We start from the raw sequence: 57,671 nt of genomic DNA on the forward strand, positions 1-57,671 counted from the left end.
GTCCTCTTCTGATATTGATTTTTTAATATTACTTTTTACGCTGTTTCTTTATAGATTTTACAAAAACTTTCATCATCATAGAGGCAATAAAACTGACGATGGCGCCTAAAGTAGCCAATACAATAGTGGTGATAATGTCTTCTGAACCAATATGAGTAATGGTAGTTAAAAAAGTGCCGCCTAAAACACCAGCACTCAAATTTTGATGAGGTATTTGAAAATTCATTTAATTACTTTTTTGAGCTTTTTCTAACCCTATTTTTCTTTCTCATCAGAAACAACCGCTTGACTAATAGCAGTGGCAACAGTTCCTGCAACAGTCATATAGGTGGCAATAGTTACAATAGTTGCAGGTATTGCAATAGGAGCTGCAATAATTGCACCTCCTGCAGTAGCCAATGCAATACCGATATTTCTTAAGATTCTAAAAAACTTAGGAGTTGGTTTTTGGTAACGTTCTATAATTTTCATAATTCTGTGATTTAATGGTTAATGTTATTTTTTCTTTTCGGTCTTGAGCTTGATACACTAATGACAGTAATTTTTGCATCGCATCCTTTGAGTAAATCCCTTTACCAATGCCACTCAAGTAAGTTACAGGAGCAATACAGCCGGCTAAATCCCTAATAGCATCATTGGCAGGATGAAATAAAATAAAGCTTCTACCTTCTACATTTTTCAATATCAAATGATGTTGAAATCGTTTTGAAAATCGTGGTACAATTTCATAGGAACCCTCTGGGATGCAGGAAACAATTCGTTTATTATTGATCCAGGGCAATTCAATCGTATGACAAAGAAACCTGTCTTGAGCAATGTCGAAAGGAGTATCAGAAGAAAACAGAGTACCATTGGTACCCTGTTTAAAATAAGCTCTTTGCAGCACTAATTCCATAATTATGGAGTATCAATAGTCGCCACAGATAATGCGTTATAAGCACCGTTTTTAAGTGCATACATTTCGCCATTTACTTCTTGATAAAACTCAACGCCAATAACTTGCACCACTTGTAAGGTTGAATTTGCAGTAATCGTTGCAGACAATGCAATCGCAGCTGTATCAGCAGCAGTGTAGGGTAAAATTGCTGTAGCATCACTTTCAAAAGTGGAAGTTTCATTTTCAAAATCTAGTTCTGCAGCACCCATCACAATTTTAAAATGTGTGGTTCCTGCTGGAGCACTAATTCTAACTACTGGAGAAAAAGCAACCAAATCTAAAGTAGCTTCACCAGTAACTCTGTCAAAAGCTTTCGTAAACGGAGCGAATAAAGTTGCTCCCAACTTTCCATTCAAATTGAATTCAAAACCTTCTAAAAGTCCTAAATCTCCATCTTGCAAAGTTCTTAAACCTCTTTCGTTAACAACATCTGTTTTGGTAACAGCGACCAAAGTTTTGGTTAGCCTAGAAACGACTCTTTTATCCTTTGCATTTTGTAAAAGCAAACGAATTGCATTTCGTAATACTTTGCCACCTTTACCAGCTCTTCCAAATTCAGAACCATTTTCACGCGTTCTTTGAAATGCAGGATCATTCTGGATTCTGTTTTTGTCAACACCTCCTTTTTCACGAGCAAGATGTCCGTCAGTCGTTTTGTAAAAAGAAATACCTCCGATAGTTCCTTTTAGTTTAATAATACCTGTTTGTTTTGCCATAATTTTTACTTTTTTTATGATTAATATTTCAAATCACGTAACTTTATAAGCAATAAAGAAAAAGCGAATACCACATATTACCATTCCTTCCGATTACGCCAAAAACAGCAAATAAATGAAGTTTAGTATTAGTATGGTTAAAGCATAGATAAAGTATTATGAATACAAAAAGAGCTTGTATATATCCAAAAGACATTCAGCGCATCACAGGGCGTAGTGAGAGGTATGGGCGTAAGCTATTGAATGATATCAAAGAATACTTAGACAAAAAACCTCATCAATTTGTTACTATTCATGAATTTTCAGAGTATTCTGGAATAGAAATTGACATCATTAATCTGTATATTAATTAGTTATAAAATCACTTTTATAAATCATAAAATTTGCGTAAATTTATGTTGCTTTGTATGTAGAAGGTTTTTATATTTGCACCACTTTTGTACAAAGCAATTTAAAACGAAAGTTCTTATCATAAAAGTTACCTATTCGGTTACCTCAAAAAGGAAACAACTTGTAACTAATTGATAATTAAAGATATTAGCGTGGTAGTTATAATCCTGCCACCCCGACTAAAACCAGTAATTGTCTTACTGGTTTTTTTGTGCATAATGGTTTTTTCATTTTCTTCTAGACTACGAATTCATAAATTATTCCAATCTAAATCTTAGAGTTTTTATTTGAGTACTTAAAATACTCTTTGGTAAAATAAAATTCAATTAATATAAATAATTTTTATGTATTTCATAATAAATATAAATAAAAATATATAAACCAAATAATACACCTTTGCCTCATCAAAAATCAAAAAATATACTTAAATCAAACTTGAATTTATCTATGGAATCAATCAATAAAAGAAAAGTATACATAACGCTCTTAAATCTTTAATAATGAATCTTGAAAAAAATATAAATCCGATTCAAAAGAACCAAAATGAAAATAATAAATCTGTTATTTCTGTTCTTGTAAATTGTTTTTTATGGTTGCTATTTATTGGAAACATATCCTATTTGGTTCTTAATTTCTTTAGTATACCTGAATGGATGCTTGGAAATATCTTAAAAATTAATGGTTTTACCATTTTAATCTGGACAACAGTTACTTTTTTTAGTGCCATTGTAAGTAGTTATGCCAAAAGTTATTTAACAGGTTTTAAATATCAATCTAAATTTATGATATTATGTTTAAGTTTTACATTGTCGGTAATGCTTTTAGTAATGTCTAACAACATATTTTTGTTACTTTTTAGTTGGTTAATTATGGGTGTTTTTATGGCTCATTTGATTGGTATTGATGCAACTTGGGGAGAAGCAAGAGAAGCAAAAAAGTTTACTCAAAAATACTTTTTAATAGGTACATTCTTTTTAGCTATTGGTTTACTATTACTGGCTTTTTCTAGTGATAAATTCACAGTATCTGGATTATCTGCAGCTGTGAGCACTTTACCAAATCAGATCACTTTAATCGCTGCATTTTGTATTATTGCTGCTGCAATTGTACAATCTGCCATTTATCCTTTTCATCGTTGGTTATTATCAGCAATGACCTCTCCTACTCCAGCATCTGCGCTTATGCATGCAGGTTTTGTAAACGGAGCTGGAATTCTGTTAGCTCTATTTTCTACGCTATTATTCGCGTCAAATACCTTAACTATTTTATTCGCTATTGGAGGTTTTACTGCAATAATTGCACAGTTTACAAAATTATTACAAGTTAATGTGAAACAAAAACTTGCCTGTTCTACAATTGCGCAAATGGGTTTTATGATAATGCAATGTGGTTTAGGCTTTTTTAATGCAGCTGTTGCGCATTTAATTTTACACGGATTCTACAAAGCGTATTTATTTTTATCATCTGGAGAAGAAATTTTACAAACAAAACCTGAAAAAGATAAGCCTATAAAAATTAAACCATTTCAAGCCTTAGTGGTTTTAGCTTTTGGAGGTTTAGGTGCTTACCTATTTGCAATCTGGACAGGAAAAGGAACTCAATTAGACAGTAGTATTTTTCTAACGCTTGTGGTTGCGATTACTGTAGGGCAAGCAACCTATAACATTGTAAAAGAGAAAAGTTTATCTGTAGTTCAAAAAATTGTAGTTCCAGCAGTAATTTTTGTGGCAGGAATAGGGGTTTATGCATTGATGTATAATGGAGTGACAATTTTAATGTTAGATATGCCAATGATAGATCAACCAATGCCATTATCTTGGGTTCAAATTATCTTCGGATTCACTTTCCTTATTGGATTTTTCATCATGAAATTAAGAGTTTACAAAAAAATTCCTTGGCTTTATGTAAAACTATTAAACATTTCACAACCTAACAAAAAATCAGTATTAATGTATAAAACAAAATCGATATGAATCAACAAATTATAAACAGTGTTAATGAGGCCTCTAAAGTAATAGGTAAAACATGGCCTTTATACACTTTTGTAGCTTCAAATCCATTATCTGGTTATGAAAAATCTTCTTTTAAAGACGCTATCAAAACTGCTAAAAATAATTTTGGTGCAAATGCATTTCCTTCAACTAATTTATATTTGCAAGCTTGGGAGAAAGGAGACATTAATAAAAATATACTAGTTGCTCTTTTAAAAGAAAACGGATTAACAGAACCTCCAAAATTTTATTTAGACTTTTTAGCTTCAAAAAAGGAAACTGTTGAGATAAATAAAAATCATGCTGTTGATGTTATTATGGCTAAATGGCTATCTTCTTTTATGGATGAAGGTTTGGCTGAATGGGAAATGCCTTATAAAACCGAAGGTTTTTTTGGAGCTTGGAGACTTTTAGTTGTTTATGATTCTGAAACTGGTAAAACTGCCTTAAAAGACATTCCTAAAACGAGTTTAGAAACTTTAGAACTGCTTCTAAAAAATGTAAAAGAAAGTGAATACTTAAAACTTTTTACACAACATCTAGCAGCACTTCCTGGTTGGACAGGTTATATTAACCATAGAACTCAATCTAACACAGATTGGCATCAAGAATACCCAATTGATGCAATCGATTATTTGGCTGCACGACTTTGGACAGCTAAGAAATTAAATTTATCTTTTTTTTCAGAAGAGGGTACAACTTTTGAAAACGAATCGATTAGTAAAGTTCAATACATTTTATTAAAAGCTTGGGAACAAACTTGGCAAAATCAATTGATAAAAACGCTGGAAAACGAATCGATTTCGCAAGTGAAAGAAGATAAAACTCCAGATGCTCAAATGGTTTTTTGTATCGATACTCGTTCTGAATTAATTAGAAGACACATCGAATCTAAAGGAAATTATGAAACTTTTGGTTATGCTGGTTTTTTTGGAATAACTATGGATTACCAAAGTTTAGAAGATGGAATTACTCGTAAATCTTGCCCTCCAATTGTAAACTCTGCTTATCAAGTTTCGGAAATTGCCCAAAATAATTGCGAAGAAAAACTTACGCAATATGAGCAAAAAAATACAATCAATAGTTTTAAACTATATTTTTTAACTCGAATAAAAAATATGATTCCTTCTGCTTTTGGGTTTGTAGAAGGTGCTGGTTTTTTCTATGGATTATCATTAATAGGCAGAACAATAATGCCAAGAAAAATGTATCAACTAAATGATAAAAAGGCATCAAAACTTGAAACTATTTGTCAACCAGACATCAATAGATATGATAATAATGTAGATTCTTTTGGAATTCCTTTAGCAGAAAAAGTAGGCATTGTAAAATCTGCTTTCGATTTAATGGGTTGGAAAGAGTTTGCGCCTTTGGTTATTTTTGCAGGTCATGGAAGCCATTCTGCAAACAACCCTTTTGGTTCTAGCTTAGATTGTGGTGCTTGTGCTGCAAGCCCTGGAAGACACAATGCAAGGATGCTAGCAAAATTGGCAAATTTGCCAGAAGTCCGAAAAGTTTTGGCAGAAAACCACAATATAATCATTCCTAAAAACACAATTTTTATTGGTGCAGAACACAATACAACTACAGATGATATTGTATTGTTCGATTCAGAAATTCCAGATTTTCATAAGGAATTGGTGAAAAATTTAAAAACAAATTTATTAAAAGCGCAAAAAACTGCGACAGAAGATAGGTTGGGTTCTAAAGGAAATAGTGTTTCATCTGCAGAGCAAAAAGCAAATAACTGGGGAGAAACAAGACCTGAATGGGGTTTAGCCAAAAATGCTGGTTTTATTGTTGGTCCAAGGAATTTAACAAAAAACACTAATTTAGATAGCCGTTGTTTTTTACATTCTTATGATTGGGAATTAGACACAGAAGGCAAAGCTTTAGAAGGCATTATACAAGGCCCAATGACAGTTACTCAGTGGATAAATAATCACTATTACTTTTCTACAGTTGATAATAATATTTATGGAGGTGGTTCTAAAATTACACATAATATTACTGGTAAATTTGGAGTGGTTCAAGGAAATGGAGGCGATTTAAAAATGGGATTACCTTTACAGTCTTTATATGGTTCAGATGAAGAAATGTATCATCAACCCTTAAGATTGTCTGTAATAATTCAGGCTCCAATAAGCAGAGTATCAGAAATTATTGCTAGAAATGCAGGTACAAAAACACTTTTAGACAACGAATGGATTTACTTAATGGTTATGGATCCAACTAGTAATAACGAGATTTTTAAATATAAGAAATCAATTCAATGGCAAGCTGCATCAGAAAAAAAACAGCATCAAAAAATACTTGAAACATTCGAAATATAAGGAAATATAGGTTAATTGCTTCATAACTTATTATTAAAAAGAATTAGAAAGGCTATCATTTTATTTGATGGTCTTTCTTAATTTAAAACTGAAAGTTTCATTTAAAATAGAGCTTAAACCTTTAACAAAATTTTTGTTTAACAATAAATTAAATAAGTTTAACAATTTGTATCTTTGTGATAAACTCAAGATATCAAAAAAATGAAATATTTTAATCATAAAGACATCAATAGTTTAGATAAAATTTATAGAATTAATTTAATAAACAGCTGTTCAGGATTTAAATCTGCTAATTTATTAGGCACTATTTCTACGAAAGACATTACAAACGTTGCTGTGTTTAGCTCAGTAACACATTTAGGTTCTAACCCACCCACTTTAGGTTTTATTCTTAGACCCACAACCGTTCCAAGAAATACCTACCAAAACATTAAAGATCTTGGTTATTTTACAATTAATCATATTTGGGAAGATATTATAGAAGATGCACATCATACATCAGCAAAATATCCTGATGATATTTCTGAATTTGACATGACCAATTTAGAACCAGAATTTAAGGGTGAATATAAGGCCCCTTTTGTGAAAAATGCTCCAGTTCAAATGAGCATGAAGTTTATTGAAGAAATTTATGTTCCTTCCAACGATGTGATGCTGGTAGTTGCCCAAATTCAAGAATTATATGTAGAAAATGAATTGTTACAAAATGATGGTTTAATAAATTTATCGAAAGGAAATATTGCGACCATAAATGGTTTAGATACCTATGCCATTCCTAAATTTAAAAAACAACTTTCTTATGAAAGACCAAAAAATATAAAAAACTAACTATGAAAATTCTTGTAACAGGTGCAACTGGTTATATTGGTAAACGTTTAATTCCTTTATTATTAAACGATGGCCATAAAATCGTGTGTCCTGTTAGAGATAAAAAAAGGGCACAAAATTATTACAAAGAACAAAAAAATATTGAGTTAGTTGAAGCCGATTTTCTAAATGCAGGCACTCTTGCAGCAATTCCAAAAGATATTGATATTGCTTATTATTTAATTCATTCCATGTCTAATTCTGCTAAAGAATTTCATGTGCTGGAAGAAAAATGTGCGTTTAATTTTAAACGCTTTGCAGAATCTACCTCTATAAAACAGGTTATATATTTAAGCGGAATTACCAATGACACAAAGCTTTCTAAACATCTGTTATCAAGAAAAAATGTAGAAAATACATTGTCATCAGATAAGTATGCATTAATAACTTTTAAGGCTGGCATTATTGTAGGCTCAGGGAGTTCTTCTTTTGAAATTATTAGAGATATTGTAGAAAAACTTCCAGCAATGATTGCTCCAAAATGGTTAAACACAAAAACACAACCTTTGGGTATTAGAGACGTTTTATCATTTTTACACAAGTCTTTAGGCAAAGAGGAATTATATAATACTTCTTACGACATTTTTGGCCCAGAAATAATGACCTATAAAGAAATGCTATTGCAGTTTGCAGAGGTAAGAAAATTGAAAAGGTGGATTTTAACAGTGCCAGTTATGACCCCTAAATTATCTTCTTATTGGCTGTATTTTGTAACCTCCACATCCTACAAACTAGCAAGTTCACTCGTAAATTCGATGGGTGTAGAAGTAATTGGAAACAAAAGCAACATCAACCAAATTTTAGACATCAAGCCAATGTCTTACAAAGAGGCTGTAGAGTTGGCTTTTAAAAAAATAGAACAAAATAGTATTATTTCTAGTTGGAAAGATTCTTACATCAGTAGTGGAAAATTGAAGAATTATGTTCACGAATTTATCAACGTTCCAGAATATGGTTGTTTTAAAGATTACAAAAAAAGAAAAGTATCTAATAGCGAAAAAGTTTTGGACAGAATTTGGGCAATTGGGGGCGAAACTGGCTGGTATTATGGCACTTTTTTATGGAAAATTCGTGGTTTTTTAGACCAATTTTTTGGTGGTGCAGGTTTACGAAGAGGAAGAAGACATCCCACAGAACTAAATGCAGGTGATGCTTTAGATTTTTGGAGAGTAATTTATGCTGATAAAGAAAAAGGAAAACTACTGCTTTATGCAGAAATGATTATGCCTGGAGAAGCTTGGCTAGAATTTAAAATTGAAGATGGAATTCTATACCAAACAGCCACTTTTAGACCACATGGTGTAGCAGGCAGAATGTATTGGTATGCTGTTATGCCTTTTCATTGGTTTGTTTTTAATGGTATGATTAACAACATTAACAAATAATTTTGAAGAAAGAACATCTACCAACAAAAGAATGCCCCGTTTGTAAATTGCCTTTTACTTGGCGTAAAAAATGGGAAAAAAATTGGGAAAACGTCAAATATTGTAGCGAAAAATGCAGGAGAAACAAAACACAACTGGCTTAATTTGGTTTCGTAATAATTTACGAATTCAAGATAATATTTTATTAAAGAAAGCAATTGATAATAATATCAAAGTAATTGCTGTTTATTTTTTTGATCCAAAATACTTTAGTGAAGATAGCTTCGGATTTAAAAAAACAGAAAAATATAGAGCTAAATTTTTAATCGAAACAGTTACAGATTTAAAGCAAAATTTAGCAGATTTAAATATTACACTATTAACCTATTTTGAATCTCCAGAAAATAAAATTTCTAGCCTAGTGGATGATTTTTCTATTGATGCAATTTATACCCAAAAAGAATGGACAAAAGAGGAAGTTGATAGCAATATTTTAATTAAAAAAAGCATTTCTTCAAAAGTGAAATTTGTGGAAGATTATGATCAGTTTTTATATCATCCAGAAACCGTTTCTAAAAACTTTCAGAACATTCCTGATGTTTTTACTGCCTTTAGAAAAAAGTTAGAAAAGTATGTTGCTATCAAAGAAGAAGTTACAATAGTTAAATTATCAGAATCAAATAAAATAGAAAATAACACCAAAGTTCCAACATTAGAAGAACTCGGTTTTGCAAATTTTACCACAAATTCTAAAACTGCATTTCCTTTTAAAGGAGGAGAAACTGAAGCTTTAAAAAGAATAGAACATTATTTTTTTGAGAGTAAAAAAGTAGGTTTTTATAAACAAACGAGAAATGGTTTGGTTGGTAAAGATTACTCCACAAAATTTTCTCCTTGGTTGGCAAATGGAAGTATTTCTGCAAAAACCATTTATCATCAAGTTAAAAAATACGAGGCCCAATTTGGCGCAAATCAATCTACATATTGGGTAATTTTTGAATTGATTTGGAGAGATTATTTTAAATATATTTCATTAAAATATGATTCCAAAATCTTTAAAATTGGAGGAATTTTAGATCGCGATTATCATTGGAACTCAAATAAAGAAATTATTCAACAATGGATAAATGGAGAAACCAAAGACGATTTTGTAAACGCAAATATGCTAGAACTAAAAGAAACTGGTTGGATGAGTAATAGAGGAAGGCAAAATGTAGCCTCCTATTTTGCCAAAGAATTGTTACAAGATTGGAGAATTGGAGCTGCATATTTTGAGTCGCTTTTACTCGATTATGATGTGCATAGCAATTATGGAAATTGGATGTATGTTGCTGGAGTTGGTAATGACCCAAGAGATCGTAAATTCAATACGCAATTGCAGGCGCAAAATTACGATTCGGATTATAAGTTTAGAAAATTGTGGCTAGAAAAAACCTTATTTTAAGATGAAAAAACTACGCTTAATTTTAGGAGATCAATTAAACAGTGAACATTCTTGGTGTAAAAATCAGGATAAAAATGTTATTTACTGTTTATTTGAAATGCGCCAAGAAACGGATTATGTAACACATCATATTCAAAAAATAATTGGCTTTTTTGCAGCGATGAGAAATTTTGCTGATGAATTAAAATCACAAAATCATAAGGTTATTTATTATCAACTTAATGATGAAGAAAATACCCAAAGTTTAGTTTCTAATTTATCAAAAATTATCAGAGAAAATGATATTGAAAAGTTTGAATATCAATCTCCTGATGAATATAGATTAGACAAGCAATTATCTGATTTTTGCAAAAAAATCAACATAGAATCCGAAGTTTTTTCAACTGAACATTTTTACACAGAAAGAGAAGATTTAAAGACTTTTTTTAAGGGTAAAAAACAATTTTTGATGGAGAGTTTTTATCGGGAAATGCGAAAAAAACATCAAATTTTAATGGTAGACCAACAACCTGAAGGAGGTAAATGGAATTTTGATGCCAGTAACCGTAAAAAATGGAAAGGAGATGTTTTAATCCCGTCAGCAAAAAATTTTGATAATGATGTTTCAGAAATTGTAAAAGACATTGAAGAAGCTGGAGTAAAATCCATAGGAAAAATAAATGAAAAATATTTCGAATATCCTATTTCTAGAGAGCAAAGTATAGAGCAATTAGAATATTTCTGCGAACATTTACTAGTTCATTTTGGCGATTATCAAGATGCAATGCACACAGATCAAATATTTCTGTTTCATTCAAAAATATCATTTGCAATGAATACAAAAATGATTTCTCCAAAAGAAATCATCACTAAAACTTTAGCTACTTACAGAGAACGAAAAGACGAAATTGATATTTCGCAAGTAGAAGGTTTTATAAGACAAATTATTGGTTGGCGAGAATATATGAGAGGCATGTATTGGATGTTAATGCCCGACTATAAAAAAGAGAATTTTTTAGAAAATAAAAATAAACTCCCTGACTTTTTCTGGACAGGAAAAACGAAAATGAATTGCCTAAAAAATGCCATCAATAATTCTTTGGATAATGGCTATGCACATCACATTCAAAGACTAATGATTACTGGTAATTTTGCCTTATTAACTCAAATTCATCCAGATGAAATTGACGCTTGGTATTTGGGTATTTATTTAGATGCAATTGAATGGGTTCAATTGCCCAATACAAGAGGAATGAGTCAGTTTGCAGATGGTGGAAAAATAGCGACAAAACCTTATGTTTCTAGTGGAAGCTACATTCATAAAATGAGTAATTATTGTGAGAGCTGCAAATACAATAAAAATACAAAATTTGATGATGATTCTTGCCCATTTAATAGTTTGTATTGGAATTTTTTAGACGAAAAACAAGAACAATTATCGACCAATTTCAGGATGAAAATGATGTACAGTTTGCTAAATAAAATGTCATCCGAAGAAAGAAGTAATATCAAAGAAAAAGCAAATCATATTATTCAAAATATAAATGAATACTAACAGAGAAGAAATAAATATAGTTTGGCTAAAACGTGATTTACGTTTGCAAGATAATGAGGCAATTTGCAACGCTTTAAAATCTAAAAAACGTATTTTATTTCTGTATGTTTTCGAGCATTCTTTAATGGATGATGCTCATTATTCTGAACGTCATTGGAATTTTATCAAACAATCTTTAGTTGATATGAATGATGATTTAAAAGCCCTTGGCACAAAAATACTTTGTGTAAATTCAGAAGTCGTTACTGTTTTTAATCAGCTCTTGGATTATTACAAAATTGATACCGTTTTTTCACATCAAGAAACAGGTTTGTTAATTACGTACAATAGAGATAAAGATTTTGCGAGGTACTGCAGAAACAACTCCATAAATTGGATTGAAAACAATAATAATGGCGTTTTAAGAGGATTATTAAACAGAGATGATTGGTTTGAAAAGTGGGACAATTATATGGATGCTCCACAAATAACCTATAAAATAAAAGCAGATAAATTCCTTAAAATTGATAAAATAAAGAATATCGAAAGAAGCTTTTTTGTTTCTGATTTAACTACAAAAGAAGATTCAGTTTTCCAAAAAGGTGGTACAAAAATGGCCTGGAGATATGCCAATGGTTTTTTTGAAACTCGTCATAAAAACTACATGTATCACATTTCTAAACCAACTTTATCTAGAGAAAGTTCTAGTAGATTATCTCCTTATATTGCTTGGGGTAATGTTTCTATTCGTCAAATTTATCAAAAGGCATTAACGCACAAAACAGAAGAAAACAAAAAACATTTAGGCGCTTTTATTTCGAGGTTAAGATGGCAAGCACATTTTATTCAAAAATTTGAAATGGAGCATACCATGGAAGAAGCCAGCATTAACAAAGGCTACCACAAATTAAAGAAAAGTGTGTCTGAAGTTTATCAGGAAGCTTGGAGAAAGGGACAAACTGGTTTTCCTTTAGTAGATGCTAGCATGCGTTGTTTAAACGAAACTGGCTATTTAAATTTTAGAATGCGTTCTTTATTGGTTTCTTTTTTCACACATATTTTATGGCAACCTTGGCAAGATGCAACCCATCATTTATCACAACAATTTTTAGACTTTGAGCCAGGTATACACTTTCCGCAATTACAAATGCAAGCTGCAGAAACTGGTATTAATAATATTAGAATTTACAACCCAATAAAAAATAGTTTAGACCATGATGAAGAAGCTGTTTTCATTAAAAAATGGGTGCCAGAATTGGCAAAATTAACTGTAGCTTTTATTCATGAGCCCTATTTAATGACCACTTTAGATGAGCATTTTAATGATTTTAAATTGGGAGAAAACTATCCAAATCCTATTGTAGATGGCAAAATTGCTAGAAAAAAAGCGAGTGATATTCTTTTTAATATGAGAAAAAATCCAGACGTAATTTCTGAAAGTTACAGAATACTAAGCAAGCATACCCTTTCTGATAGAAAGAAAATGTTGCATACCAACTAAATTTTCTGAACTATAATTTTTTGTTAATTTTTGTTTAACTATTATTTAATTAAGTTAAACATTTATATCTTTACAGAAGATTATGGTATTCAACACAACACATCAAAATAAAGAGGTTCAGAAATCAATTAAAAATTTAATTGGTGATTCTTACAATTTTATAGAATCTATAAAAATGAAAGGAGTTGGATCTAAAAGAATGATAATTGAAGAAGTGAGTCCTAACTTTAAAAACATGATTAATCTAGTGAGTGATATTAACTATGGAAATATCGAACTCAGAAAAAACGGAATTTTAGTGTATGTGAATAAAGGTTTACAAAATTTTAGTTGGGCCATACCATTTTACCAATTGTACATGTACAAAACAGATGGTTTTAGCATTCATGCACAAGGAAATTTTGTTCGATTTAAAAACAACAAGTTATTAAAAGAGAATAAGAAATTCTTGGACAAACTGATTGATTTAAAAATTGAAAACGACAAAAATTACGAATTTCAAGATGCCTTTAATTAAATAAAATTGAATGGAATTAGATACTGTAGCAGTTGACAGAATTATAGAAATGGCTTGGGAAGACAGAACTACTTTCGAAGCGATTCAATTTCAATTCGGCTTAAAAGAACAGGAAGTAATTGATTTAATGCGAAAGGAAATGAAGCCTAAAAGCTTTAAAATGTGGAGAGAAAGAGTACAAGGAAGAAAAACAAAACATGAAAAACTAAGAACATTCGAAAAAGGAAGATTTAAGTGTTCTAGACAAAAATCGATATCAAATAACTCTATAGCAAAAAGATAAGCAACGTGCTTTGCTTTTAAGATTGGAGTACTTAAAGACAGCACATTAAAAAGAATAATTATGATTACAGAAGTAATATTAAAAGAAAAAGAAGTATCAGAAAAGTTAAACGGATTTTCATTCGAAGAAGTTGGAGACGATCATTTATACACGGGTTTACAAACTCCGATGAAAAAAGATGCTTTTAAACTTTCTGATGAAGAAAAGAAAGAAAAAATCGCAAGCTTATTCACCCAAATTATGGATGTAATGGGTTTAGATTTAACCGACGATTCTTTGCAAGGAACTCCAAAAAGAGTTGCTAAAATGTATATTGATGAAATTTTCTCTGGTTTAAACCCAGCTAACAAACCAAAAGTTGCTTTATTCGATAATAAGTATCAATACAACCAAATGTTAGTTGAAAAGAATATTACTTTTTATTCTAATTGCGAGCATCATTTTGTGCCAATTATTGGGAAAGCGCATGTTGCATATATTTCATCAGGTAAAGTTATTGGCTTATCAAAATTAAATAGAATTGTGCAGTATTTTGCAAAAAGACCACAAGTTCAAGAACGCTTAACCAACCAAATTGCAGAAGAATTAAAAGCAATATTAAATACAGAGGATGTAGCTGTTATAATAGATGCAAAACATTTATGTGTTTCCTCTAGAGGTATTAAAGATGAAACCTCATCTACAGTTACTTCTTTTTTTGGAGGTAAATTTAATATTTCAGAAAAAATAGCAGAATTACAAAACACATTAAATTATTAAATTATGGAACTAGTAAACAAGGCATTAGAGTTCGAAAACAGAAAAATGAGGTTCCCAACAACAAGCGATCGAATCTTGGCAGCAAGAGAAGCTAAAGATTTAATTTTGAGTTTAAATGAGATTTATAAAAAAGAGAAAGACGAGAAAATTATGGATATGATGAAACGTTTAACCTCAATTAAACAAAGAATTGAAAGACGTTTAAAAGGGAAACCATTAACTGCCTCGTAAAAACTAAGAAATTAATTTGCTTTTCTAACAATTATAATTATATTCGAATTTTACAAAAATACGGAAGAAATTATAATGAATTTATTAGAAAAAGCAAGCGAATTTGAGAATAGAAAGTTCTCTTTTAAAACTACAAGTGACAGAATTTTAGCATCTAGAGAGGTAAAAGCCTTAATATTAGAACTAAATGAACTGTATAAAGAAAAAAGTGATCCTGAAATAATGGAACAAATGAAGCGCTTAACTGCTGTTAAACAAAAAATAGAAAAGCGCTTGAAAGGAAGACCTTAAAGCATTATGAAAAAAATATTGGTAATTGGCGGAAGCAAAGGAATTGGCAACGCTATTGTAGAAAGTTTAGTAACAAACAACAAAGTTATAAACATCAGTAGAACAAATCCTTTGCAGTCAAATGCCAATATTACGCATTATAACTGTGATATTCTTACTGATGAACTCCCAGATATTGAAGCTTTAGATACACTTATCTACTGTCCTGGAAGCATCAATTTAAAACCAATTTCCAGACTTAAGTTAGAAGATTTTCGAGATGATTTCGAAATAAACGTGATTGGTGCTGTAAAAGCAATCCAAAAATATCTTCCTTTAATTAAAAACGGAAATAACCCAAGCATCTTATTATTTAGTACTGTAGCATCGAAATTAGGCATGCCTTTTCACGCGAGTGTAGCTGCTGCAAAATCTGCTGTAGAAGGTTTAACAAAATCTTTAGGAGCAGAATTGGCACCAACAATTAGAGTAAATGCAATAGCACCTACAGTTACAGATACAGAATTAGCATCGAAATTATTAAGAAATGACAGAATGATAGAAAACATCACAGAACGTCATCCTCTTAAAAAATACTTACAACCCAATGAAGTGGCAGATTTAGCTACTTTTTTAATCTCAGATAAAGCTTTATCAATTTCTGGTCAAATTTTCGAATTAGACTGTGGTATTGTAAGTTTTAAAATCTAATAAAAATGACATCTATTTACGATATTAAGATTGATAGTTTACAAGGTAAACCTATCAAACTAAACAGCTTTAAAAACAAACATATCTTATTTGTAAATGTAGCTTCTAAATGTGGCTTTACTCCACAATACAAAGATTTAGAAGAATTGCATCAAAAATATAAAAACGAATTAGTGGTAATTGGTGTTCCTTGCAATCAATTTGGAGCACAAGAACCTGGTGATTCTTATGAAATTCAAGAGTTTTGTGAAGTTAATTACGGAGTTTCTTTTTTAATCACAGAGAAAATAGATGTTAAAGGCAACAACCAACATCCATTGTATACTTGGCTCACTTCTAAAGATTTGAATGGAAAGAAAAGCTCTTCTGTAAAATGGAACTTTCAAAAATATTTGGTAGATAAAGATGGTAAATTAATTGATTATTACTTTTCGATTACGAAACCTTTAAGTTCAAAAATTACAAAACATTTAAAATAAAAATTATGTTTGGCTTATTTAAAAAGAAATCTGAAGTAGAAAAATTGCAAGAAAAATATAAGAAATTAATGGAAGAAGGGTTCAAACTACAATCTATTAATAGAAGTGATAGTGATCAAAAATATTTAGAAGCAGACGCTGTTTTAAAAGAAATTGAAAAGCTAGATACAAAGTAAACCATGAAGCAATTAAAATTAATCATCCTTTTTTTAGTAATTAATTTTGGTGGTTTGGCTATTGGGAGTTGGTTAATGAATAATGGACCAATGACAGATTGGTATACAAATTTAAATCAAGCTCCTTGGACACCTCCAGGTTGGGTTTTTGGTGTTGCTTGGACGTTAATAATGATTTGCTTTTCTATCTATTTAGGGAAACTTTTTCTAATTGATAACTCCAAAAAAAATAAGATTATTTTTCTAATTCAATTTATTTTAAACGTAAGTTGGAACTTTATTTTTTTTAATCAGCACTTAGTTTTAATTGGGCTGATAAACATAACTTTATTAACTTCTATCCTATTTATTTACTTTTTTAAATTAAGTAATAAAGTAAATAATTACAAATATTTATTATTGCCATATATGATTTGGTTGTGCATAGCAACTTCTTTAAATATGTATATTCTAATTCAGAATTAAGATGAAAATCTATACTTATCATAAAAAACAAGCCATACCAATTTCTGTGGATGAGGCTTGGGAGTTCTTATCCAATCCCAAAAATTTAAAAATAATTACTCCAGATTATATGAGTTTTGATATTATTTCTGGTGCAGATAAACCAATGTTTGCTGGTCAGATTATTCAGTATTTGGTAACTCCAATTTTAGGCATTAAAACAAAGTGGGTTTCAGAAATTACACAATATGTAGAAAAAAAATATTTCATTGATATTCAACTATATGGACCTTATGCATTGTGGCACCACAAACATTTTGTAAATGAAATAGAAGGTGGAGTAGAACTAGAAGATATTATTGACTATAAAGTGCCTTTAGGATTTTTAGGACAATTGGTGCATCCATTTTTAGTGAAACCAAAATTAGAAGAAATTTTTTCTTACAGACAAAAAAAACTTATTGAATTATTTGGAGAAATAAAATAAGATGGAGCAAAAAATTAACTTATTTTGGTTTCGTAGAGACTTGAGATTGGATGATAACGTAGGCTTTTACAATGCATTAAAATCTGAAAACAAAGTGTTGCCTATTTTTATTTTTGATACAGAAATTCTAAATAAATTACCTAAAAATGATGCGAGAGTTACTTTCATTTTCGAAACATTGCAAGAAATGCGAAATGAATTGCAAAAAAAACACAAAAGTAGCCTTGCAATTTATAATGGAAAACCCTTATCAATTTTTAAAGAATTAGTAGAACAATACACAATTGAAACCGTTTTTACAAATCATGATTATGAGCCTTATGCTAGTGAAAGAGATGAAGAAATAGCAACATTATTGTCCGAAAAAAATATCAATTTTAAAACCTACAAAGACCATGTAATTTTTGAAAAGGCTGAAATCGTAAAAAGTGATGGAGAACCATATAAAGTTTACACACCTTATATGAAATTATGGAAAGAAGCGTTTAAAAAAATAGAATTCAAAATTTATAATACCAATGATTTTTTAGATAATCTAATAGAAAATTCAAAATTACCAAACCTAACTCTTTCAGATATTGGTTTTGAAAAATCAACACAAAAAATTGCGAAATACATAGTAACGTCAACATTAGTTCAAGAATATGAAGAAACACGTAACTTTCCTGCAAAAGATTCCACATCACGTTTGGGACCTCATTTGCGTTTTGGAACTGTAAGTATTCGTAAAATGATACAAAAAGCGGTTGCTGAAAAAAATGAAATTTTCTGGCAAGAACTAATTTGGCGCGAATTTTTTATACAAATTTTATGGCATTTCCCTCATACTAAAAACAAAGCATTTAAAAGCAAATACGACAGAATTGATTGGAGAAATAACGAAAAAGAATTTAAAGCTTGGTGCAAAGGAGAAACTGGTTATCCTCTAGTAGATGCTGGAATGCGTCAATTAAATGAAACTGGTTTTATGCATAATAGAGTTAGAATGTTGGTTGGTAGTTTTTTATGCAAACATCTATTAATAGATTGGAAATGGGGTGAAGCTTATTTCGCAGAAAAATTACACGATTATGAAATGGCAAGCAATGTTGGTAACTGGCAATGGGTTGCAGGCTCTGGTGTAGATGCATCTCCATATTTCAGAATTTTTAACCCAACAACTCAAATTAAAAAATTTGATAAAGATTTAAAATACATTAAAAAATGGGTGCCAAATTTTCAAGAATTAACATATGCAAAAGAAATTGTAAATCATAAAGAAGCCAGAGAACGCTGTTTAACAGTTTATAAAGAAGCTGTAAGCTAATCTGAATAAAAAAAATAACTAATTTTTTAATCTTTAAAAAAAATTAAATTTTTATTGTCCACAAACTAATTTTACTTTTAATTTGCGTTTCTAAATTTTAGAAAAAGCCGATGTAGCTCAGCTGGCTAGAGCAGCTGATTTGTAATCAGCAGGTCGTGGGTTCGAGTCCCTCTATCGGCTCAATAAAAGTCTCAAAAAGAGTTTTTGAGACTTTTCTTTTTTAAATTTATTTTCGGGATGTAGCGCAGTCTGGTAGCGTACACGGCTGGGGGTCGTGTGGTCGCAGGTTCAAATCCTGTCATCCCGACTTTTTTTAGTAAATTCTCTTTTTATTGCATTATAAAATTCAACGAATTTTATTTATCTTGCAGAGTTGTGAAATTTTAGTTAGAATTTTTAATACATCACAATTGAATCCAATCCAAAATTAAATATAGTTATTAAGTTTATGGCAAAATCGGCAATTAAGGATCTTTTACAAGATGCATTAGACAATTCAATACAACAAGTTTCAGGTTCTGATGCAACTTTTTTATATGCAGAATCTCCAACAAGTCCTATGCATATTGCTACACTTATTATAGTAGATGGTTCTATCTTATTCGAAGATTTCAAAGCAATTGTAGCTTCTAAATTACACTTAATCCCAAAATTTAGAAAGCGTCTTTTAAATGTTCCTATGAATTTAGACTATCCTTATTGGGTAGATGATCCAAATTTTGATATCGATTTACATATCAATAGATTAAAATTACCAGATCCTTCTAATTGGAAAACCTTAAGAGAAATGACCTCCTCTATTTTTAGTAGTCCTTTAGATTTAAGAAGACCTCTCTGGTCTATAGATTTTATAGAAGGTTTGGATGAAGTTTCGCAAGTACCAAAAGGATCTATAGCCATTGTTTCTAAAGTACATCATGTAATGATTGATGGCAGTTCTGGAGTAGGAATAATGAGTATTTTATTTGATAAAAATTTAGAAGATAAGGACAAACCCATACCAAAACCTAGACCTTTTGAACCAGATGAATTGCCTGATGAATTGAGTTTACTATTAAAAAGCTCTTATGGCTTTTTTAAAAATCCTTTTAAATTTCCGAAGTTAGTTGGCGAAACTGCTTTTTCTTTTATCAAAGCAAATATCAATACTCAAATCAGTGTAAAAAAACCTATGAAAAAAGGTTTTTCTACTCCCAATACAATTTTTAATAAATCAGTATCCCCAAGAAGAACTTGGGGAACTGCAATTTTATCTTTCGAAAGAATTAATACATTGCGTAAAATAATGGACGTTAGTATTAATGATTTAATTTTGGCTATTTGTGCAGGAGGAATAAGGAGATACTTGCAAGAAAGAGAAAAACTACCTACACAACCTTTGGTTGCGAACGTACCCATTTCCATTCGCGTTAAAGGCGAAAAACAAGAGATGAATAACCAAATTTCTAATATGTTAATTAGAATTGCTACTCATATAAAAAATCCTATTGAACGTTTAGAATACATTCAAGAACAGACAAATTTAGGCAAAACCAGACACAAAGCTGTAGGCGCAAAAGCCCTATCAAAAATGGCAGATGCAGTGCCTTTTGGCTTGGCAAACTTGGCTGCTGGTTTGTATAGTAAATACAATATTAAAGAATTTCACAGACCTCCATTTAACGTTACAATTACAAATGTACCTGGACCAAAAGAACCTTTATATTTAAGAGGTCATAAAATTTTATCTATATTTGGTTTAACGCCTGTTTTAGATGGCTTTGGACTAATCATTGCTGCTTTTAGCTACAATGGTTTGGTTTCTATAACTACAACTTCTGATGCCAAAACAATGCCAGATGCCGATAAATTTTCTAGATATATTAGAGAGTCTGCCAACGAATTAGAAGAAATTATTCTATCAAAAGGAAAACAAAAGGAAGCTTCTAAAGTTTTAAAAATTAAGAGTATTTCTTTCTTCACAGAGGTAAAAAGAGTTTTAAATGCAAATGAAAAAATGAGAAAAGAAAATATTGGTTTGTATGATTTTTGCATCAATTTAGGAGCAGAAAAAGTAAATTATCAACTAAATATTTTAGAAAATACCACTAGTGTTAAAAAGAAGAAAACATCAAAACCTTTAGTGAAAATAGAAATAGATGATGAAAATTTAATCAACTTACACAGAAAAAAATTATTGTTAGACGAAGTTATAATTCAAGACAGAATTAAATTAACGGCTACAAAAAAGAATTCTGATAAATTCTTAAAATTATTATCCAAATTACTAGAAGATAATTAATGTCGGTTATTACAAATACATATAAATCTTTTGATGAAGAAACCATTTTTTATTACCAATGGAAAGTAAAGCAAAACGTTTCTTTAAAAGGCATTGTTCAAATTTCTCATGGAGTTGGTGAGCATGCAGGAAGATATAAATCGATTGCAAAAAAGCTAAAAAAACAGGGTTATGAAGTCTATGCGAATGATCATAGAGTTCATGGGAAATCTGCCAAAAGTGTAGATTTTTTGGGCTATTATGATGGTGAAGATTATTTTTCTGATGCTATTAATGATATGCGAAAACTAACTGAAATCATCAAAAAAGAACATCCAAACAGAAAAATAATTCTTTTGGGGCATAGTATGGGTTCTTTATTAAGCAGAGAATACGTTACCAAATATGGAGACGATTTAGAGGCATTTATATTATCTGGAACTGCTGCTTTTATGAAAGGTTTAGGCTCTTTTGGTTTAATTAGCACTGCTTTTTTCAGCAAATTAAATGGCAAACATAGAAGCAATGAAATACTTAAAAATCTATTTTTTAATCAGTTTAACAAAAAATTTAAACCAAACAGAACAAAGGTAGATTGGATTAGTAGTGATGAAAAACAAGTAGACAAGTTTGAAGCAGACCCATTAAGGATTGAAGATTTTTCTTTGAGTGTTTTTAGAGATATTTTAAAAGGAAGTAAAAAAATTAACCAGCCACCTACTTTTGAAAATACCCCAAAAGACCTGCCTATTTTTATATTTTCTGGAGATAAAGATCCAATTGGTGAAATGGGAAAAGGTGTGAAAAAAGTAGCAAATAGCTACAAAAAAGCTGGCATTCAAGATGTGACCGTTAAATTATATAAGGGTGGTAGACACGAAATGTTGAATGAGGTAAACAAAGCTGAAGTAGAACAAGATTTATTAAACTGGCTAGATGAAAGAATTGAAGCCAAGAACTAATTTATGGAAAGTAACAAAATAGTATATACATCATTTACAAAGTTTGCAGTTGCTATTGCAGTTTCTCAAGGAGCTACTCTTGTGCAAGCTAAAAAAATAATTACAAAAAGTTTCGAAAGGCATCCTTTTTACAAACAGGTCTCTAAAATTATTAAACAAGTTAAACTCGAAAAAGAAAACTTAAATATTTTAAGCAATCAATGTATATCTATTTGCGAAGATTTCGGACCAGATAGAGACTATGTGACTTTGGTTTTATTGTTAGAAAATATTTATAAAAATGAAGAGTTTCAAGATATTGAAAAAGACACAGTTTCTAACATTATCAATAAATTTAAGGAAGAGATTAATAGAATAAATACAAACATCCCTCCTCCTCCATTATACAATGTGCTACTAGAAACAAGAGCTGTTGCAGAATGGGTATCTATGTTTGGAATTTATCATTTTATACCTAAACATAAAAGCGAAAAGGAAAAACCTGTTCTGTTAATGCCTCCATATTTAGGTAATGACAATTCAACCACTTTTGTAAGAAAATATTTAAAATCTTTGGGTTATAAAACCTATAAATGGGATTTAGGTGTTAATATGATTAACTCAAAATCTCTTCCAAAATTGATTGAAAAACTTGATGAAATTTACGAAAAGCATCAAGAAAAAGTAAGTCTTGTTGGCTGGAGTGGAGGTGGAATTTTTGCCAAAATAATAGCCAATAGATATCCAGAAAAAGTAGAGCAATTAATTACAATTGGTTCTCCTGTTTGGGGCGTAAAAAACATGAAAACTCCGGTTATAAAAAGTTTAGAGTTTTTAAGAGGCACCAAACTAAGAGAGAGAAATCTAAAATTTATAAAAGAATTAGAGCAAATCCCAAAAGTGCCAATCACGTGTATTTATACAAAAACGGATGGTTTAATACCTTGGAAAAACTGCATGGAAGCAGAAACATTTAGGGATGACATTAAGAATGTAGAAGTTTTTGGCAGTCATTGTGGTATGGGTGCAAACGCAACTGTTTTTATAACTGTGGCGAATTCATTAAGCATGAACTTAGAAAAAGTGGAAAAAAAATCTATCATCGAAAAAGTTGAGACATTATTTTTTCCAAAATTTTGGCAAGAAAAAGGAATATCTAAATTCACAAATCTTTTTTTTAATTGATTATGGAACACAATTTACAGAACATTATAAATCATCCCAATTTTCAAGAAAAACTCGCGTCTATTGCTCATGAGCAAAAAACAGATCTTTCTGAGGTTCAAAAAAAAGGAGTAGAATGTATTAATGAGCTATATTCTAAACAGCACCCTATTGCGAACTTATTATCTGTAAAAGGTTTCCAATTTATGATGTCTAAGGCTTATAATAACAAAATAGACATTGACCCTCAGGAAATTAAAAAATTAATGAAGTTAATGCGTCAAAACTCTGTCGCATTTATCTTAACCCATAAAACCTATTTAGATTCCGTAGTTTTAGTAACCACTTTAGCACAATATGGAATGCCAATTCCTTATACTTTTGGCGGCATCAATTTAGCTTTTCCTGGTTTTAAACAATTGGGTAAAAACTCCGGCTTAATTTTTATCAGAAGAAGTTTTAAAGACGATCAAATTTATAAAGCTGCGTTAAGACATTACATTTCTTGTATGATAGAAAATGGCGATCATTTAACTTGGAATATAGAAGGAACTCGCTCTAGAACAGGGAAAATTGTCTATCCACAAATGGGGATTTTAAAATACATCATGGAAGGTGAAAAAGAAAGCACCAAAAACATAAAATATGTTCCAGTTTCTATTGTTTATGATTTAATTCCGGATGTAAAACAGATGACAGAAGAAGGCAAAGGAAGAGAAAAAAAATCTGAAGATGTAAAAGCCTTTGCAAAATACTTTAAAAAATTAGGCAACGAATATGGAAAAGCAGCCATTAGATTTGGTGAACCAGTAGACGCAAGTGCACATCAAAATGCCATAATTCCAGATATTGAAGAAGATAGTTATTCAGATAAAAATACCTTACCACGTTTTGCTTTTGAATTGATTCACAAAGCAAACATGATTACACCAGTAACCACAGTTTCTTTGGTTTGTAATGTATTATTAAACAACTTTGCTTTAACAAAAAATGAAATAGAATTCAGCGTTATTAAAATGATGAATTATATTGAACAACGCAAAAAAGATGTACTTATAGAGCGTGGAACCAGCATTGGTGCAGCAGTTCAAAAAGCACTAAATTTATTAAAAAGTTCAGGTATTGTTCAGAAGAATAATGCAGGTTATAAAATTAAATACACCTTATCTCCAACAGAGTTTTTACCAGCCACATATTATGCAAACATGGCATCTGCCCATTTGTATCACAGAGCATTTATAGAAATGGCTTTGGTAAAAATAAAAGATGAAAAAGAGAACCGTATTTTATCGTTTTGGGAAGAAATAATGCGACTTCGAAACTTATTTAAGTTCGAATTTTTCTATACCAATAAACCTCAATTCAGTTCAGAAATTGAAGCAGAATTAAATTTATTTGATAAAAACTGGAGAGATATTATTAGAAATCCAGAAGGCGATATTAAAAACTTACTTTCTAAACAACAATTATTTGTTTCTAAAGGTCTCTTATTAATTTATTTAGAAGCAAATAAAGTAGTTTGTAAAACCTTACAATCTTGGGATTTAGAAGATGATTTTAATGAAGAGCAATTCATAGAACTTTGCCTATTTAAAGGCAAAGAATTGCATTGGAAAAACAGAGTAAGCAGATTAGATAGCGTTTCTAAACCTTTCTTAATAAGTGCCTTAAGATTGGCAAAAAACAGTAAATTAATTCCTGATGATAAAAGTATCGATTTTAAACAATTAGAAATTTGGATGGATTTGCTCGATAATCTCACAAATCGTTTACATTTTTTACAAGAATTAGAGTTGATAAATATCAAAAAATCTAAAAATAAAAACGAAAATGATGTTGATGAAAAAGTTCCTGGAGCAGAATTAGAAGGCATTACAAACGATGTTTTAGAAGAGGAAGAAGGTCCTCATATTGCAGCATTTTTTGATTTAGACCGAACTTTAATCAACGATTTTTCTGCAAAACAATTTGTAAAATCTAGATTTTTAAGCGGAAAATCTACTCCAAAAGAATTGCTCTCTCAATTTGTAACTTTAATCGCTTATGCTATAGGCAATAGAGATTTCGAAATACTTACAAAAATATCGGCTACAGGTATAAAAGGGATTTCAGAAAAAGAGTTTATGAAATTAGGCGAAGAGATTTATCAAGATCATTTAGCATCCACTATTTACCCAGAGTCAAGAACTTTAATTGCATCACATTTGGCAAAAGGTCATCAAGTAGTTATTATTTCTGCTGCAACTCGTTATCAAGTTGCACCCATTGCAAATGCGCTGGGTATTAAAGATGTTTTTTGCACAGAGATGGAAGTGAAAAAAGGTAAATTTACAGGCGTAATTTCAGAAATGTGTTGGGCAGAAGGAAAAGCAAGAGCTGGACGAAAATTTGCAAAAAGTAATAAAATAGATTTATCTAAAAGTTTCTTTTATACAGATAGTATAGACGATTTTCCTTTATTAGAAATTGTTGGAAAACCAATTGCTACAAATCCAGATAACAAACTCTCGCAACTAGCTTTCGAAAACGATTGGAAAATTCTTCGTTTTAAAGAAGATACCAAAAAACCTTTAGTAAACGGATTAAGAACAGGTTTAGCAGCTGCAAGTTTATATCCATCAGCTATAAAAGGAATTGTTAAAGGAGCATTATCAATGTCTCACAGAGAAGGTGTGAATGCCACTATTTCTAGTATTGGAGATTTAGGAACTAAATTAGCTGGATTAGATATTAATGTAAAAAACAAACACAATTTAGAAGATCATAGACCTGCCGTTTTTTGTTTCAATCATCAATCCTCTGCAGACTTTTTTATCATTTTAAAATTATTAAAAAAAGACGTTACAGGAATTGCGAAAAAAGAACTAGAACTCACGCCTTTTGGACCAATTTTTAAAGCCATGGGTGCTATTTTTATAGACAGATCTAATAAAAAGAAAGCATTAGCATCTATGAAAAATGCTGCTGAAGTTCTAAAAAATGGAACTTCTGTTGCAATTGCTCCAGAAGGAACAAGAAGTGGCAGTAAAACATTGGGCGCATTTAAAAAAGGTGCCTTTCATTTGGCAATGAAAGCTGGTGTACCCATTGTACCAATAGTTATTAAGAACGCATATATGGCAATGCCAAAAGGAAGTAAAATGTTTAGTCCAACTCATATAGAAGTGGTTGTTTTAGATCCTGTGGATACGTCTGAATGGAATCCAAAACATTTAGATACTTATGTCGAAGAAGTTAGAAATTTGTTCTTAAAAGAATTAGAAAATTAATTGAAAAAAGATTCCTAGAGGTGTAACCTTGTGGTTTCCTTTAAAATGTCATTCTCGTGAAAACGAGAACCTAAAAATAATATTTATGAAACTACAAGTAGGCTTATTAGGTGGTGGTTCTTGGGGAACTACTGTTGCTTCATTAACTGCAAAAAATGCGAAAACTATTCTTTGGGCAAGAAATCAAGAAACAGTAGACGAAATTAACAATCAACATACCAACGAAAGTTATTTGCCCAATGCAAAACTAACTCCAAGTTTAAGAGCATCTATTTCTATTAAAGAAACTGTAGAAGATGCTGATGTAATTGTTATGGGCGTTCCTGCGCAAAGTTTCAGAGCAGTTTTACTCGAAGCAAAACCACATATTAGACCTTGGGTTCCAATTATAAATTTGGCCAAAGGTTTAGAAATAAGCACTAAAATGCGAATGACAGAAATTATAGAAGAAATAATGCCTGGACATCCTGCAGGAGTTTTAACAGGACCTAATTTGGCAAAAGAAATTCATTTTGGAAATGCTGCAGCAGCTGTAATTGCTATGGTTGATAACACAATTGCCTCAAAATTACAAGATGTTTTTAGCTCAGGATTGTTTAGAGTATACACAAATTCTGATGTTATTGGTTGTGAATTAGGGGGTGCTTTAAAAAATATTATTGCAATTGCAACAGGTATGGGTGATGGAGCAAATGCAGGTGATAATACTCGTGCTGCAATTATTACAAGAGGTTTGGCAGAACTTACACGATTAGGAACTGCAATGGGTGGAAAACAAAGAACTTTTTATGGTTTGGCAGGAATGGGCGATTTAGTAGCCACTTGTTCATCTGCAAAAAGTAGAAATCATCATGTTGGTTTTCAATTAGGAAGAGGAAAAAATTTAGAGCAAATTATTAATGAAATGAACGAGGTTGCAGAAGGTGTAAAAACTGCAAAAGTAGTTGTTGAATTGGCGAAAGAATATAATGTAGACATGCCAATATCTAAAGAAATATACAAGGTTTTGTATGAAGGAAACACTGTAAATGATGCTTTTAAAGGCTTATTAAGATATGAAGTGGGTTCTGAAAAAGAACCAGGTTAAAAAATTTATTTTATGACAAAAAAACAAGAACAAAGCGCTTCTTTTATGGTTCGTTTTCAACAACGAATTTTCGAGGAAAATGGCGACTCAAAAATACAATGGAGAGGTAAAATTACGCATGTTCAAGATGGAGATGAAAAACGTTTTTCCGATTTTAATGATGCGCTTACTTTTATGCAAACAAAGTTGGCAGAATTAACAGAAGAAGCTACAAAACACGAATCAACCGAAAAACAAGAAAGCATTTTAGACAAAAGCCTTTCTATGTGGAAAACCATTAAAGATGTAGGTCCAAAAGTTTTGAGAGATACTTTGAAAGATCCTAAAAAACAGTTTTCTCATCTACAAGACGAAATTCAAGATAAAATAAGTACGTTTGGTGAAGAAATTTCTGAGAAAGTACAGATAAATGAATGGAGAAATGCGTCTAGATCTGACTTTAATAAAATTCAAAATCAGATAGAAACACTAGCTTCAGAAATTCAAAAATTGTCTACAAAAATGGATTCTATCAAGAAAAAATAGTTTCTCCATGTCAGATTTTCTTCAACAACTCAATCATCTAAATTCCTTTTACAACAATGCTACCATTCGCATTGAAACATTAGGCAATTTTATAGTTTGGAGAAATCAAGAAAAAATTGACAACAAAGAATGGGGAAGAGATAAAACCATTCAATTACTCCAATATTTAGTTTCTCACAGAAAAAAAAATGCACTTCATAAAGAAAAAATAATGGACAATCTTTGGGAAGATTGGAATGATCGTGATTTTAAAGTGGCAATGCACGGAATTAATAAAGTGCTAGAACCTGAAAGACTCTCTAGAACTGAACCAGAATATATTATAAGACAAGGTGTTAGTTATCAAATAGATTTAGAGAAAGTTTGGATAGATGCAGAAGTCTTGGAAAAATACATCATTATTGGCAATCAAAGTTTTGTTTCAGAAAAAGAAGTTGCGAAATTAGCCTATCAAAAAGCCATAGAAATTTACAAAGGCTCGTATTTACCAAACAGAATTTACGAAGACTGGACATCCGAAGAAAGAGAAAAATCTCAACTTTTAATTCTAGGAGCTTACATTACTTTAGCAGAACTCTTAATTGATACAAATCCTATAGAAAGCATACGTTTGGCACAAAACGCTTTGAATATAGATGCTGCTTGGGAAGATGCCTACAGAATACAAATGCAAGCTTATATTGTAAAAGGAAACAGGCCACAAGCCATAAAAACGTATATGAAATGCGAAGTAATTTTAGAAGAAGAATATGGTATTTCTCCTTTACCAGAAACTAAAAACCTTCTCAAAAAAATAGAAGAAATCCACTAACTATCAATTAATTACCTTTTTTGCAACTCATTTGCAACTCGCATATGGTATGTTTGTATCAAAATTAGAAATTAAAACTAATAAAGATGAAAACAATATCAGTTAAAGAGATAAAAAAGAATTCTACAAAGTTAAATCAAATTGCATTAGAAACTACAGAAAAAGTGGTTTTAAAAACAATTAACAAAGCTGAAAATTTACAAGAATTCACATCAAAATCGATAAAGAAAACTTTAGATTTTTCTGAAAAACAACAAGACAATCTTTTTAATACTTTAGAAAAGAGTAAAGGAATGGTTTGGAAAAATTTAAATAAGACTCTAGATTTTTTCGGCAAAAAGTAATTTGCAACTCATTTGCAACTTGCGTATTGTAAGTTTGCAGCATCAAAATTAAATAAATTTAAAACAATATATATTATGGCAACTAAAAAGTCAAATCAAGAAGATAAATTAGGAAAAGCAAAAGCGATCGTTAAAAAAATTAATAGCGATTTAATAGATGCTTCTTTTAACGCTATTGAAACTACTGTAAAAACAGGTGAAAAATGGCAAAAACTAACTGCTAAATTGGTTAAGAAAGCAGAACCTTTAACAAAACAACAAATAAATATGTTTGTTGAAACTGCAGAATCTATTAAAGGTCAGTTAGAAAATAGTACAGAGCGTTTAAAAACATTAGTAGGTTACGATCCTTCAATGATGGATAAAGCTAAAAAAATGGTTTCAGAAAATCCTTTAGTTGAAAAAGCTGAGGAAATGAAAAACAAAATTGAAAAAGAAATTTCTAACAATAAATATGTTAAGAAAGCAGAAAAAATGTCTGAAAAATTGAAGAAGAATATTTCTGAAACGATTGAAGATGTAAAAGGTAAAATCGAAGAATATACAGAAGGTGCTTTAAATTCGGTAAATGAAAAGTTAGATGATCTAAAACCTGCAAAAGCTAAAAAAACTGCAAAGAAAAAAGTAGTTAAAAAAGAGGTTGTAGTTGAGGAGAAAATAGTTGTAGAAAAAGTTGAAGAAACAAACGACTTAAAAGTAATTAAAGGAATAGGTCCTGTTTTAGAAAAATCTTTAAACGAGTTAAATGTAACTTCTTACGCTCAGATTGCACAAATGACAATTAAAGATTTAACAACATTGTTAAATAACGCAGGTATTAATGCAAAAATTTACGATTTATCTGGTTGGAAAGCACAAGCAAAATTAGCTTTAAAAGGTGATATGGAAGCTGTGAAAAATTGGGAAAGAAAATAATATAAAGTGTAAGTTCGAGTAAATCTGATTTTTTATCAGAATTATATTTAGAACAAAACATCATCATTAAAAAACAAAAAAATGAATACGAATAAAATAAATAAAGTAAATCTTACAGAAAAAGTTAGCAAAGCTATAGAAACTGTAAAAACAACTGCAACCAAAGCAAATAATTACGCTTTAAACACAACAGAAGAGGCAGTTACAGAAACTTTAAACATTGTAGATCAATGGCAAAAAGTAACTGACAAAGCTTTAAAAGCCGGAGTTAAATTATTAGATAATCAGCAAAATTTAATTTTCGATTCGTTAGAAACTTATAAAGACCATTTTGTAAAAGGTAAAAAAAGATTTAGCAAATTATTTGCTTAAAAATAACTCTTTTCTAAAATAAAAAACCAAGTTAAAATTTAACTTGGTTTTTTGTTTTTATACGATGCTATTTTCTTTTAACAATGAAACGTTTTGTATTTTTGTAGAAGATTTTACAAGATGAAAAAAAAGAAAAATAGTTCCAAATTAGACATCTTAACATTTTATATGGATTTGGTTTCTGAACACAAATCGAAACCAGAAAGTGTAGAAGATTTTTGCCAGCAAATTAATTTAAGCGAAGACAACTTTTACCAGCATTTTAAATCGCTAAAAAAAGTTGAAAAAACTGTTTTTGATGAGCTTTTTAAAAATTCTTTAGAAGTTTTAAATGAAAGCGAAGAGTTTCTTTCTTTTGATGGCAAAAACAAATTATTAAGTCTTTATTTTACATTTTTCGAGAATCTTACACTTAACAGAGAATATGTAGAAGTGGTTTTAAAAGGATGTAAAAATCAGCTAACATCTTACAAAACACTCTCTAGCTTAAAGAAAAGCTTTATTAGTTTTGTAGACAGTTTAGAAATATCAGAAAGTATTTTACCTATTGATGGCTTAGAAAAAATTCAATCAAATTTTATAAGTCATTCTGCTTGGATACAATTATTGATAACCATTAAATTTTGGTTAGAAGACACTTCTGAGTCTTTTGAAAAAACAGATATTTTTATAGAAAAATCAATCAATACCAGTTTCGAATTAATAGAAAACAAATTTCTAAAAAACGTTTTAGACTTAGGGAAATTTGTGTACAAAGAAAAGTTTCAAAAAAATACGGATTAAGGTATGAAAAAAGCGAGTAAAATTCCGATTTCAAAAATTCAAAGAGCCTCAAAACTAGTTACAACTGGCGCAAAAGTGGGTGTGAATTATTTAAAATATTATGGCAATAAAATTACTGAGACAGAAGAAGTAGCAAGAGAAAAACTAAATAAAGACAATGCAGAAGACATTTACGACAGCTTAAAAGACTTAAAAGGAAGTCCGTTAAAAGTGGCGCAAATGTTAAGTATGGAAAAGAGTATTTTACCAAGAGCTTATGTAGAAAAATTCTCTTTAGCGCAGTTTTCTGTACCTCCACTTTCTGAAGCCTTGGTTTTAAAAACATTCAAAAAGAGCTTTGGTAAGTTTCCATCAGAAATTTATGATAAATTTGATGGAAAAGCATTTAATGCTGCAAGTATTGGACAGGTTCATAAGGCCGAAAAAGATGGCAAAAAACTAGCAGTAAAAATTCAATATCCAGGAGTTTCAGATAGCATAAAATCAGATTTAGCTCTATTAAAACCTTTTGTTATTCGAATGTTTAACATGAAAGGAAAAACGTCTGATGAATATTTTTTTGAAGTTCAAGATAAATTATTAGAAGAAACCGATTACATTTTAGAAGTGCAACAAAGTCAAGAAATTGTTATTGCTTGCAGCCATATACCAAATCTTATGTTTCCTAATTATTATCCAGAATTATCATCAAAACAAATTATTACCATGGATTGGATGAATGGAATTCATCTATCAGAATTTACTAATAAAAACACCGATCAAAAGTTAGCAAACCAAATTGGGCAAGCTCTTTGGGATTTTTATATGTTCCAGATTCACAACCTTAAAAAAGTACATGCAGATCCACATCCAGGAAACTTTTTAATTTCTAAAAAAGGCGAATTAATTGCCTTAGATTTTGGTTGCATGAAAACCATTCCTTTAGATTTTTACAATCCTTATTTTGTTTTAGCAAAACAAGAAACATTAGATAATGATGAACTTTTTGTGCAAAAAATGTATGATTTAGACATTTTAAGAAAAGACGATCCAAAAGAAGAATTTGTGTTTTTTAAAGCAATGTTTCACGAAATGTTATCCATATTTACACAACCTTTTCACGAAGAAGAATTCGATTTTTCTGATGCCGAATTTTTTGGAAAAATTTCTGAATTTGGAGAGCGCTATTCTAAAAATACAGAACTACGTTCTTACAATGCAAGTAGAGGTTCTAAGCATTTTATTTATATGAACCGAACTTTTTTTGGTTTGTATAATTTAATGTTCGATTTAAAAGCAGAAGGCATTAAGATTAATAATTTTATGACTTTATAAAATCTTTAGTATTTTTGCAAAGAATTTAGAAAAAAATCAATCAAAAATCTATGTTAGTTATTGGAATTGCAGGTGGAACTGGAAGTGGAAAAACAACAGTTGTTAATCAAATTGTTAAAGAATTACCAACTGATGAAGTATGTGTGATTTCACAAGATTCTTATTACAGAGAAACAGATAATTTGTCTTATGATGAACGTACAAAAATAAATTTCGATCATCCAAGAGCCATTGATTTTGAACTACTTATTAAGCATTTAAAAGAGCTAAAAAAGGGAAAAACCATCAATCAACCTATTTATTCTTTTGTAACACACAACCGAACAAAAGATACCGTTAAAACACACCCTAGAAAAGTTGTAATTGTAGAAGGAATTCTAATTTTTAACAGTGAAGAATTACGCGATTTGTTCGACATAAAAATCTTTGTACATGCAGACACAGACGAACGATTAATTAGAAGAGTTCGAAGAGATATTACAGAAAGAGGACGAGATATTGATGAAGTTTTAAATCGTTATCAAAACACCTTAAGACCTATGCATCAGCAATTTATAGAGCCAACAAAGAATTTTGCAGACATCATTATACCTAATGACAGATACAATACTGTAGCCATTGATATTGTTAGAAGTGTAATAAACGAACGTTTATAATGAGTTTTTTTCAGCGTTTAAAAAGTAATTCTGTCTTTAAAATTCTTACAAATATTTTTGTAATTATTTTAGTGCCTTTCATCATTTGGATGCTTTTTTTTGATGAAAATTCCTATTTAATTCATCGCAAATTCGATGCAGAAATTAATGATTTAGAAAGCACCATTTTATTTTATGAAGATAAAATTGCCAAGGATAAAGAAACCATTAAAAAACTACAAGACTCATTAGAATTAGAACGTTTTGCGAGAGAAAAATACCTAATGAAAAAAGAAAACGAAGACATTTATATTATAGAATTTGATACCATAAAGAAATAATGAACACCTATTTATTTGATGAATTTGAACCAGTAACACCAGCTGCTTGGAAACAGAAAATTCAAGCAGATTTAAAAGGTGCAGATTATAACGAACATTTGCTTTGGAAAACAGAAGAAGGTATTACAGTAAAACCTTTTTACACCAAAGAAGACAGAACAAATATTCAAATAAAATTACCTAAAAAGGGCTATAATATTTGCCAAACTATTTTTATAGATGATGAAAAAATAGCAAATTTTTTAGCTGTAGATGCTTTAAAAAGGGGCGCAAATTCGATACAATTTAAAGCTTCAAAAAAATTCGATTATACTATAGTTTTAAAAAATATTGATGTAAAATTTACTATCATATATTTTAAATTTTCTTTTTTAGATGCCGATTTTCAAGTAGAACTTTCTCGATTTTGTAATTCAGATAAAGCTTATTTTCAAACAGATATTATTGACAATTTAGCAGAAAGTGGCAATTGGTTTATCAACCTAAAAGAAGACCATCAACAACTGGAAAAAATTGTTTCAGCAACTAATAATTGCATTTCAGTTTCTGGAGATTTGTGTCAAAATGCTGGCGCAAATATCACCCAACAATTGGCCTATACTTTGGCACATGCCAATGAATATCTAAATCATTTTGGAAAAGATGTAGCTTCAAAAATTCATTTTAATTTTGCTGTGGGTAGCAATTACTTTTTTGAAATCGCAAAATTAAGAGCTTTTCGTATTTTATGGGAATCGCTTTTAAAAGAATATGATATAAAAAATGTGGAAGCTCATATTTTTACACAACCAAGTTTACGCAACAAAACTATTTATGATTATAACGTAAATATGTTGCGAACAACCTCTGAATGTATGAGTGCAATTTTGGGAGGCTCAAACACGATTTCCAATATTTCTTATGATGAAATTTATCATAAATCAAACGAATTTGGAGAGCGAATTTCAAGAAATCAACTTTTAATTTTACAACAAGAAAGTTATTTAAAAGAAGCGCAAAATTTTGCTGATGGCGCTTATTATATTGAAACGATTACAAATCAATTAGCAGAAAAAGCCTTAGAAATTTTTCAACAAATAGAAAAAGCTGGCGGATTTTTACATCAACTAAAAGAAGGAATCATTCAAAGAAAAATGAACGAATCTGCTTTAAAAGAAGAAGAAAAATTTAATGCAAAAAAGATTGTTTTATTAGGCACCAATATGCAAATGAATACAGCTGATAAAATGAAGCAAGATTTGGATTTGTATCCTTTTGTAAAACAAAGACATATTAAAACAATCATCACTCCAATTATCAGAAAACGTCTTTCTGAAACCCTTGAAAAACAACGTTTAGACAATGAGTAGAAAAGATGTTTCAAATATTAGTTTAAAAAGTTCAGAGTTCAAAGTTCAGGATTTAAAGTTCAAAAATAAGGAATCTGATGAGCAACTCATAACTCAAAATTCAAAACTCATAACTCGAAAACATGAAGATTTCATAGCAGGAATTGCCCCAAATTTAAGAGGCCCATATTCCACAATGTATGTTCAAAAACCTTGGACCATTAGACAATATGCAGGTTTTTCTACAGCAGAAGAAAGCAATGCCTTTTACAGAAGAAATTTAGAAGCTGGGCAAAAAGGACTCTCAGTTGCTTTTGATTTAGCCACACACAGAGGGTATGATTCTGATCACGAACGCGTGCAAGGTGATGTTGGCAAAGCTGGAGTTGCTATCGATTCTGTAGAAGACATGAAGGTTTTGTTCGATCAAATTCCTTTGGATAAAATGTCGGTTTCTATGACCATGAATGGCGCTGTTTTACCCATTTTAGCTTTTTATATTGTAGCTGCAGAAGAACAAGGAGTTGCCCCAGAATTATTGTCAGGAACTATTCAGAATGATATTTTAAAGGAATTTATGGTGCGAAATACATACATCTACCCTCCTTCTCCATCCATGCAAATAATTGCAGATATTTTTAAATATACCAGTAAAAATATGCCGAAATTCAATTCGATTTCTATTTCTGGCTATCACATGCAAGAAGCTGGAGCTACTGCAGAAATTGAATTGGCTTACACTTTAGCTGATGGTTTAGAATATATTAGAAAGGGAATCGAAACAGGTATGAAAATTGATGATTTTGCACCAAGATTGTCTTTCTTTTGGGCAATTGGAATGGATCATTTTACAGAAATTGCCAAGTTAAGAGCAGCAAGAATGTTATGGGCTAAAATTGTGAAACAGTTCAATCCAAAAAATCAAAAATCGTTAACTTTAAGAACACATTGTCAAACAAGTGGTTGGTCTTTAACAGAACAAGATCCTTTTAACAATGTTGCCAGAACAACTATTGAAGCCATGGCTGCAGTTTTTGGTGGTACACAAAGTTTACACACAAATGCTTTGGATGAAGCCATTGCTTTACCCACAGATTTTTCTGCAAGAATAGCAAGAAATACACAAATTTATTTACAGCAAGAAACCCAAATTACGAAAACAGTTGATCCTTGGGCTGGAAGTTATCACCTAGAAAAATTAACCGAAGATATTGCCAAAAAAGCTTGGGAATTGATCCAAGAAGTTGAAGATTTAGGAGGAATGACCAAAGCCATTGAAAAAGGAATTCCGAAATTACGAATTGAAGAAGCTGCTGCTATAAAACAAGCAAAAATTGATAGTGGAAAAGATGTAATTGTGGGTGTAAATAAATACCAACTGAAACAAGAAGATCCTTTACATATTTTAGAGGTTGATAATGAAGCTGTACGTAAATCGCAAATTGAGAGATTGCATACTTTAAAAGCAAATAGAAATTCAATTGAAGTTAAAAAATCTTTAGTACATTTAACCAATGCTGCAAAATCTGGAGAAGAAAATTTGTTAGATTTAGCTGTAAAAGCCGCTAGAAATAGGGCTACTTTAGGTGAAATTTCGGATGCTTTAGAAATTGTTTTTGGCAGACATAAAGCTGTAACTAAAACCATATCTGGTGTGTATAGTAAAGAAATAAAAGACGATAAATTGTTTAAAAAAGCTTCTGAATTGGCAGATAAATTTGCTGAACTAGAAGGCAGACGTCCTAGAATTATGATTGCCAAATTAGGGCAAGATGGGCATGACAGAGGTGCGAAAGTTGTAGCAACTGGTTATGCAGATTTAGGTTTTGATGTAGACATTGGACCACTTTTTCAAACACCACAAGAAGCTACCAAACAAGCTGTAGAAAATGATGTGCATATTTTAGGAATTTCTTCTTTAGCTGCAGGTCATAAAACTTTGGTTCCGCAAGTTATTGCCGAACTTAAAAAATACGGACGTGAAGATATTATGGTTATTGTAGGGGGCGTAATTCCTGCCCAAGATTATCAGTTTTTATTTGATGCTGGTGCTGTTGGTGTTTTTGGTCCAGGCACAAAAATTGCACAAGCTGCCATTGATTTAATTACCATTTTAATTGATAGTGTTGTGGAGTAATTTGGCTTGTTTCTAAATTTATTTTCTAATAATTTTACAACTCTGAATATAACGAATTAAAACTCGATATATCCGAAAATAGTTGGCAAAAGCCAAGATTGCACCATCTTTTAATTTTTTTAAATGTTGTTTTCATTTTTATTATATTTGAGAAAATAACTTCCCATGAAAAACATGCTCTTTAAAAAGTTGCCTTTATTTCTTTTATTTTTTACACTTTGTAATCTTCAAGCTCAAAAACTATCAAAAAATAAAGAAGTATTAATCAAGTCTATAGAAAAGCATCAAAATGCTTTAATCAAAATTAGCGATGAAATTTGGAATGCAGCAGAAACTGCTTTCGAAGAAACAGAATCTTCCAAAATATTATCAGATTATGCAGAAAAACAAGGCTTTACAGTAGAAAGAGGAGTTGCCCAAATGCCAACTGCTTTTGTAGCCACTTACGGTTCTGGAAAACCTGTAATTAGTGTTTTGGGTGAATTTGATGCTTTGCCTGGTCTTTCTCAAAATTCAGTACCAACTAAATCTCCAATTAAAGAAGGAAATCCGGGCCATGGTTGTGGACATAATTTATTTGGAGCAGGTAGCTTAGGAGCTGCAATTGCTATTAAAGAATTGATAGAACAAGGTAAAATAAAAGGAACTGTAAAGTTTTTTGGAACGCCATCAGAAGAAAAATTCTTTGGAAAAATATGGATGGTAAATGCTGGTCTTTGGAATGATGTAGATGTAAACATCAGTTGGCATCCTGCACCTATTACAGAATCTGATGTACAAAGCTCATTGGCTTTGGTTGATTTTAAAGTAGAGTTTTTTGGTCAAGCTGCTCATGCAGCTGCAGATCCTTGGAATGGAAGATCTGCTTCTGATGCCTTAGAACTATACACTTCTGGAATTAACTATTACAGAGAACACGTAAAACCTACAGTTAGAATGCATTATCATATTCAAGATGGAGGTCAAGTGGTAAATGTTGTTCCAGATTATTCTAGACTTTGGGTAAGAGTTAGAGATTCTAAACGTTCTGGAATGATACCTGTTTATGAACAAGTTATGAAAATGGCAGAAGGTGCTGCAATTTTGGCAAATGTAGATTATAAAGTATCCTTAATTTCTGGTATTTACGAAGTTTTAGTAAATAGAACTGGAGGAGAAATTATGCAAAATAATTTAGAATTATTAGGTCCTATTTCTTACTCTGAAGAAGAAATTTCTTTCGGAAAAAAGATTCAAGAAGCAACAGGTAAACCTCAAATTGGCATGGATGCCAGCATAAATCCATTAAAAATTACCTTAGAAAATTCTGGTGGAGGAAGCACAGATGTAGGAGATGTTAGCTGGAATGTTGCCAACATTAATTTAAAAGTTACTACTGCACCCATTGATACACCTTGGCATTCTTGGGCTGTTGTTGCTTGTGGTGGAATGAGCATTGGTCATAAAGGAATGATCTATGCATCTAAAGCCATGTCTATGACCATGTTAGATTTGTTTGAAAATCCTGAAATGGTTACCAAAGTAAAAGCTGAATATAAAGAACGCAAAGGAGATGAAGTTTATAAAGCCATTATTCCTGAAGGACCACCTCCAATTCCAGGAAAAAATTAGTTATTCATAAAAAATCCTTTTAGGAGATTGATCACCTTTTATTCAATTTTCTAGAAGCAGACTGCTTCTAGAATCTAATTCGAGTGTTTTGTTAAAGTTTGAATCAATAGACTTCTTTCTAACCTTAAAAAAATCTAAACTAGATAGATATTTGTCTGAAGTTTTGTTGTTTTAGATAAAAGATGCACCCTTATTGAATAATTCTTTTTTAACATAATAAATTCTTAAAACCAATTCAAAAGTTAGAGTTAAGCCCTATCTTTGCGATTTTTACCTGGTATATTCCACTTTACTTTTTTGCAATTTATTAAATGTCAAAATTACCAAAAGAGCATAAATTTGTCGATCTTTCAGACTATGGAAGGCCGATAGCAAAAGTTATTGCAAACACATTAAAAAGCACATCTTTCACTCCTATCCACGTTACTGTTGCGTTTATAATAGCTGGTTTTATTGCTATTTATTGCATTATTCAAGGCTATTACTGGCTTGCTGCATTCTTTTTAATTGTAAAGTCAATTTTAGATGCTGCAGATGGAGAATTGGCTCGTGTAAAAGAAACACCATCTTATACAGGTCGTTATTTAGACTCTGTAGCAGATATCATACTGAATGCTTTCTTTCTTATTTCTATATGGTATATTACAGATACTTCTATTTGGATATTCCTTTTAGCATTCATAGGTTTGCAATTACAAGGCACTTTATACAATTACTACTATGTTATATTAAGAAATAAAGTAGATGGAGATACTACAAGTCGTGTTTTTGAAAACAAAACACCCATATCTTTAGAAGGCGAAAAACAAAAGCATGTGAATGTTCTTTTTGGTTTGTATAAAATTTTTTATGGTGCTTTTGATAAAACCATTTATACCCTAGATAGCAGCGCTTCTAAAGGTACTATTTTACCAAATTGGTTAATGACGAGTGTTTCTACGTTTGGTTTGGGCTTCCAATTGCTAATTATTGCTGTAATGCTTGTTTTAGGTTTAAAAGCTATTATTCTACCTTTTTTTATCATTTATACTAGTATGGTTTTTGTTTTTATTGGCATAAGAAAGTTTTTTTATCAGGAGGCGAAAAGGGCTGAAAAAAAACTAACTACAATAAAACAATAGCTCATACTCTAAAACCTTGCTTTTATAATTCCAATATTTAAATATATTTGAGAAAACAATTACGAATGAAAAAATCATTATATGATTTTCTATTGGTATTAGTTGCTTCTAGTATTTTTTCTGGGATTTTTCTCATTTTAAAGTTATGATTTTAGTAGGTACTTTTATTCCTTTTTTATTGATATTCTTTTAATCGGAACCACCTATTTTAATAATCAACAGAAAAATAATTTAGTGTTAATTTTTAACAATTCTTAACAACAAAAAAGCAATCGTAATTACCAACATTTCTTGCTTTTATCCTTAAATTTGCAGAGCGTTAAAAAGCATTAAATACAGATGAAAAACTTCTTAAATTTTCTCTATTCCACTCGTTTAATGGCAGTTTTATTTATCCTTTTTGCTGTTGCAATGGGTGTTGCCACTTTTATAGAAAATGATTTTGGTACACAAACTTCAAAAGCACTGGTTTACAATTCTTGGTGGTTCGAAGCCATCATGGTTTTTTTTGTAATCAACTTCTTTGGAAATATTTTTAGGTATCGATTATATAAAAAGGAAAAATGGGCAGTTTTAATGTTTCATTTATCATTTTTACTTATTTTAATTGGTGCAGGTGTTACAAGATACATTGGCTATGAAGGCATTATGTTAGTTGATGAAGGCGAAACTACCAACAAATTTTTATCGGAAACGACCTACGTTAATGTTGTTGTAGATAACAGCGAATTTCAAAAAACGAAAAACGAACCTATTCTCTTAAGTGCCTGGGGATCAAATTCTTGGTCTTTTTCTGATGATTTTAAAGGCACAAATTACGTTGTTAATTTAGTCGATTACATTCCTTGGGCAGAAAAGAAATTGATAGATGATGAAAATGGCGTTGAGCATTTATTTTTGGTAGAATCCTCTAGTGGAAATAGACACGAACATTATATAAAGGCTGGATCTGTGCAAAATATTCACAATATTTTAGTTGGATATGAAGCTACTGATAACAGTGCAACCATCAACATATTTAAAAGAAACGACTCTTTAAAAATTAGCACAAAATCTGATGGAAATTTTCAAGTAATGGCAACTATGAATAAAGGTTCTGTTGTTAAGGATAGCATCCAAGATTTTAAATTGCGCTCTTTATACAACATTGCTGGCTTACCATTTGTAGTTCCTCAATATCCAAGCAAAGGAACTATGAAAACTGTGAGTGGACCAAAAGATGATAAAAAACTAGACGTTATTGTTTTAGACGTGAAAGCAAATAATAAAACACAAAGGATAGAATTGACTGGAGGTAAATTTAGCAATAATAATGCTCAAGAATTTACGATTGATGGTTTGAATTTTAGAATGTGGTATGGAGCTAAAATATTGGAAACTCCATTTAGCATTAAACTCAACGATTTTCAGTTAGAAAAATATCCTGGTTCAGAAAGTGCTGCTTCTTATGCAAGCGAAGTTACTGTTATAGACAAAACCGAAAAGTACGATTATCGAATTTTTATGAATCATATTCTAGACCATAAAGGGTACAAATTTTTCCAATCTAGTTACGATTTATCTGGTGAAGTTGAACAAAGCCATTTATCTGTAAATCATGATTTTTGGGGAACATTTATAACTTATCTAGGATATTCACTTTTATATACAGGTTTAATTTGCATCTTTTTTGCAAAGTATACAAGATTCGATTATCTTAAAACTTCGCTTAAAAAAATCCGAAAAAAGAAGTTAACCCTATTTATGACAATGGCTCTTTTTGTATCTGGCTTTAGTTTTGCGCAAGAAACAGATCATGATCACAGTGACCCAAATCATACTCATGAAACAGAACAAAGTACAAATGGAACAGAACCTCATGCTAAAGTTCCTATCAACAGAATTTCAGATCAACAAATAGATTCTATTTTAAAGGCAAACATCATTTCTTTAGAACATGCAGAAGATTTCAATAAATTAATCATTCAAGATGCTGGAGGTAGAATGAAACCTGCCCACACTTTTGCCTCAGAATTGTTAAGAAAAGTAAGTCAGACAGAAGATTTGTATGGTATGAAACCCAGTCAGGTTTTATTATCTATTATAGAAAACCCAATGCTTTGGTATGAAGTACCTGCAGTTTATTTAGAAAAAGGAAACACACAAATAAGAGAAATTTTAGGTCTTAAAAGTGATGAAAAATATGCAAGACTATCTGATTTTTATGATTTTCAAGGAAACTCTAAAATAGACAGTTACCTTGTTGAAGCTCAAAAGAAGAATATTCAGAATAAATTTGAGAAAGATGTAGTTAAAATTGGCAGAAGATTGTACTTATTTACAAGTGCATTAAGTGGTTCTATCCTAAAAATTTACCCTATTCCAGATGATGAAAACAATAAATGGGTTTCGCATATGGAATTAGCAAACAGCAAAATTATAAAAACGGCTGATTCTCTTTATTTACCCAAATTACTGCCTCTTTATATGCAATTATTGCAAACTGCAAAGAGAACTGGCGATTATAAAAAAGCAAATCAGATTTTAGATGGTATAAAAAATTATCAGAAAAAAAATGGTGCAGCAGTTTATCCATCAGAAAAAAAAATAGAATTAGAAATTGCTTACAACAAATACAACGTATTTACAAAACTAGTGCGTTATTATGGTTTGGCAAGTTTACTTTTAATTGTCTTTGTAATTACACAAATATTCAGTACAAAAAAATGGGTAACCTATGTTGTTAAAGGATTAATTGGGTTAACTATTGGTTTATTTATATTACACACTTTGGGGTTAATTAGTAGATGGTACATTAGCGGAAATGCTCCTTGGAGTAATGCTTACGAATCTATCATTTATGTTGCTTGGACAACTATGCTTTTTGGTTTTTTCTTAGGAAGAAAGTCTGCATTAACCATTGCTGCAACTACCTTTGTTACTTCAATAATTTTGTTTACTGCAAGCATGAACTGGTTAGACCCAGAAATTGCAAACCTACAACCTGTTTTAAATTCTTGGTGGCTGTTAGTGCACGTTTCTATAATTGTTGCAAGTTATGGACCATTAACTCTAGGAATGATTCTGGGTGTTTTCTCGCTCTTTTTAATTTTATTTACGAATAAGAATAACAAAGAGAAAATGGATATAAATATCAAAGAAATTACCATTATTAACGAAATGGCAGTTACAGTTGGTTTGGTAATGTTAACTATTGGAAACTTTTTAGGTGGAATGTGGGCAAATGAAAGTTGGGGACGTTATTGGGGTTGGGATCCTAAAGAAACTTGGGCTTTAATTTCTATTATGATTTATGCTTTTGTTTTACATATGCGCTTAATTCCTGGTTTGCGAGGAAAATATACTTTTAATTTATGGACGGTTATTGCTTATGGCTCTATAATGATGACCTATTTTGGTGTTAATTTCTATTTAGCTGGCTTGCACTCTTACGCAAGTGGAGATAGAGTAATTACACCAAGTTCTGTTTATTATTCTTTAGGATTTGTTGCTATTTTAGGAACATTCTCTTGGTTTAAATACAAAAAATATTATAAGAAGTAACTTATAGATACAAAATTTCTAAAAAAGAAATTTCACTCTAAGTAAGAGCAAAATTTAGAAAGAAAATGTATTTTTGCCTTTTTAACACAAAACAAAAAACACAAAATGTTTAATAAAAACATCAAATTAATATTAGCTGGTTTCATTACAGTTTGGTCTATCTATCAATTTAGCCAAGGAAATATTATGAATGGAATTTCTATCTTATTATTAGCTGGGATTTTCATTGCATTATACTTTAAAAATGAATTCATTTTATTAGCTTTTTTACAACTTCGTAAACAAAATTTTCCTGGGGCACAAAAATGGTTGGGCTATATTAAAAACCCTGAAACTGCTTTAATTACCAAGCAACAAGGTTATTATAACTATTTACATGGTATTATGTTAAGCCAAACTAATATGACACAGGCAGAAAAATTTTTACGCAAGGCAGTAAAATTAGGTTTGTCTATGGATCATGATTTAGCAATGGCAAAACTACAATTGGCAGGAATTGCAATGACCAAAAGACGTAAGCGTGAAGCTACCAATTTAATGGCTGAAGCTAAAAAATTAGACAAGCATGGAATGTTAAAAGAGCAAATGCAAATGATGAAACAACAGATGAAAAAAATATAAATTTCGTTATATTCGAACACAAAAAAATCCGCTAAAAGCGGATTTTTTGTTTTATAAATTATTAAGAATCGAAACGATTCACCAAAAAAAATAACAAAGCAATTGCAATATATAATTTTAGTCTTCCAAAAATTTCATTTTCAACAACATCATCTTCATTATCAGTAGTATAAACAAGGTAAAAACCAACGGTTTTGTGTATGGTTAGTTGCGTGTTTAAGCAACTAATTTAGTAAACAAAAACGAACGCGAGAAAATTCCGAAGGAATTTTCCAAATAAGCAACGACCAAAGCAATTAATTATACACGTTGTTGCCCACAGTATTTTTATTTTAATTCAATCCATAGCATAATCGAAAATCCGATTGCTATTAATAGTCCAATTCCGTTTAATATTCTTTTGTTATTTATAATTAGTGTCATGATAAAGTCAGCTAATATACCAACTAATCCCATTGAAATTAAACCAACCATAGCTACAACTCCCCAACCTTCTTCATATGATAAAATTTTCCATTTAGCAATTGTATAAATTATGCAACAAGCTAAATAGACCATAAAGTATGCCCTTAAAATTGTCCATTTTTTCATTCAACCAATAATTTTTTCGGCACTTCGTAACTCGCACTATACATTAATTCCTTTCCACTTTTTTTAAATTCAGAGAATGCTTTTCTATACCAATTTGGGTCAGTCGCAAGAGTTTCAAAATCCTCAACGACCATAACTCCATAATACTCGCCATCCAACCAAGGCTCAATTCCGAATATTCCAATTCCGTTTTTTTCAACTCGGTTGAGTACGATTTCAAAGTCAGATTCCGAGAAATAATAAATCGATTTAGAGTCGAATCCGTCATTCAGGTTTTCAAGTCCGTTAAACACATTGGCTTTTAAATATTCCAATTCTTTAATTCGGTCTTCTTCGCTGTAATTTGCCAATTCCAATTCCGACTCTTCAAAGGTTTTCGGTTCCGTTTTCTTTTTAGAGTTACAACTCAAAGTCAAAAGTCCGATTAGTATAATTTGAAGCAGTTTTTTCATATTGTGGGCAACAGCGGATATCAATACTAAAACGATTCCTGAAATCAACTTTACTTCAATTCTGTTAGGCTTAAATCTTTGTTGTATTCAAGAATAAAAAGCCCTTTATTTTCAGCTATATACTCGCTATTTGTATAGTCGAATTTTGTATCAACTCTAACAGAAATACCCTCTTTTAAGGTAGATTTTAAATCTTTACCAGATGCTAATCGGATTAAAATATCATACGTAATATCAAAACCTTTGGTAGCATAAAAAGATGGCAATGCATTATTTTTGTTAAGGTATTGTTTATTAAAAACTCGAGAGCCCAGTGAACTCTCATCAACAAACTGATCACTTACAAAGGTAAAACCTATTTTCGCCAATTTTCTATTATCAACTTCATCATACGCATTTCCTTTGTTAAAAGCAAAAACCTTTACTGTTGTTTCTTCTGGCAAGCTTATTAAACTATTCATAGCATCAGAAATAATTATTTTATCATCGGTTGCTATAATCACCCAGTTTTTAACATTAGGTTTCAATATATTTAGAAATCTACTTTTTTCTATAAATCCTTTTTTCGGAGTTATAATACTTATGCTGTTTGTTAATGTTCCAGCCTCTAAAGAATACTTTAACAACCTACTGCTTTCAACGTTTTCGTATTTATCATCGCTAACTATAATAATATTTCCTTCGCCAAAATTCTCTTTAATATACCTAACTAATTCTTCTCTAAAAACCTTTTTTTCTGGTGATGTTTTTACGATATTGGATGATGAAAATTCAGATTGATTCTGAGAATAAACTGGAAAAATTATTGGAATATTTACATTAGAAGCTACAGTTTGAATTTCTTCTGAATACAAAGGACCAATAACAACGTCGTTTTTATTTAGATTATTATTAGAAATTATTTTTACAATATCATTTCCTTTTCTATCACCTGTATCAAAAACATTTAATTCTATATCCACACCTTTACTTCTTATGGAGTCTATTGCAATTTCGGCCCCTAAATAAAAGTCGGTTGCAATGTTCACTAAAGTAGCATTTCTTAAAAAAATTTCTTTCAGATCAATGCTATCCATATTATATCTACCTGCTTTAAAAGGTAGTAGCAATGCAACTTTTAAATTGCTGTTTGGTTGAATATAATCGTCATAAAAAATATCTTCAGAAATTATTTCTGTTGGTATTCTTTTAATTTTTAAAATCATTCCTAATTTTAAACCCTGTTCTAATTCTGGGTTTAACAATAATAATTCTTCTCTTGTAACATTAAAAGTTTTGTTTAAATTATAAAATGTATCTCCCTTTTTAACCTTGTGCGTAACAAAAACTTTATCTATTTCGTTTGTTAAATCATCATCTGTATTTAAACCTTCTACACCATTTATAGAATTTATATTTACAGAACTAACATCTTCTTTATTCTCTTTAACTTTTTCTTTAAAGGTATTTAATTTTTTTTCTGGCACTACAATAAACGAATTTACCTTTGGCTCTCCATTCACATCAGGATTTAGTCTTAATAAATCTTGGGTTTTCATGTCTAACTTTTGAGCAATTTTACTCATTGTATCACCAGACTTTACCTTATACTGTATATATCTATTTTGCTGACCACAGGAAACTGTGAACGTTAAAATACACAGAAAAATAAATAACTTTAAATGCTTCATATATTCTATTCCCATTCTATAGTTGCAGGCGGTTTTGAGCTAATATCGTACACTACTCTATTAACACCTTTTACTTGATTTATTATTTTATTTGATGTTTTTTGCAAAAATTTATAAGGTAAATCTACCCAATCTGCAGTCATTCCATCTGTACTTTCTACAGCTCTTAAAGCTACTACTTTCTCATACGTTCTTTCATCGCCCATAACTCCTACAGAATTTACTGGTAATAAAATTGCACCTGCTTGCCAAACCCTGTCATACAAACCATCTTCCTTTAATCCATTAATAAAAATGGCATCTACTTCTTGCAAAATACGAACTTTTTCTGAGGTGATATCTCCCAAAATTCTGATTGCTAAACCTGGACCAGGAAAAGGATGACGCCCTAACAATTCTTTATCAATTCCTAAAGACGCTCCTACTCTTCTTACCTCGTCTTTAAAAATCATTCTTAAAGGTTCTACAATTTTTAATTTCATAAAATCTGGCAAACCACCAACATTATGATGACTTTTTATAGTTGCAGATGGGCCTCCATTTACAGAAACAGATTCTATTACATCTGGATAAATAGTGCCTTGTGCCAACCATTTTACGTCTTTAATTTGGTGTGCTTCATCATCAAAAACTTCAATAAACGCATTTCCTATTGCTTTTCTTTTTGTTTCAGGATCGCTAACACCTTTTAATGCCGTTAAAAATCTTTCAGAAGCATCTACTCCTTTAACGTTTAAACCCATTCCTTGGTATTGGTTCAATACACTTTCGAACTCATTTTTACGCAATAAACCATTATTCACAAAAATGCAGTACAAATTTTTCCCAATTGCTTTGTGTAATAAAACTGCTGCAACAGAAGAATCTACGCCTCCAGAAAGTCCTAAAACAACTTTATCATTTCCAACTTTCTTTTTAATTTTAGCTACAGTACTTTCTACAAAAGAATCTGGTGTCCAATTTTGTTTCACTTTAGCAATAGTTACCAAAAAGTTTGCCAATAATTGTTTTCCATCTTTAGAGTGATAAACTTCTGGATGAAATTGAATTCCGAAAGTATCCTCACCTTCTATTCTATAGGCTGCATTTTCAACATCAGAAGTACTTGCCAACAAAATTGCGTTGGTAGGTAATTTTTTAATCGTGTCTGAATGGCTCATCCAAACTTGGCTGCCTTGATTTACATTTTCAAAGAAATTTTCATCATTTTTTATAAATGACAAATTTGCTCTTCCATATTCTCTTGTATTCGATTCTGCTACTTTTCCTCCAGAAAAATGTGCTAAATATTGTGCACCATAACAAACTGCTAATAAAGGTTTTTTGCCTCTTATTGCAGATAAATCTGGATGTAAAACGTTTTCGCCTCTTACAGAATTTGGACTTCCAGATAAGATTACAGCTTTAAAATTTTCTACGTTTTTTGGGAGATGATTATAAGGATGAATTTCACAGTAAATGTTTAACTCCCTTACTCTTCTTGCAATTAATTGAGTGTATTGCGAACCAAAATCTAATATAAGTACATTGTGTTGTTGCATGCGCAAAAATAGTATTTCAGATTAAATTTTAAACACTGAAATTTATATTTTTTTCAGAAATTAGAATTCGCAATAAATAATGAGAATTTGTTATTCATTAAAAAGACTTGGACAGGCTCAATCTAACATTTAAAGTTTTACAAATCTAATCGCAAAACGAATAACGTTGAAACTAAAACTTTGAACCTAAAATCTGAAACCTTGAATTTGAAACTTAAAACTTGAAAGGAAGAATTAGTACTTATAAACCACTGCATTAATGTTCATTCCTGCTCCGACAGAAGCTAACATAATTAAATCTCCTTTATTTACTTCTTGATTTTTTATTTTACCTTTTAAAACCAAATCTAATAAAGTAGGCACTGTTGCCACAGAACTATTCCCTAATTCATGTATACTCATAGGCATAATGCCTTCTGGAACCTGCTTTTTATATAATCTATAAAAACGTTTTATAATGGCTTCATCCATCTTTTCATTTGCTTGATGTATAAATATTTTCTTTACATCATCTATAGAAACACCACTTTTATCCATAGCAGCTTTCATTGCTACTGGTACATTTGTAATGGCAAATTCATATATTTTACGTCCATACATTTTTATATAGCGTATATTTTGGTCTGCACTTTTATCAAACGAACCTCCATAATGTAAATAATAAGCTTCTTCTTTTGCAAAAGTTTGTGTTGCATGGCTTAAAATACCAGAGTCTTGTTCTTCTGTTTTTTCTACTATACAAGCTCCTGCACCATCACTATAAATCATAGAATCTCTGTCATATTTATCGATAACTCTAGATAATGTTTCTGCACCAATTACCAAGCATTTCTTTGCAATACCAGCTTTTATAAATGCCTGTGCCTGAATAACACCTTCTATCCAACCAGGACAACCAAACAAAATATCGTAAGCAACACAGTTTGGGTTTGCGATGCCTAATCTATACTTCACTCTTGTTGCTAAACTTGGTAACATGTCTCCTTGAATTGTACCGTGTTTAATATCGCCAAAGTTATGTGCAAAAATAATATAGTCTATTTTTTCTTTATCAATTTTGGCATCTTCAATGGCTCTTTCAGATGCAAAAAAAGCCAAATCTGAAGTAGTATATTCTGCTCTTGCATAGCGTCTTTCTTCTATCCCAGTAATCGCTTTAAATTTTTCTATTATTTCATCATTTTTCGATGAAAAAACAGAACCATCATTGTTTAAAAATTTTTCTTGTAAAAAATCAGCATTTCCCTTTTTTAAAGAAGGAATAAAAGTACCAGTTCCTGAAATTCTTGCCGAAATTTTTTCCATAAATCTTATTCATTGTATACAACAAAATTAAAAGAAATTATGATTACAAGCTCATAAATTAAAAAAAGACGCCGAAGTTCAACGTACCAAAAAATTACTTTTTTTCGTAAATTTTCATCTTTAGCTGCATTACTGTAGCAATAGATTGCGCTCTATTCTTCATTTTTAGAGATTTCTCCCCTTCAAACAAATTGTCAATTGTTAAAAAAAAATACGATGCCCAAGCAGAAAAATGCTCTTTTCGAAACTCTATGAAGGTATTTTTATCTAAATGCTTTTGCAGCACATTATTTTGATACGAATTGGTATAAAATAAAATATCGTTCCAAAAATCGGTAATGATTTCTAGGTGATATTCTAACTGATTTTTTAAAACAATCTCTTTAAAAAAAGGCAGCATATTATCATCTGCCAATAGCAAATCATAAAATTTTGTAATAATTAACTTGATATCTTCTCTGGAAGAAATATCTGATCTCATAAGGCAAAAAGTGTATCAATGTTGGAAAGGCGAAGATTGAGGAAATTGATTCGTCATTTTTCCTCGCAAAGACTAAAAAATTATAAATAAGAGCTATCAAAAGAAAAAGGCAACAAAGAACTCAGAGATTCTGTTTTTACAATCTCGCCAACTTCGCCCATAAATAGAATTGGGAAATGTTGTTTTTGTTTCACTTCGTATTCAGATAAAGCCTGTCTGCAAGCTCCACAAGGTCCTGCTGGTTTATCTACTTTATGAATAGATGAACTTGCTGTAATTGCTAATTTTAAAATTTTTACACTCGGAAATTCGGAACCTGCTCTCCAAATAGCCACTCTTTCTGCACACATCCCAGAAGGATAAGCTGCGTTTTCTTGATTATTCCCTAAAACTATTTCGTTGTTTTCTAATAATAAAGCTGCACCAACACTAAATTTCGAATAAGGGGCATAGGCTTTTTCTCTGGCTTCAACTGCTTTTCTCATCAACATTTTATCTTCTGTAGAAAGTTCAGATACGTCTTTATAAATAATAGCAGCTGTTGATATTTCAATTTTTCTCATATATAATGTAGTCAAAAAAAGCAGTCAAAATATGACTGCTTTGTATGTATAAACGCATTAAAACAATTCGTTTTTAATAATTGTCGTAAATTTCTCCTAAATCAAAAGATAAAGAAAAGCGTAAAGAATTTTCTAATGGATTGTTTACATCAGAAGAATTTATTAAATAAGATAAATCTATATTTAAAGCGTTGGTTCTAAAACCACCTCCTAAAGTAAAATATTGTCTGTTTCCTTTATCTACACTTTCATGAAAATAACCTGCTCTTAGAGCAAATGCTTGATTGTATAAATATTCTGCACCTAAAGCGTACGTAAATTCTTTTATTTCTTCGTTAAAACCTCCTGGAGCATCTCCAAAAGAACTAAACATTCCATTAATCCAGCTTTGATCTTCTTCTGAGCCATCTGGTTGTGGACTTGGAACTAATAATTTTGTAAACTCAATATTTGTTGAAATGATGTTATAATCATCTAGAATAAAATCGAAACCACCCCCAAATTTTAAATTGGTTGGTATAAAATCTTCTTCTCCAGGCGTGTAAGAAACTTTTGGCCCAATATTAGCAATATTAAAACCAATTCTATAACGTCCGTTAAAACTTCCATAATTCTCTTCATAAGATTGGTAGTAACCAGAAATATCTACTGCAAAAGAGTTAATGGGTTGTAAAGTATTTCCTGCAGTTCCATTAAAAGCAAGGTTAGATCTTAGGTATTTTAACCCAACTCCCATCGAAAAAGTTTCACTTAATTTTAAAGCATACGCTCCAGTAAAAACAAATTCATTTGGATTTATAGTTCCATTAGGATTTCCTTGATCATCCGTTAAATCGATTTGACCCAAAGAAAAATATTTAAAATCTGCACCCCAAGCAGAGTTTTCGCTAAATCTATTAATGTAAGATCCACTTCCAATAAAAATATCGTCTGTTAAATTACGTAACCAAGGAGAATACGTAAGACCTGTTTTTATTTGTCGATCACTAAAAGCAATTTTAGCTGCGTTGTGAAACAAAGACCAAGCATCTGCAGAAGTTGCAACACCCATATCTCCCATTCCTCCTGCTCTTGCGTCTGGAACAATTAATAAAAATGGGGCTGCTGTTGTTATAGCATTATTCTGCGCATTTACTTTTAACCCTACTAAAGCACAAAGTGCTAAACAAAATCCTATTTTTTTCATTCTTTTTTTCTTGTTATTTTTTACAAATATCTACTTTTTATTGAAGTATTACTAATTTTTCGTATTTCTCTGAAATTAAATTGTTTGATGTCGATTTTACTTTTAGCTTATAAACGTAAACTCCTTTTCCTATTTTATTGCCAAAATCGTCTAAACCATTCCAAATAATTTCTCTTGATAAATTACCTGTAGTTTGTATATTTTGATTGATTGTTTTTACCAATTTACCAGAAACCGTAAAAATTTGAACTTGTACTTCTAAGGGTTCATTGGGTTTATTATGATTGAACCAAAACTCTGTGTAATTTACAAAAGGATTTGGATAATTTAAAACATTTTCTAAATTTAAAATTGCATCACTAACAACCACAAAGTTTAACGTGGTTTCAGATGAGTTATTGTAAGTATCCCAAGCTTTTATCTTTAAAGTATGAGGGCCAACATCTAAATCTCTTAATTTATAAGTAACTTTTCCTTTTGTAAAATCGTTTAATTCTGTTTGATAAAAGTCATTTAAAATAATTGGATTCGAAGTATCTCCATCTAAAATACCCACAATATCGTGGTCTACAGCTGTTATTGATGTGTTAATACCACTTGAATCAGCCAAAACTGCAATTAAATTTGGAGACGCATTTGTGTTGCCACCATCAATAAAAGATTCGTCGTTCATAAACAAACTTATTTCTGGACCCATATTGTCTTGTGGAGCATTTTCGTTGATTCCACCCACAACAACATCGAAGTTTGCGCCAGATTTATCTATGTCTCCATTTTCTGCGTAAAAACTCAATTTCCCTTTTCCGAAGGCTATTTTTATATCTTTTGGCACAATAAAATCGAAACTAAATGCACCATTTTCTACAGTAGATTTACCTCTAAATAGTTTACTATCTTGTGAGTCGAAAATCATTTTTATGCCAAAACCATCATTATCTAAGGTGGTTTTATCTATCGATTTATCGAAAATAGTTGTTGATAACGTACCATTAAAATTGTTTAAAACGATATTGGAATTATCTGTTACAACACCTTCAAATCTAATTTTAGAAAGTGCTTTTAGAGTGTCTAAAGATTGGGTAATATCTTTATCGTTCATTTTTGTAATTCGCACATTGGGCTCTGGTATTGCCAGTTTCATTGCTGGATCTCCAAAAGAATAGATAAAAAATTTCTGAGGACTTGAGAATTGATTTTTTGCCTTGGTTAAAGCTTCAGAAATTGTAAAATCTTCGTTATTAAAAGCCAACAGAATTCTTATTAATTGCTCGTTAAAACTTTGCCCTGTAGAAATAAAAACTTCTCTTGTTGTGGTAATCATACTTGCAGAACCACCTGTTTTACTTTTTAAATTTAATTCGCCTGCTGTAATTCTATTTGGATTATCGAATCTAGAAAAATCGCAAGTAACCGTAATTAAAAGCGGCAATGTATTTGGATTGTTAAACGATTGAATTTGTGGTTTGTCTAAAATTCTTTCAGAGGCAAAGCCATCTTCTCCTCCATGACCAAAATAATCGAAAACCAAGGTTCCTTTTTCAATGGCATTTGTAATTGCTTTATTTACTTCTGGATAACGTTCTCCTCCAGAAGAATTTTCTTGCACAAAAGCATCTACATAAATTTTATTAATGTTAAAAATTGGTTTGTTATTTTTTATTTCATCTGCAATAGATTCTACTCCTTGCTCAATAAATTCTTCACCTGCCAAATCAATATCATCTGCTAATAATGTAATAGTGTTTCGCCAATCACCAATGGCTTGTTTGCTATAATAAGTAAGAATTTTATCTACCACATCTGTAGCTTCAGACAAGGTAGAAACTGGAATTCTGCTGGATGCAACATCTATTGAATGAGAAGTAGACATGGTACCTTCATTATCATCTAGCATCACAAAAAAATCGTCTGTAACCCAAGAATTTGCTAAATTAAAACTTGTTTCCGAAAGTTTTACAGGAACCACATTATTGTTTGCGGGTATTCTATCTTTATAATCGTAAGAAGAATCGCCAAAAAAGCAAACGTATTTTAATTTTTTATCTGGTGTTGAATTGGTATCATACACATGTTTTAGAAAATCTCTAATACCTGTAATGTCTTTCGAACCTGAAGAAAATTCATTGTAAATTTCATCTAAAATAACCACTTTTGTTGTTAAATTAGAGTTTGATTGATGATAATCTGCCAATCTTTGTGCTTGAGAAGATAACTGAGAATTGGTAATTACAATATAATTGATATCCTTTAATGCATGTATATTTTGATTTGCAACTCTTGCATTTTGAACAGTTTCTGGTCTATAAAAATCGTTGTCGTTTAAAATAATGTATTCTTTTAAACTGCCTCCATTATCTTTAAATGTAAAATCATTTCCAGTACCTTGATTTGTAATTATTTGCGGAGAAATAGAATTGGTTACATCCCAAACTTGAAAAGCATTATTGCCATTTTCTATTTGATATTCTACAACTCCTGTTGCTTTTGCTTGTTGAAAACTTCGAAAAGAAAACTGAAAATCGGAGAATCTCAACTGCTTTTTCCCAACAATTTCTATGTAATCTAAAAATGCATTGGCAGACGGATTTCCATTATTATTATAGGTGATAGAAACCGAAATGTTTTGACCTGTATTTACAAAATCTGCACTTCTTTCTGTGGCAAAAGCTTTGGTTAAGGAGCTAGGATTAATAGCCGGAAAATTGATTGCATACAAATTTTGTCCATTTACACTTACCTCCATATTCGAAGATACCACAGAATTGGAAACTGCTCTCACAGCTAGATTTACAGGGCTATTTGCAAGGGCATTTGGAAAAGGAATCGTAAAAACTTGGGTATTATTGATATTAAAATCTGAATTAAAAAACCATTGTGTACCCACTGCTAAAAGACTTCTTTCTTCCTTTTCGTAGAAAGTATAATCATCAAAAACAGAAATAGTATTAGAAGCATTTGCTGAAACTGGACTTTTTTGTTGAATCCTTTTTCCATCCACATCATTTACAGTAATAAAATAATACCCTTTGTCAGAAAAAATATTTTGTCTGTGATTGGCGGTTTCAGCTGCAATATCTACTTCCCAATCATGAGGACCCTTTGCATAGAAAAGAATAAAATCACTGGCATCAAAAGAACCATCATTTTCACCTTGAATAAAAATGGCGTTTTCTTGCAAATCATCATATCTAAAATCGCTATTTAAATCTGGTAAAAGCTGGCCTCCATTGCCATAAATATGTATTTTCTTCGGATTTAATCCACTTGTAGAAATACCTATTTGTTGTAGTAAATTTCTATCTATTTTAAACACTCCTGTGGTATCCACAGAAAATTTAAACCAATTGCCAGAAGCTAAAACCGAACTAGAAACTTGCGCAAAAGAAATCTGCAAAAAGAAAGTAAAAAAAAGAAGTAAAAACTGTTTTTTCATATTAGTATTCAAATAACGAAAATAATAATTAGATATTTTACTGTGAACAAAGATAAATTATACTAAAGTAAAAAAGCAATCGTTTATAAATTATATGCAAAAAATTGATGCGTTAAAATTATATATTTGCTTGTTAGAAAGTATATTTATTGTAAATTGCATCGCTATATAAAAACCCTAACAATTTTAAATTAGGAAATGAAAAACATATTTAAAATAACTTTGGTAGTTTTAACTACATTAATGCTGGTTAACTGTAATAATAGATCTTCATCTAATAAATCTACTTTAACTGGTTTAACTTTTAATGATCCGAAAAACGGTAATTTTATTAGAGGGAATTCAGATTCAGGACAAAAACCACCTCTAGGAATGGTAGGTGTTGAAGGAGGTTCTTTTACAATGGGACAAGTTCAAGACGATGTCATGTTCGATTGGAACACCACACCTAAAAAATTGCATGTGCGTTCTTTTTACATGGACGAAGCAGAAGTGACCAACTCTGAATATTTTTTGTATGTGCAATACATGAAAGATGTGTTTTCGCCATCAGAAGAAAAATACAGGTACATATATAGTTCTGTTTTGCCAGATACGTTGGTTTGGAGAAAGAGTTTAGGAAACACCGATATTTTATCTGAAAATTATTTTCGTCATCCAGCATACGCAGATTATCCTGTAGTGGGTGTTAGTTGGTTACAAGCCAATGAATACTGTAAATGGAGAACGAATGCTGTTAATTTAAAAACCTTAATAGACAAAGGGCACATTGAAAATATTTTTGAAGCAGATACCATTAGCAACTTTTTTGATACAGATGTATTTTTAGTTGATGATTCTAAACTTTTTGAAGGTGATACAACTGTTTACAAAAGAGGTGTTGGAAGAACCATTACTAAAAGAGGAGAACCAAGACCTTCTAGAGATGCTTTTCAAGGTAGAAAAATTACCCAAGCTGATGGAATTTTAACACAACGTTTTAGATTGCCAACCGAAGCTGAATGGGAATTTGCTGCCAAAGCAAACGTAGAAAACAGAGAATACAATAATATTAGAGGGCGTAAAAAATATGCTTGGGATGGTAAATATACCAGAGATAAAAGCAAAAGAAATAAAGGAGATCAATTAGCGAACTTTAAACAAGGTAATGGAGAATATAGTGGTTTGCCAGGTTGGAGTTCTGATGGGGCAGATATTCCTAATAAAATAAAATCATATCCTCCAAATGGTTTTGGTTTGTATGATATGTCTGGAAATGTTGCAGAATGGGTGGCTGATGTTTACAGACCAATTATTGATAATGAAGCCAACGATTTCAATTATTTTAGAGGAAATATCTTCACTAAAAAAATGATTGATAGCGAAGGAAATGTAGTTTTCGCAGATGGTGATGGTGCTGCAGAGGTTGATTATGACACTTTACCAAATGGTAAAATTGTTCCAAAACAATTACCAGGTACTATTAAATATATTCCAATAACGAAAGACGATACTACTTTAAGAAGAAACTTTACAGTTTCTGATAATTCTGATATTGGCGATGGTGATTTGAATTCTTCTCGTTTTTACGAAGATGATGAAGATCAGTTTCAATCGAAACCAAGTATGTACAATTCACCTAAAAAACCTACTGCAGTTAGAGATGCTTTAACTGGAAAAGATGTTTTAATTAACGATGATAAAAAACGTACTACTTTAATTAGTAACCAATCTAGAGTGTATAAAGGTGGTTCTTGGTCTGATAGAGAATATTGGTTAGACCCAGCACAAAGAAGATATTTGCCAGAATATATGGCGACCAATTATATTGGTTTTAGATGTGTATCTGATAAGGTTGGCCCAATGACGACTGGAAAAAGATCTGCAAGAAATCCTTCTAGATAGAAGAAGAACACAAAAATATAAACCTCATTATTTTTATTAATAATGAGGTTTTTTTATATTTCAAAAATGAAAATAACAGCGCTTTATAAAATCTATAGGCAGCACTTTTTAGTAGATACAGATACTAGAAACATTCGAAAAAACACCCTTTTCTTTGCTTTAAAAGGAGACAATTTTAATGGCAATCAATTTGCAGAAGAAGCCTTAAAATTGGGCGCAAATTATGTAATTGTTGACGAAAAAGAATATCAAACTAATAAAAATATTATTTTAGTTGATGATGTTTTAAAAACACTGCAAGCATTAGCGAATTATCATAGGCGACAATTAAGTTTTCCTATAATTGGTTTAACAGGCAGCAATGGAAAAACCACTACAAAAGAATTAATCTACACAGTTTTAAAACAAAAGTACAAAGCCATTGCCACCAAAGGTAATTTAAACAATCATATTGGAGTGCCTTTAACTCTGCTTTCTATGACACCAAAACACGAAATTGGCATTGTAGAAATGGGCGCAAATCATCAAAAAGAAATCGAATTTTTATGTGCTATTTGCGAGCCAGATTTTGGTTACATCACCAACTTTGGAAAAGCGCATTTAGAGGGTTTTGGAGGAATTGAAGGCGTTATCAAAGGAAAAAGCGAACTGTATACATTTCTAAAAGAGAACAACAAAACAGCTTTTGTAAATCCTAAAGACCCACTTCAGGTTGAAAAAACAT

The 57,671-nt window shown here is 30.8% G+C and carries 54 protein-coding genes and 2 tRNA genes (1 of these 56 cut by a window edge); 43 read left to right on the top strand and 13 right to left on the bottom strand.

The genetic code is table 11. The features are described 5' to 3' along the window. Window positions 1-28: 28 nt before the first annotated feature. The 4 genes from WAO74_RS11685 to WAO74_RS11700 are packed head-to-tail and all read right to left on the bottom strand — an operon-like array spanning window position 29 to window position 1,653. Window positions 29-226: a hypothetical protein gene (locus WAO74_RS11685; protein ID WP_422162319.1), complete on the bottom strand. Its 198-nt coding sequence runs from the start codon at window positions 224-226 to the stop codon at window positions 29-31. A gap of 29 nt (window positions 227-255) precedes the next feature. Beyond that, entirely contained in the window at window positions 256-471 is a 216-nt protein-coding gene (locus WAO74_RS11690) for a hypothetical protein (RefSeq protein ID WP_422162321.1), read from the bottom strand. Then, entirely contained in the window at window positions 434-895 is a 462-nt protein-coding gene (locus WAO74_RS11695; RefSeq protein ID WP_422162323.1) for a DUF5675 family protein, read from the bottom strand. The genes WAO74_RS11690 and WAO74_RS11695 overlap by 38 nt, the downstream gene beginning before the upstream one ends. Window positions 896-897: 2 nt before the next feature. Further along, window positions 898-1,653 (bottom strand): hypothetical protein, encoded by a 756-nt coding sequence (locus WAO74_RS11700; protein ID WP_422162325.1) that lies wholly within the window; start codon window positions 1,651-1,653, stop codon window positions 898-900. A gap of 890 nt (window positions 1,654-2,543) precedes the next feature. On the opposite strand from WAO74_RS11700, the gene WAO74_RS11705 reads away from it, so the two are divergent. From WAO74_RS11705 to WAO74_RS11905, 41 genes are all read left to right on the top strand, one after another. Beyond that, a complete protein-coding gene (locus WAO74_RS11705) occupies window positions 2,544-4,016 on the top strand; it encodes a proton-conducting transporter membrane subunit (RefSeq protein WP_422162327.1) in 1,473 nt (490 codons plus the stop codon). Beyond that, window positions 4,013-6,367 (top strand): DUF2309 domain-containing protein, encoded by a 2,355-nt coding sequence (locus tag WAO74_RS11710; RefSeq protein WP_422162329.1) that lies wholly within the window; start codon window positions 4,013-4,015, stop codon window positions 6,365-6,367. Before WAO74_RS11705 ends, WAO74_RS11710 begins: the two co-directional genes overlap by 4 nt. Before the next feature lie 201 nt (window positions 6,368-6,568). After that, window positions 6,569-7,195 carry a flavin reductase family protein gene (locus tag WAO74_RS11715; protein ID WP_422162331.1) on the top strand — a complete coding sequence of 209 codons (627 nt, stop codon included), beginning with the start codon at window positions 6,569-6,571 and terminating at the stop codon, window positions 7,193-7,195. 2 nt (window positions 7,196-7,197) lie between these two features. Then, complete coding sequence (locus tag WAO74_RS11720) at window positions 7,198-8,619, top strand: SDR family oxidoreductase (RefSeq protein ID WP_422162333.1); 1,422 nt, start codon at window positions 7,198-7,200, stop codon at window positions 8,617-8,619. A 2-nt stretch (window positions 8,620-8,621) separates the two neighbouring features. Further along, window positions 8,622-8,762 carry a DUF2256 domain-containing protein gene (locus tag WAO74_RS11725; protein ID WP_422162335.1) on the top strand — a complete coding sequence of 47 codons (141 nt, stop codon included), beginning with the start codon at window positions 8,622-8,624 and terminating at the stop codon, window positions 8,760-8,762. Continuing rightward, the gene (locus WAO74_RS11730) at window positions 8,732-10,042 is read left to right on the top strand and encodes a DASH family cryptochrome (protein ID WP_422162337.1); all 1,311 of its coding nucleotides are present in this window, start codon (window positions 8,732-8,734) and stop codon (window positions 10,040-10,042) included. Before WAO74_RS11725 ends, WAO74_RS11730 begins: the two co-directional genes overlap by 31 nt. Before the next feature lies 1 nt (window position 10,043). Beyond that, window positions 10,044-11,576 carry a cryptochrome/photolyase family protein gene (locus WAO74_RS11735; protein WP_422162339.1) on the top strand — a complete coding sequence of 511 codons (1,533 nt, stop codon included), beginning with the start codon at window positions 10,044-10,046 and terminating at the stop codon, window positions 11,574-11,576. Continuing rightward, window positions 11,566-13,056 carry a deoxyribodipyrimidine photo-lyase/cryptochrome family protein gene (locus tag WAO74_RS11740; protein WP_422162341.1) on the top strand — a complete coding sequence of 497 codons (1,491 nt, stop codon included), beginning with the start codon at window positions 11,566-11,568 and terminating at the stop codon, window positions 13,054-13,056. The genes WAO74_RS11735 and WAO74_RS11740 overlap by 11 nt, the downstream gene beginning before the upstream one ends. Window positions 13,057-13,138: 82 nt before the next feature. Next, the gene (locus WAO74_RS11745; protein ID WP_422162343.1) at window positions 13,139-13,573 is read left to right on the top strand and encodes a hypothetical protein; all 435 of its coding nucleotides are present in this window, start codon (window positions 13,139-13,141) and stop codon (window positions 13,571-13,573) included. Window positions 13,574-13,583: 10 nt separating this feature from the next. Next, entirely contained in the window at window positions 13,584-13,856 is a 273-nt protein-coding gene (locus tag WAO74_RS11750) for a TIGR03643 family protein (protein WP_422162345.1), read from the top strand. 60 nt (window positions 13,857-13,916) lie between these two features. Next, window positions 13,917-14,615, top strand: coding sequence for a GTP cyclohydrolase I FolE (gene folE / locus WAO74_RS11755; protein ID WP_422162347.1), 699 nt, complete (start codon window positions 13,917-13,919; stop codon window positions 14,613-14,615). A gap of 3 nt (window positions 14,616-14,618) precedes the next feature. Continuing rightward, window positions 14,619-14,846, top strand: a complete 228-nt coding sequence (locus WAO74_RS11760) for a hypothetical protein (protein WP_422162349.1) — start codon at window positions 14,619-14,621, stop codon at window positions 14,844-14,846. Between the two features lie 75 nt (window positions 14,847-14,921). Beyond that, complete coding sequence (locus tag WAO74_RS11765) at window positions 14,922-15,137, top strand: hypothetical protein (RefSeq protein WP_422162351.1); 216 nt, start codon at window positions 14,922-14,924, stop codon at window positions 15,135-15,137. Between the two features lie 6 nt (window positions 15,138-15,143). Further along, on the top strand, window positions 15,144-15,827 hold the full coding sequence (locus tag WAO74_RS11770; protein ID WP_422162353.1) for an SDR family NAD(P)-dependent oxidoreductase: 684 nt from the start codon (window positions 15,144-15,146) through the stop codon (window positions 15,825-15,827). A gap of 5 nt (window positions 15,828-15,832) precedes the next feature. Beyond that, complete coding sequence (locus WAO74_RS11775; RefSeq protein WP_422162355.1) at window positions 15,833-16,306, top strand: glutathione peroxidase; 474 nt, start codon at window positions 15,833-15,835, stop codon at window positions 16,304-16,306. Between the two features lie 5 nt (window positions 16,307-16,311). Continuing rightward, window positions 16,312-16,482 (top strand): Lacal_2735 family protein, encoded by a 171-nt coding sequence (locus WAO74_RS11780; RefSeq protein ID WP_422162357.1) that lies wholly within the window; start codon window positions 16,312-16,314, stop codon window positions 16,480-16,482. A 3-nt stretch (window positions 16,483-16,485) separates the two neighbouring features. Further along, entirely contained in the window at window positions 16,486-16,947 is a 462-nt protein-coding gene (locus tag WAO74_RS11785) for a TspO/MBR family protein (protein WP_422162359.1), read from the top strand. Window position 16,948: 1 nt separating this feature from the next. Continuing rightward, complete coding sequence (locus WAO74_RS11790; protein WP_422162361.1) at window positions 16,949-17,413, top strand: SRPBCC family protein; 465 nt, start codon at window positions 16,949-16,951, stop codon at window positions 17,411-17,413. 1 nt (window position 17,414) lies between these two features. Then, complete coding sequence (locus WAO74_RS11795; RefSeq protein WP_422162363.1) at window positions 17,415-18,719, top strand: cryptochrome/photolyase family protein; 1,305 nt, start codon at window positions 17,415-17,417, stop codon at window positions 18,717-18,719. A 106-nt stretch (window positions 18,720-18,825) separates the two neighbouring features. Then, a tRNA-Thr gene (locus WAO74_RS11800) sits at window positions 18,826-18,899 on the top strand. 53 nt (window positions 18,900-18,952) lie between these two features. Next, window positions 18,953-19,026, top strand: a tRNA-Pro gene (locus tag WAO74_RS11805). A 141-nt stretch (window positions 19,027-19,167) separates the two neighbouring features. Next, complete coding sequence (locus WAO74_RS11810) at window positions 19,168-21,000, top strand: WS/DGAT/MGAT family O-acyltransferase (protein ID WP_422162365.1); 1,833 nt, start codon at window positions 19,168-19,170, stop codon at window positions 20,998-21,000. Then, window positions 21,000-21,941, top strand: a complete 942-nt coding sequence (locus WAO74_RS11815; RefSeq protein WP_422162367.1) for an alpha/beta hydrolase — start codon at window positions 21,000-21,002, stop codon at window positions 21,939-21,941. Before WAO74_RS11810 ends, WAO74_RS11815 begins: the two co-directional genes overlap by 1 nt. A gap of 3 nt (window positions 21,942-21,944) precedes the next feature. Then, window positions 21,945-23,105 carry an alpha/beta hydrolase gene (locus WAO74_RS11820; protein WP_422162369.1) on the top strand — a complete coding sequence of 387 codons (1,161 nt, stop codon included), beginning with the start codon at window positions 21,945-21,947 and terminating at the stop codon, window positions 23,103-23,105. A gap of 2 nt (window positions 23,106-23,107) precedes the next feature. Continuing rightward, on the top strand, window positions 23,108-26,353 hold the full coding sequence (locus tag WAO74_RS11825; RefSeq protein ID WP_422162370.1) for an HAD-IB family hydrolase: 3,246 nt from the start codon (window positions 23,108-23,110) through the stop codon (window positions 26,351-26,353). A gap of 85 nt (window positions 26,354-26,438) precedes the next feature. Further along, window positions 26,439-27,440 (top strand): NAD(P)H-dependent glycerol-3-phosphate dehydrogenase, encoded by a 1,002-nt coding sequence (locus tag WAO74_RS11830; RefSeq protein ID WP_422162372.1) that lies wholly within the window; start codon window positions 26,439-26,441, stop codon window positions 27,438-27,440. A 12-nt stretch (window positions 27,441-27,452) separates the two neighbouring features. Continuing rightward, entirely contained in the window at window positions 27,453-27,965 is a 513-nt protein-coding gene (locus WAO74_RS11835) for a hypothetical protein (protein WP_422162374.1), read from the top strand. Between the two features lie 7 nt (window positions 27,966-27,972). Next, window positions 27,973-28,776, top strand: a complete 804-nt coding sequence (locus tag WAO74_RS11840) for a bacterial transcriptional activator domain-containing protein (RefSeq protein WP_422162376.1) — start codon at window positions 27,973-27,975, stop codon at window positions 28,774-28,776. 86 nt (window positions 28,777-28,862) lie between these two features. Next, entirely contained in the window at window positions 28,863-29,120 is a 258-nt protein-coding gene (locus tag WAO74_RS11845) for a hypothetical protein (protein WP_422162378.1), read from the top strand. A 75-nt stretch (window positions 29,121-29,195) separates the two neighbouring features. Next, window positions 29,196-30,035 (top strand): hypothetical protein, encoded by an 840-nt coding sequence (locus WAO74_RS11850; RefSeq protein ID WP_422162380.1) that lies wholly within the window; start codon window positions 29,196-29,198, stop codon window positions 30,033-30,035. 81 nt (window positions 30,036-30,116) lie between these two features. Next, complete coding sequence (locus WAO74_RS11855; protein WP_422162382.1) at window positions 30,117-30,407, top strand: hypothetical protein; 291 nt, start codon at window positions 30,117-30,119, stop codon at window positions 30,405-30,407. Window positions 30,408-30,527: 120 nt separating this feature from the next. Beyond that, complete coding sequence (locus WAO74_RS11860) at window positions 30,528-31,190, top strand: TetR family transcriptional regulator C-terminal domain-containing protein (protein WP_422162384.1); 663 nt, start codon at window positions 30,528-30,530, stop codon at window positions 31,188-31,190. A 3-nt stretch (window positions 31,191-31,193) separates the two neighbouring features. After that, the gene (locus tag WAO74_RS11865; RefSeq protein ID WP_422162386.1) at window positions 31,194-32,504 is read left to right on the top strand and encodes an ABC1 kinase family protein; all 1,311 of its coding nucleotides are present in this window, start codon (window positions 31,194-31,196) and stop codon (window positions 32,502-32,504) included. A gap of 50 nt (window positions 32,505-32,554) precedes the next feature. Continuing rightward, window positions 32,555-33,160, top strand: coding sequence for a uridine kinase (gene udk / locus WAO74_RS11870; protein WP_422162388.1), 606 nt, complete (start codon window positions 32,555-32,557; stop codon window positions 33,158-33,160). Further along, window positions 33,160-33,480 carry an FtsB family cell division protein gene (locus WAO74_RS11875; protein ID WP_422162390.1) on the top strand — a complete coding sequence of 107 codons (321 nt, stop codon included), beginning with the start codon at window positions 33,160-33,162 and terminating at the stop codon, window positions 33,478-33,480. The genes udk and WAO74_RS11875 overlap by 1 nt, the downstream gene beginning before the upstream one ends. Continuing rightward, the gene (locus WAO74_RS11880; protein WP_422162392.1) at window positions 33,480-34,829 is read left to right on the top strand and encodes a methylmalonyl-CoA mutase subunit beta; all 1,350 of its coding nucleotides are present in this window, start codon (window positions 33,480-33,482) and stop codon (window positions 34,827-34,829) included. Before WAO74_RS11875 ends, WAO74_RS11880 begins: the two co-directional genes overlap by 1 nt. After that, window positions 34,822-36,945, top strand: a complete 2,124-nt coding sequence (scpA, locus tag WAO74_RS11885; protein ID WP_422162394.1) for a methylmalonyl-CoA mutase — start codon at window positions 34,822-34,824, stop codon at window positions 36,943-36,945. Before WAO74_RS11880 ends, scpA begins: the two co-directional genes overlap by 8 nt. Window positions 36,946-37,110: 165 nt before the next feature. After that, on the top strand, window positions 37,111-38,556 hold the full coding sequence (locus tag WAO74_RS11890) for an amidohydrolase (protein ID WP_422162396.1): 1,446 nt from the start codon (window positions 37,111-37,113) through the stop codon (window positions 38,554-38,556). A gap of 311 nt (window positions 38,557-38,867) precedes the next feature. Continuing rightward, window positions 38,868-39,677, top strand: coding sequence for a CDP-alcohol phosphatidyltransferase family protein (locus WAO74_RS11895; RefSeq protein WP_422162398.1), 810 nt, complete (start codon window positions 38,868-38,870; stop codon window positions 39,675-39,677). Window positions 39,678-40,016: 339 nt separating this feature from the next. Continuing rightward, complete coding sequence (gene ccsA, locus WAO74_RS11900; protein WP_422162400.1) at window positions 40,017-43,220, top strand: cytochrome c biogenesis protein CcsA; 3,204 nt, start codon at window positions 40,017-40,019, stop codon at window positions 43,218-43,220. Between the two features lie 105 nt (window positions 43,221-43,325). Next, on the top strand, window positions 43,326-43,841 hold the full coding sequence (locus tag WAO74_RS11905) for a DUF2892 domain-containing protein (RefSeq protein ID WP_422162401.1): 516 nt from the start codon (window positions 43,326-43,328) through the stop codon (window positions 43,839-43,841). A 327-nt stretch (window positions 43,842-44,168) separates the two neighbouring features. Here WAO74_RS11905 and WAO74_RS11910 read toward each other — a convergent pair whose 3' ends face one another. The 9 genes from WAO74_RS11910 to porU form a co-directional block, all read right to left on the bottom strand. Beyond that, the gene (locus tag WAO74_RS11910) at window positions 44,169-44,432 is read right to left on the bottom strand and encodes a hypothetical protein (RefSeq protein ID WP_422162403.1); all 264 of its coding nucleotides are present in this window, start codon (window positions 44,430-44,432) and stop codon (window positions 44,169-44,171) included. Continuing rightward, on the bottom strand, window positions 44,429-44,932 hold the full coding sequence (locus WAO74_RS11915) for a hypothetical protein (protein ID WP_422162405.1): 504 nt from the start codon (window positions 44,930-44,932) through the stop codon (window positions 44,429-44,431). Before WAO74_RS11915 ends, WAO74_RS11910 begins: the two co-directional genes overlap by 4 nt. A gap of 2 nt (window positions 44,933-44,934) precedes the next feature. Beyond that, complete coding sequence (locus tag WAO74_RS11920; RefSeq protein WP_422162407.1) at window positions 44,935-46,569, bottom strand: LysM peptidoglycan-binding domain-containing protein; 1,635 nt, start codon at window positions 46,567-46,569, stop codon at window positions 44,935-44,937. After that, a complete protein-coding gene (gene guaA, locus WAO74_RS11925; RefSeq protein WP_422162409.1) occupies window positions 46,560-48,095 on the bottom strand; it encodes a glutamine-hydrolyzing GMP synthase in 1,536 nt (511 codons plus the stop codon). The genes WAO74_RS11920 and guaA overlap by 10 nt, the downstream gene beginning before the upstream one ends. 234 nt (window positions 48,096-48,329) lie before the next feature. Then, window positions 48,330-49,400 carry a 3-oxoacyl-ACP synthase III family protein gene (locus WAO74_RS11930; RefSeq protein ID WP_422162410.1) on the bottom strand — a complete coding sequence of 357 codons (1,071 nt, stop codon included), beginning with the start codon at window positions 49,398-49,400 and terminating at the stop codon, window positions 48,330-48,332. Window positions 49,401-49,494: 94 nt separating this feature from the next. Further along, window positions 49,495-49,881, bottom strand: coding sequence for a group III truncated hemoglobin (locus WAO74_RS11935; protein ID WP_422162412.1), 387 nt, complete (start codon window positions 49,879-49,881; stop codon window positions 49,495-49,497). Window positions 49,882-49,961: 80 nt separating this feature from the next. Next, window positions 49,962-50,444 (bottom strand): cytidine deaminase, encoded by a 483-nt coding sequence (gene cdd, locus WAO74_RS11940; RefSeq protein ID WP_422162414.1) that lies wholly within the window; start codon window positions 50,442-50,444, stop codon window positions 49,962-49,964. 73 nt (window positions 50,445-50,517) lie between these two features. Beyond that, entirely contained in the window at window positions 50,518-51,630 is a 1,113-nt protein-coding gene (gene porV, locus WAO74_RS11945; protein ID WP_422162417.1) for a type IX secretion system outer membrane channel protein PorV, read from the bottom strand. A gap of 37 nt (window positions 51,631-51,667) precedes the next feature. Next, on the bottom strand, window positions 51,668-55,063 hold the full coding sequence (gene porU / locus WAO74_RS11950; RefSeq protein ID WP_422162419.1) for a type IX secretion system sortase PorU: 3,396 nt from the start codon (window positions 55,061-55,063) through the stop codon (window positions 51,668-51,670). Window positions 55,064-55,261: 198 nt separating this feature from the next. Here porU and gldJ point away from each other — a divergent pair, with 198 nt between their 5' ends. Both gldJ and WAO74_RS11960 read left to right on the top strand, forming a co-directional pair. Continuing rightward, window positions 55,262-56,947, top strand: coding sequence for a gliding motility lipoprotein GldJ (gene gldJ / locus WAO74_RS11955; RefSeq protein ID WP_422162421.1), 1,686 nt, complete (start codon window positions 55,262-55,264; stop codon window positions 56,945-56,947). A 66-nt stretch (window positions 56,948-57,013) separates the two neighbouring features. Continuing rightward, window positions 57,014-57,671, top strand: partial view of a UDP-N-acetylmuramoyl-tripeptide--D-alanyl-D-alanine ligase gene (locus tag WAO74_RS11960; protein WP_422162422.1) — the 5' portion only. It continues 602 nt past the right edge of the window; 658 of the gene's 1,260 nt are visible here — the first part of the coding sequence; the start codon lies at window positions 57,014-57,016; its stop codon lies beyond the right edge, outside the window.

Origin of the sequence: Polaribacter sp., assembly GCF_049276715.1 — a bacterium.
GTDB lineage: Bacteria > Bacteroidota > Bacteroidia > Flavobacteriales > Flavobacteriaceae > Polaribacter.

What these genes read in the sequence shown, in the direction of transcription:
- udk (WP_422162388.1), top strand. Translation starts at nt 32,555, where the DNA reads ATGTTAGTTATTGGAATTGCAGGTGGAACTGGAAGTGGAAAAACAACA.
- WAO74_RS11910 (WP_422162403.1), bottom strand. Translation starts at nt 44,432, where the DNA reads ATGAAAAAATGGACAATTTTAAGGGCATACTTTATGGTCTATTTAGCT.
- WAO74_RS11740 (WP_422162341.1), top strand. Translation starts at nt 11,566, where the DNA reads ATGAATACTAACAGAGAAGAAATAAATATAGTTTGGCTAAAACGTGAT.
- WAO74_RS11735 (WP_422162339.1), top strand. Translation starts at nt 10,044, where the DNA reads ATGAAAAAACTACGCTTAATTTTAGGAGATCAATTAAACAGTGAACAT.
- WAO74_RS11825 (WP_422162370.1), top strand. Translation starts at nt 23,108, where the DNA reads ATGGAACACAATTTACAGAACATTATAAATCATCCCAATTTTCAAGAA.
- WAO74_RS11935 (WP_422162412.1), bottom strand. Translation starts at nt 49,881, where the DNA reads ATGAGATCAGATATTTCTTCCAGAGAAGATATCAAGTTAATTATTACA.
- WAO74_RS11745 (WP_422162343.1), top strand. Translation starts at nt 13,139, where the DNA reads ATGGTATTCAACACAACACATCAAAATAAAGAGGTTCAGAAATCAATT.
- scpA (WP_422162394.1), top strand. Translation starts at nt 34,822, where the DNA reads ATGAGTAGAAAAGATGTTTCAAATATTAGTTTAAAAAGTTCAGAGTTC.
- WAO74_RS11920 (WP_422162407.1), bottom strand. Translation starts at nt 46,569, where the DNA reads ATGGGAATAGAATATATGAAGCATTTAAAGTTATTTATTTTTCTGTGT.
- WAO74_RS11865 (WP_422162386.1), top strand. Translation starts at nt 31,194, where the DNA reads ATGAAAAAAGCGAGTAAAATTCCGATTTCAAAAATTCAAAGAGCCTCA.
- porV (WP_422162417.1), bottom strand. Translation starts at nt 51,630, where the DNA reads ATGAAAAAAATAGGATTTTGTTTAGCACTTTGTGCTTTAGTAGGGTTA.
- WAO74_RS11875 (WP_422162390.1), top strand. Translation starts at nt 33,160, where the DNA reads ATGAGTTTTTTTCAGCGTTTAAAAAGTAATTCTGTCTTTAAAATTCTT.
- WAO74_RS11790 (WP_422162361.1), top strand. Translation starts at nt 16,949, where the DNA reads ATGAAAATCTATACTTATCATAAAAAACAAGCCATACCAATTTCTGTG.
- WAO74_RS11835 (WP_422162374.1), top strand. Translation starts at nt 27,453, where the DNA reads ATGACAAAAAAACAAGAACAAAGCGCTTCTTTTATGGTTCGTTTTCAA.
- WAO74_RS11765 (WP_422162351.1), top strand. Translation starts at nt 14,922, where the DNA reads ATGAATTTATTAGAAAAAGCAAGCGAATTTGAGAATAGAAAGTTCTCT.
- porU (WP_422162419.1), bottom strand. Translation starts at nt 55,063, where the DNA reads ATGAAAAAACAGTTTTTACTTCTTTTTTTTACTTTCTTTTTGCAGATT.
- WAO74_RS11895 (WP_422162398.1), top strand. Translation starts at nt 38,868, where the DNA reads ATGTCAAAATTACCAAAAGAGCATAAATTTGTCGATCTTTCAGACTAT.
- WAO74_RS11700 (WP_422162325.1), bottom strand. Translation starts at nt 1,653, where the DNA reads ATGGCAAAACAAACAGGTATTATTAAACTAAAAGGAACTATCGGAGGT.
- WAO74_RS11855 (WP_422162382.1), top strand. Translation starts at nt 30,117, where the DNA reads ATGAATACGAATAAAATAAATAAAGTAAATCTTACAGAAAAAGTTAGC.
- WAO74_RS11930 (WP_422162410.1), bottom strand. Translation starts at nt 49,400, where the DNA reads ATGGAAAAAATTTCGGCAAGAATTTCAGGAACTGGTACTTTTATTCCT.
- WAO74_RS11730 (WP_422162337.1), top strand. Translation starts at nt 8,732, where the DNA reads ATGCAGGAGAAACAAAACACAACTGGCTTAATTTGGTTTCGTAATAAT.
- ccsA (WP_422162400.1), top strand. Translation starts at nt 40,017, where the DNA reads ATGAAAAACTTCTTAAATTTTCTCTATTCCACTCGTTTAATGGCAGTT.
- WAO74_RS11840 (WP_422162376.1), top strand. Translation starts at nt 27,973, where the DNA reads ATGTCAGATTTTCTTCAACAACTCAATCATCTAAATTCCTTTTACAAC.
- WAO74_RS11720 (WP_422162333.1), top strand. Translation starts at nt 7,198, where the DNA reads ATGAAAATTCTTGTAACAGGTGCAACTGGTTATATTGGTAAACGTTTA.
- WAO74_RS11760 (WP_422162349.1), top strand. Translation starts at nt 14,619, where the DNA reads ATGGAACTAGTAAACAAGGCATTAGAGTTCGAAAACAGAAAAATGAGG.
- WAO74_RS11690 (WP_422162321.1), bottom strand. Translation starts at nt 471, where the DNA reads ATGAAAATTATAGAACGTTACCAAAAACCAACTCCTAAGTTTTTTAGA.
- WAO74_RS11785 (WP_422162359.1), top strand. Translation starts at nt 16,486, where the DNA reads ATGAAGCAATTAAAATTAATCATCCTTTTTTTAGTAATTAATTTTGGT.
- WAO74_RS11780 (WP_422162357.1), top strand. Translation starts at nt 16,312, where the DNA reads ATGTTTGGCTTATTTAAAAAGAAATCTGAAGTAGAAAAATTGCAAGAA.
- gldJ (WP_422162421.1), top strand. Translation starts at nt 55,262, where the DNA reads ATGAAAAACATATTTAAAATAACTTTGGTAGTTTTAACTACATTAATG.
- folE (WP_422162347.1), top strand. Translation starts at nt 13,917, where the DNA reads ATGATTACAGAAGTAATATTAAAAGAAAAAGAAGTATCAGAAAAGTTA.
- WAO74_RS11820 (WP_422162369.1), top strand. Translation starts at nt 21,945, where the DNA reads ATGGAAAGTAACAAAATAGTATATACATCATTTACAAAGTTTGCAGTT.
- cdd (WP_422162414.1), bottom strand. Translation starts at nt 50,444, where the DNA reads ATGAGAAAAATTGAAATATCAACAGCTGCTATTATTTATAAAGACGTA.
- WAO74_RS11750 (WP_422162345.1), top strand. Translation starts at nt 13,584, where the DNA reads ATGGAATTAGATACTGTAGCAGTTGACAGAATTATAGAAATGGCTTGG.
- WAO74_RS11705 (WP_422162327.1), top strand. Translation starts at nt 2,544, where the DNA reads ATGAATCTTGAAAAAAATATAAATCCGATTCAAAAGAACCAAAATGAA.
- WAO74_RS11860 (WP_422162384.1), top strand. Translation starts at nt 30,528, where the DNA reads ATGAAAAAAAAGAAAAATAGTTCCAAATTAGACATCTTAACATTTTAT.
- WAO74_RS11890 (WP_422162396.1), top strand. Translation starts at nt 37,111, where the DNA reads ATGAAAAACATGCTCTTTAAAAAGTTGCCTTTATTTCTTTTATTTTTT.
- guaA (WP_422162409.1), bottom strand. Translation starts at nt 48,095, where the DNA reads ATGCAACAACACAATGTACTTATATTAGATTTTGGTTCGCAATACACT.
- WAO74_RS11795 (WP_422162363.1), top strand. Translation starts at nt 17,415, where the DNA reads ATGGAGCAAAAAATTAACTTATTTTGGTTTCGTAGAGACTTGAGATTG.
- WAO74_RS11845 (WP_422162378.1), top strand. Translation starts at nt 28,863, where the DNA reads ATGAAAACAATATCAGTTAAAGAGATAAAAAAGAATTCTACAAAGTTA.
- WAO74_RS11905 (WP_422162401.1), top strand. Translation starts at nt 43,326, where the DNA reads ATGTTTAATAAAAACATCAAATTAATATTAGCTGGTTTCATTACAGTT.
- WAO74_RS11830 (WP_422162372.1), top strand. Translation starts at nt 26,439, where the DNA reads ATGAAACTACAAGTAGGCTTATTAGGTGGTGGTTCTTGGGGAACTACT.
- WAO74_RS11710 (WP_422162329.1), top strand. Translation starts at nt 4,013, where the DNA reads ATGAATCAACAAATTATAAACAGTGTTAATGAGGCCTCTAAAGTAATA.
- WAO74_RS11810 (WP_422162365.1), top strand. Translation starts at nt 19,168, where the DNA reads ATGGCAAAATCGGCAATTAAGGATCTTTTACAAGATGCATTAGACAAT.
- WAO74_RS11850 (WP_422162380.1), top strand. Translation starts at nt 29,196, where the DNA reads ATGGCAACTAAAAAGTCAAATCAAGAAGATAAATTAGGAAAAGCAAAA.
- WAO74_RS11685 (WP_422162319.1), bottom strand. Translation starts at nt 226, where the DNA reads ATGAATTTTCAAATACCTCATCAAAATTTGAGTGCTGGTGTTTTAGGC.
- WAO74_RS11715 (WP_422162331.1), top strand. Translation starts at nt 6,569, where the DNA reads ATGAAATATTTTAATCATAAAGACATCAATAGTTTAGATAAAATTTAT.
- WAO74_RS11770 (WP_422162353.1), top strand. Translation starts at nt 15,144, where the DNA reads ATGAAAAAAATATTGGTAATTGGCGGAAGCAAAGGAATTGGCAACGCT.
- WAO74_RS11880 (WP_422162392.1), top strand. Translation starts at nt 33,480, where the DNA reads ATGAACACCTATTTATTTGATGAATTTGAACCAGTAACACCAGCTGCT.
- WAO74_RS11775 (WP_422162355.1), top strand. Translation starts at nt 15,833, where the DNA reads ATGACATCTATTTACGATATTAAGATTGATAGTTTACAAGGTAAACCT.
- WAO74_RS11815 (WP_422162367.1), top strand. Translation starts at nt 21,000, where the DNA reads ATGTCGGTTATTACAAATACATATAAATCTTTTGATGAAGAAACCATT.
- WAO74_RS11695 (WP_422162323.1), bottom strand. Translation starts at nt 895, where the DNA reads ATGGAATTAGTGCTGCAAAGAGCTTATTTTAAACAGGGTACCAATGGT.